The 57,671-nt window shown below is 43.1% G+C and carries 52 protein-coding genes and 5 riboswitches; of the genes, 14 read left to right on the forward strand and 38 right to left on the reverse strand.

Annotated elements, in window-relative coordinates; genetic code table 11:
- Positions 1-341: 341 nt before the first annotated feature.
- The 23 genes from ACFPRA_RS23125 to ACFPRA_RS23235 all read right to left on the reverse strand — a co-directional run bounded on the left by ACFPRA_RS23125 (position 342) and on the right by ACFPRA_RS23235 (position 25,112).
- A complete protein-coding gene (locus ACFPRA_RS23125; RefSeq protein ID WP_381440028.1) occupies positions 342-1,676 on the reverse strand; it encodes an NCS2 family permease in 1,335 nt (444 codons plus the stop codon).
- A 419-nt stretch (positions 1,677-2,095) separates the two neighbouring features.
- Positions 2,096-2,197: riboswitch (purine riboswitch) on the reverse strand.
- Positions 2,198-2,292: 95 nt separating this feature from the next.
- The gene (guaA, locus tag ACFPRA_RS23130; protein ID WP_381440031.1) at positions 2,293-3,627 is read right to left on the reverse strand and encodes a glutamine-hydrolyzing GMP synthase; all 1,335 of its coding nucleotides are present in this window, start codon (positions 3,625-3,627) and stop codon (positions 2,293-2,295) included.
- Positions 3,628-3,725: 98 nt separating this feature from the next.
- The gene (locus ACFPRA_RS23135; RefSeq protein ID WP_381440033.1) at positions 3,726-5,921 is read right to left on the reverse strand and encodes a DUF4129 domain-containing transglutaminase family protein; all 2,196 of its coding nucleotides are present in this window, start codon (positions 5,919-5,921) and stop codon (positions 3,726-3,728) included.
- 111 nt (positions 5,922-6,032) lie between these two features.
- A complete protein-coding gene (locus ACFPRA_RS23140; RefSeq protein ID WP_381440035.1) occupies positions 6,033-7,214 on the reverse strand; it encodes a DUF58 domain-containing protein in 1,182 nt (393 codons plus the stop codon).
- Complete coding sequence (locus ACFPRA_RS23145) at positions 7,211-8,161, reverse strand: AAA family ATPase (RefSeq protein WP_381440037.1); 951 nt, start codon at positions 8,159-8,161, stop codon at positions 7,211-7,213. The genes ACFPRA_RS23140 and ACFPRA_RS23145 overlap by 4 nt, the downstream gene beginning before the upstream one ends.
- 227 nt (positions 8,162-8,388) lie before the next feature.
- Complete coding sequence (nadE, locus tag ACFPRA_RS23150) at positions 8,389-9,216, reverse strand: ammonia-dependent NAD(+) synthetase (protein ID WP_381440039.1); 828 nt, start codon at positions 9,214-9,216, stop codon at positions 8,389-8,391.
- Positions 9,217-9,238: 22 nt separating this feature from the next.
- Positions 9,239-10,711: a nicotinate phosphoribosyltransferase gene (locus tag ACFPRA_RS23155; RefSeq protein ID WP_381440042.1), complete on the reverse strand. Its 1,473-nt coding sequence runs from the start codon at positions 10,709-10,711 to the stop codon at positions 9,239-9,241.
- 447 nt (positions 10,712-11,158) lie between these two features.
- The gene (locus ACFPRA_RS23160; RefSeq protein ID WP_381440044.1) at positions 11,159-11,704 is read right to left on the reverse strand and encodes a DoxX family protein; all 546 of its coding nucleotides are present in this window, start codon (positions 11,702-11,704) and stop codon (positions 11,159-11,161) included.
- Positions 11,705-11,925: 221 nt separating this feature from the next.
- On the reverse strand, positions 11,926-12,729 hold the full coding sequence (locus ACFPRA_RS23165) for a Cof-type HAD-IIB family hydrolase (RefSeq protein ID WP_381440048.1): 804 nt from the start codon (positions 12,727-12,729) through the stop codon (positions 11,926-11,928).
- 31 nt (positions 12,730-12,760) lie between these two features.
- Complete coding sequence (locus ACFPRA_RS23170) at positions 12,761-13,624, reverse strand: ABC transporter permease subunit (RefSeq protein ID WP_381440050.1); 864 nt, start codon at positions 13,622-13,624, stop codon at positions 12,761-12,763.
- A complete protein-coding gene (locus tag ACFPRA_RS23175) occupies positions 13,624-14,409 on the reverse strand; it encodes a PhnE/PtxC family ABC transporter permease (protein ID WP_381440053.1) in 786 nt (261 codons plus the stop codon). Before ACFPRA_RS23175 ends, ACFPRA_RS23170 begins: the two co-directional genes overlap by 1 nt.
- 11 nt (positions 14,410-14,420) lie before the next feature.
- Entirely contained in the window at positions 14,421-15,185 is a 765-nt protein-coding gene (phnC, locus tag ACFPRA_RS23180) for a phosphonate ABC transporter ATP-binding protein (protein WP_381440055.1), read from the reverse strand.
- A 397-nt stretch (positions 15,186-15,582) separates the two neighbouring features.
- Positions 15,583-16,608, reverse strand: coding sequence for a PhnD/SsuA/transferrin family substrate-binding protein (locus ACFPRA_RS23185; RefSeq protein WP_381440058.1), 1,026 nt, complete (start codon positions 16,606-16,608; stop codon positions 15,583-15,585).
- Positions 16,609-16,784: 176 nt separating this feature from the next.
- Entirely contained in the window at positions 16,785-17,603 is an 819-nt protein-coding gene (locus ACFPRA_RS23190; RefSeq protein WP_381440060.1) for a PHP domain-containing protein, read from the reverse strand.
- A gap of 187 nt (positions 17,604-17,790) precedes the next feature.
- The gene (locus ACFPRA_RS23195; protein ID WP_381440062.1) at positions 17,791-18,552 is read right to left on the reverse strand and encodes a phosphonate C-P lyase system protein PhnL; all 762 of its coding nucleotides are present in this window, start codon (positions 18,550-18,552) and stop codon (positions 17,791-17,793) included.
- Positions 18,536-19,186: a DapH/DapD/GlmU-related protein gene (locus tag ACFPRA_RS23200; protein ID WP_381440064.1), complete on the reverse strand. Its 651-nt coding sequence runs from the start codon at positions 19,184-19,186 to the stop codon at positions 18,536-18,538. The genes ACFPRA_RS23195 and ACFPRA_RS23200 overlap by 17 nt, the downstream gene beginning before the upstream one ends.
- Entirely contained in the window at positions 19,183-20,358 is a 1,176-nt protein-coding gene (phnM, locus tag ACFPRA_RS23205) for a phosphonate metabolism protein PhnM (protein WP_381440067.1), read from the reverse strand. Before phnM ends, ACFPRA_RS23200 begins: the two co-directional genes overlap by 4 nt.
- A 12-nt stretch (positions 20,359-20,370) precedes the next feature.
- A complete protein-coding gene (locus ACFPRA_RS23210) occupies positions 20,371-21,210 on the reverse strand; it encodes an ATP-binding cassette domain-containing protein (protein WP_381440069.1) in 840 nt (279 codons plus the stop codon).
- On the reverse strand, positions 21,200-22,072 hold the full coding sequence (locus tag ACFPRA_RS23215; protein WP_381440072.1) for an alpha-D-ribose 1-methylphosphonate 5-phosphate C-P-lyase PhnJ: 873 nt from the start codon (positions 22,070-22,072) through the stop codon (positions 21,200-21,202). Before ACFPRA_RS23215 ends, ACFPRA_RS23210 begins: the two co-directional genes overlap by 11 nt.
- Positions 22,072-23,178 carry a carbon-phosphorus lyase complex subunit PhnI gene (locus tag ACFPRA_RS23220; RefSeq protein ID WP_381440074.1) on the reverse strand — a complete coding sequence of 369 codons (1,107 nt, stop codon included), beginning with the start codon at positions 23,176-23,178 and terminating at the stop codon, positions 22,072-22,074. Before ACFPRA_RS23220 ends, ACFPRA_RS23215 begins: the two co-directional genes overlap by 1 nt.
- A complete protein-coding gene (gene phnH / locus ACFPRA_RS23225) occupies positions 23,179-23,775 on the reverse strand; it encodes a phosphonate C-P lyase system protein PhnH (protein ID WP_381440077.1) in 597 nt (198 codons plus the stop codon).
- 64 nt (positions 23,776-23,839) lie between these two features.
- Positions 23,840-24,262, reverse strand: a complete 423-nt coding sequence (phnG, locus tag ACFPRA_RS23230) for a phosphonate C-P lyase system protein PhnG (protein WP_381440079.1) — start codon at positions 24,260-24,262, stop codon at positions 23,840-23,842.
- Between the two features lie 130 nt (positions 24,263-24,392).
- On the reverse strand, positions 24,393-25,112 hold the full coding sequence (locus tag ACFPRA_RS23235; protein ID WP_381440081.1) for a GntR family transcriptional regulator: 720 nt from the start codon (positions 25,110-25,112) through the stop codon (positions 24,393-24,395).
- 365 nt (positions 25,113-25,477) lie between these two features.
- Between ACFPRA_RS23235 and ACFPRA_RS23240 the strand changes: the two genes are divergently transcribed.
- Positions 25,478-26,521, forward strand: coding sequence for an AI-2E family transporter (locus tag ACFPRA_RS23240; protein ID WP_381440084.1), 1,044 nt, complete (start codon positions 25,478-25,480; stop codon positions 26,519-26,521).
- 22 nt (positions 26,522-26,543) lie between these two features.
- Here ACFPRA_RS23240 and ACFPRA_RS23245 read toward each other — a convergent pair whose 3' ends face one another.
- Positions 26,544-27,932: an aminotransferase-like domain-containing protein gene (locus ACFPRA_RS23245; RefSeq protein ID WP_381440087.1), complete on the reverse strand. Its 1,389-nt coding sequence runs from the start codon at positions 27,930-27,932 to the stop codon at positions 26,544-26,546.
- 196 nt (positions 27,933-28,128) lie between these two features.
- Here ACFPRA_RS23245 and azlC point away from each other — a divergent pair, with 196 nt between their 5' ends.
- The 4 genes from azlC to ACFPRA_RS23265 all read left to right on the forward strand — a co-directional run bounded on the left by azlC (position 28,129) and on the right by ACFPRA_RS23265 (position 30,072).
- Complete coding sequence (gene azlC, locus ACFPRA_RS23250; protein ID WP_381440089.1) at positions 28,129-28,842, forward strand: azaleucine resistance protein AzlC; 714 nt, start codon at positions 28,129-28,131, stop codon at positions 28,840-28,842.
- Complete coding sequence (locus ACFPRA_RS23255; RefSeq protein WP_381440091.1) at positions 28,839-29,171, forward strand: branched-chain amino acid transporter permease; 333 nt, start codon at positions 28,839-28,841, stop codon at positions 29,169-29,171. Before azlC ends, ACFPRA_RS23255 begins: the two co-directional genes overlap by 4 nt.
- A 77-nt stretch (positions 29,172-29,248) precedes the next feature.
- Positions 29,249-29,346, forward strand: a riboswitch (guanidine-I (ykkC/yxkD leader).
- Positions 29,347-29,416: 70 nt separating this feature from the next.
- Entirely contained in the window at positions 29,417-29,758 is a 342-nt protein-coding gene (locus ACFPRA_RS23260) for a DMT family transporter (RefSeq protein ID WP_381440093.1), read from the forward strand.
- A complete protein-coding gene (locus tag ACFPRA_RS23265; protein ID WP_381440096.1) occupies positions 29,758-30,072 on the forward strand; it encodes a DMT family transporter in 315 nt (104 codons plus the stop codon). Before ACFPRA_RS23260 ends, ACFPRA_RS23265 begins: the two co-directional genes overlap by 1 nt.
- 416 nt (positions 30,073-30,488) lie before the next feature.
- Here ACFPRA_RS23265 and ACFPRA_RS23270 read toward each other — a convergent pair whose 3' ends face one another.
- The 4 genes from ACFPRA_RS23270 to ACFPRA_RS23285 form a co-directional block, all read right to left on the reverse strand.
- A complete protein-coding gene (locus tag ACFPRA_RS23270; RefSeq protein WP_381440098.1) occupies positions 30,489-31,067 on the reverse strand; it encodes an SCO family protein in 579 nt (192 codons plus the stop codon).
- A 31-nt stretch (positions 31,068-31,098) separates the two neighbouring features.
- Complete coding sequence (locus ACFPRA_RS23275; protein ID WP_381440100.1) at positions 31,099-31,563, reverse strand: hypothetical protein; 465 nt, start codon at positions 31,561-31,563, stop codon at positions 31,099-31,101.
- 4 nt (positions 31,564-31,567) lie between these two features.
- Entirely contained in the window at positions 31,568-31,987 is a 420-nt protein-coding gene (locus ACFPRA_RS23280; protein WP_381440103.1) for a hypothetical protein, read from the reverse strand.
- A gap of 82 nt (positions 31,988-32,069) precedes the next feature.
- Positions 32,070-33,407, reverse strand: coding sequence for an MATE family efflux transporter (locus ACFPRA_RS23285; protein ID WP_381440105.1), 1,338 nt, complete (start codon positions 33,405-33,407; stop codon positions 32,070-32,072).
- Between the two features lie 147 nt (positions 33,408-33,554).
- Here ACFPRA_RS23285 and ACFPRA_RS23290 point away from each other — a divergent pair, with 147 nt between their 5' ends.
- The 6 genes from ACFPRA_RS23290 (at position 33,555) to ACFPRA_RS23315 (ending at position 40,611) form a co-directional block, all read left to right on the forward strand.
- Positions 33,555-34,286: an ABC transporter ATP-binding protein gene (locus ACFPRA_RS23290; protein WP_381440107.1), complete on the forward strand. Its 732-nt coding sequence runs from the start codon at positions 33,555-33,557 to the stop codon at positions 34,284-34,286.
- Positions 34,283-35,038, forward strand: a complete 756-nt coding sequence (locus tag ACFPRA_RS23295) for an ABC transporter permease (protein WP_381440109.1) — start codon at positions 34,283-34,285, stop codon at positions 35,036-35,038. The genes ACFPRA_RS23290 and ACFPRA_RS23295 overlap by 4 nt, the downstream gene beginning before the upstream one ends.
- Before the next feature lie 81 nt (positions 35,039-35,119).
- A riboswitch (SAM riboswitch) is annotated at positions 35,120-35,226 on the forward strand.
- A 197-nt stretch (positions 35,227-35,423) separates the two neighbouring features.
- The gene (locus tag ACFPRA_RS23300; RefSeq protein WP_381440111.1) at positions 35,424-36,548 is read left to right on the forward strand and encodes a methionine biosynthesis PLP-dependent protein; all 1,125 of its coding nucleotides are present in this window, start codon (positions 35,424-35,426) and stop codon (positions 36,546-36,548) included.
- Positions 36,545-37,729, forward strand: coding sequence for a cystathionine beta-lyase (gene metC, locus ACFPRA_RS23305; protein ID WP_381440113.1), 1,185 nt, complete (start codon positions 36,545-36,547; stop codon positions 37,727-37,729). Before ACFPRA_RS23300 ends, metC begins: the two co-directional genes overlap by 4 nt.
- A gap of 23 nt (positions 37,730-37,752) precedes the next feature.
- Positions 37,753-38,862, forward strand: coding sequence for a 5-methyltetrahydropteroyltriglutamate--homocysteine S-methyltransferase (locus ACFPRA_RS23310; protein WP_381440116.1), 1,110 nt, complete (start codon positions 37,753-37,755; stop codon positions 38,860-38,862).
- Positions 38,863-38,875: 13 nt separating this feature from the next.
- Positions 38,876-39,059, forward strand: a riboswitch (SAM riboswitch).
- 73 nt (positions 39,060-39,132) lie between these two features.
- Positions 39,133-40,611 (forward strand): MFS transporter, encoded by a 1,479-nt coding sequence (locus ACFPRA_RS23315; RefSeq protein ID WP_381440119.1) that lies wholly within the window; start codon positions 39,133-39,135, stop codon positions 40,609-40,611.
- A 239-nt stretch (positions 40,612-40,850) separates the two neighbouring features.
- Here ACFPRA_RS23315 and metE read toward each other — a convergent pair whose 3' ends face one another.
- Entirely contained in the window at positions 40,851-43,145 is a 2,295-nt protein-coding gene (gene metE, locus ACFPRA_RS23320) for a 5-methyltetrahydropteroyltriglutamate--homocysteine S-methyltransferase (protein ID WP_381440121.1), read from the reverse strand.
- Between the two features lie 38 nt (positions 43,146-43,183).
- On the reverse strand, positions 43,184-45,046 hold the full coding sequence (locus ACFPRA_RS23325) for a bifunctional homocysteine S-methyltransferase/methylenetetrahydrofolate reductase (RefSeq protein WP_381440234.1): 1,863 nt from the start codon (positions 45,044-45,046) through the stop codon (positions 43,184-43,186).
- Positions 45,047-45,353: 307 nt separating this feature from the next.
- Positions 45,354-45,460: riboswitch (SAM riboswitch) on the reverse strand.
- Between the two features lie 215 nt (positions 45,461-45,675).
- Here ACFPRA_RS23325 and ACFPRA_RS23330 point away from each other — a divergent pair.
- Entirely contained in the window at positions 45,676-45,873 is a 198-nt protein-coding gene (locus ACFPRA_RS23330; RefSeq protein WP_381440123.1) for a hypothetical protein, read from the forward strand.
- 170 nt (positions 45,874-46,043) lie between these two features.
- Here the strand turns inward: ACFPRA_RS23330 and ACFPRA_RS23335 are convergent, their stop codons facing one another.
- The 3 genes from ACFPRA_RS23335 to ACFPRA_RS23345 all read right to left on the reverse strand — a co-directional run bounded on the left by ACFPRA_RS23335 (position 46,044) and on the right by ACFPRA_RS23345 (position 49,249).
- Positions 46,044-46,763 (reverse strand): LutC/YkgG family protein, encoded by a 720-nt coding sequence (locus ACFPRA_RS23335; RefSeq protein ID WP_381440126.1) that lies wholly within the window; start codon positions 46,761-46,763, stop codon positions 46,044-46,046.
- Entirely contained in the window at positions 46,760-48,190 is a 1,431-nt protein-coding gene (locus ACFPRA_RS23340; protein WP_381440128.1) for a LutB/LldF family L-lactate oxidation iron-sulfur protein, read from the reverse strand. Before ACFPRA_RS23340 ends, ACFPRA_RS23335 begins: the two co-directional genes overlap by 4 nt.
- Before the next feature lie 309 nt (positions 48,191-48,499).
- Entirely contained in the window at positions 48,500-49,249 is a 750-nt protein-coding gene (locus ACFPRA_RS23345; RefSeq protein WP_381440131.1) for a (Fe-S)-binding protein, read from the reverse strand.
- A gap of 238 nt (positions 49,250-49,487) precedes the next feature.
- Here ACFPRA_RS23345 and ACFPRA_RS23350 point away from each other — a divergent pair, with 238 nt between their 5' ends.
- Entirely contained in the window at positions 49,488-50,270 is a 783-nt protein-coding gene (locus ACFPRA_RS23350) for an alpha/beta fold hydrolase (RefSeq protein WP_381440133.1), read from the forward strand.
- Between the two features lie 689 nt (positions 50,271-50,959).
- Here the strand turns inward: ACFPRA_RS23350 and ACFPRA_RS23355 are convergent.
- The 4 genes from ACFPRA_RS23355 to ACFPRA_RS23370 form a co-directional block, all read right to left on the reverse strand.
- Positions 50,960-52,315 (reverse strand): arsenic transporter, encoded by a 1,356-nt coding sequence (locus ACFPRA_RS23355; RefSeq protein ID WP_381440135.1) that lies wholly within the window; start codon positions 52,313-52,315, stop codon positions 50,960-50,962.
- Between the two features lie 332 nt (positions 52,316-52,647).
- Positions 52,648-53,325, reverse strand: a complete 678-nt coding sequence (locus tag ACFPRA_RS23360; RefSeq protein WP_381440138.1) for a DUF2642 domain-containing protein — start codon at positions 53,323-53,325, stop codon at positions 52,648-52,650.
- Between the two features lie 20 nt (positions 53,326-53,345).
- Positions 53,346-54,986, reverse strand: a complete 1,641-nt coding sequence (locus tag ACFPRA_RS23365) for a hypothetical protein (protein WP_381440140.1) — start codon at positions 54,984-54,986, stop codon at positions 53,346-53,348.
- A 67-nt stretch (positions 54,987-55,053) separates the two neighbouring features.
- A complete protein-coding gene (locus ACFPRA_RS23370; protein WP_381440142.1) occupies positions 55,054-55,563 on the reverse strand; it encodes a hypothetical protein in 510 nt (169 codons plus the stop codon).
- A gap of 287 nt (positions 55,564-55,850) precedes the next feature.
- On the opposite strand from ACFPRA_RS23370, the gene ACFPRA_RS23375 reads away from it, so the two are divergent.
- Positions 55,851-56,177 (forward strand): hypothetical protein, encoded by a 327-nt coding sequence (locus tag ACFPRA_RS23375; RefSeq protein WP_381440144.1) that lies wholly within the window; start codon positions 55,851-55,853, stop codon positions 56,175-56,177.
- 133 nt (positions 56,178-56,310) lie between these two features.
- Here ACFPRA_RS23375 and ACFPRA_RS23380 read toward each other — a convergent pair whose 3' ends face one another.
- Positions 56,311-57,582, reverse strand: a complete 1,272-nt coding sequence (locus ACFPRA_RS23380) for a saccharopine dehydrogenase NADP-binding domain-containing protein (RefSeq protein ID WP_381440146.1) — start codon at positions 57,580-57,582, stop codon at positions 56,311-56,313.
- Positions 57,583-57,671: the final 89 nt, after the last annotated feature.

Here is a 57,671-nt window from a genome sequence, read left to right on the forward strand (position 1 = left end):
AATAGCTCATTTCTTGCTGACTTTGAATCCGAAGATTCGTTTGTGTTTGTGTCCCCGACAGAGTCGGTTTAACAAACTGTATTTGTTAACGTTTTGCTGTTCAGTTTTCAAGGTTCATTTATTGTAAGTTGCTGTCGGTTTATGTCGTTCTCGTCGACTGCTTAATTAATATACCATCCATCAAAAACAAAGTCAACGGTTTTGTAAAAGTTTTTTAAGAGATTGTTAAACCTTCATTAATTCCCTATCATTCAACCGCTTGAATTGTGCATTTTCCAACGTTGCCTTCTATTGAAAATAACAGTTCCCTATTGTCCTATTCAAGGGAACTGTTATTTCGATTACTTGATAAACATAAAGTACAACACAAAGATGACCCACAGACCGTACATAATCGGATGAATCTCTTTCCGACGTCCACTTAAAATCATCGTGATTGGATAGAAGATAAACCCGATTGCGATTCCTGTCGCGATGCTGTACGTCAGTGGCATGGCGATAACCGTTAAAAATGCCGGAACTGCAATTTCAAATCTTGTCCATTCTATATTCCCCAACGTCGATACCATCAACACTCCGACGATAATCAGTGCAGGAGCAGTCACTTCAGAAGTGATGACGAACAATAACGGTGAAAAGAATAAGGCCAGCAAAAAGAGAACTCCCGTTACAATAGAAGCAAATCCCGTTCTTGCTCCTGCTGCAACACCTGCTGAAGATTCAATGTAAGAAGTCGTTGTTGATGTTCCGAAAACAGCACCGGTTACAGTCGCAAGTGAATCTGAAAGAAGTGCTTTCCCTGCTCGTGGCAATTTATCATCTTTCATAAGCCCCGCCTGATTTGCAACCGCAACAAGCGTTCCCGCTGTATCAAAGAAGTCTACAAATAAGAATGTAATGACGATGACGAGGAATTGAGTCGTCAATAATGAACTCGGATCTTGGAATATCGTCTCGAACGCTGCACCGAATGTTGGGGCTACACTTGGGACTTTATCGACGACTTTTTCAGGTAGGTCGATTAGACCCGCAATCATCCCCACAATTGTAGTCACGATCATTCCATAAAATATAGCACCTTTAATCTTTCGAACCATCATGACTACCGTAATGACAAGACCAAAAATAGCAAGCAATGTCGGACCATTCGAGAGATCCCCTAATGTTACAAGCGTATTAGGATCCGCAACGATAATTTTCGCATTTTGAAATCCAAGGAAAGTGATGAAAAGTCCAATTCCAGCTCCCACTGCAAACTTAAGCTGCATCGGGATTGCATTGATAATAATTTCACGCAAACCAGAGAGAGAGAGGACGATGAAAATCAGACCTGAGCATAACACGCCTGTCAACGCAGTTTGCCAAGGAATCCCCATTCCTAACACAACTGAAAATGCAAAGAATGCGTTAAGCCCCATGCCAGGTGCCAATCCAATTGGATACTTCGCAATCAATCCCATAAACAGTGAACCTACAGCAGCAGCTAATGCAGTTGCGACGAATACTGCACCTTTGTCCATACGCATTGCATCAGGCAAATCCGGGACTGCGTCAAGAGATAACATCAACGGATTGACGATAAGAATATACGCCATGGCAAGAAAAGTCGTCAGACCTCCGATGATTTCCCGGCGATAATTTGTACCAAGTTTATCAAACTCAAAGTATTTCTTCATTTGTACCTTCCGTTGCCAAAAACCTATAAAAATCTATAGGCAATGTTTGCTTCCTATTTCCTCGTGCCCACTTTTTCCGAAGCTACTCGCATTTAGTGTGACACTCTACAGGCGTAAATTCGGATACAGCGAATCCTACATAGTTGAGTTTTCTTATGAAATGAAACTTCTCAACTTTACTTATGCTTGGTTTTCGCTTTACAGTATACACCGACACCCTCACGATTCCACTCGATGATTACACCACTTTCGCAATGTATGGGATTCACACGGACTACCAATCTTATACCCGACATTTAATCCTACAAACATAAAATTTGGCTAACGGTTTTCACCTTCCTCTACCTTAAATTTTACAGACAAAAAAGCATACGACATAAACATCGTATGCTCCCCAAAAACAAATCCAATTAGAAGGTTGTCCCTTCCTATGAAATCGTAGTCGAAACATTTAAGGTGTTTCGGTAGAAACTTCCGAGCCATATCCTCGGCTTTATACGATAACTTCTATTTTATTCAGCAAAAGCCTCCGGCGGATGCCACGGATTTTTAAAGGAGTCAATCGAGCTTACTCGATTCAAAATCCGGGCGCAATTACGCCGAGGCGTAATTGATTTTACTCCCACTCAATCGTGCCACCTGGTTTCGGAGATAGGTCGTAGCACACTCGGTTAATATTTTTCACTTCATTAATAATCCGATCAGTGATTTTCAGAAGGATTGGCCATTCGATTTGTTCTACCGTTGCTGTCAAAGCATCTACAGTGTTTACTGCACGAATAATGACTGGATATTCATACGTCCGCTCATTGTTGCGTACACCGACAGATTTGAAGTTGGGCACAACTGTAAAGTACTGCCAAACCTTTTGGTCTAATCCTGCGAGTGCAAATTCTTCGCGTAAAATAGCATCTGATTCGCGTACTGCTTCCAGACGATCAGGCTCAATTTCACCTAAAACACGCACACCTAGACCTGGTCCTGGGAATGGTTGGCGATATACCATATCATGCGGAAGACCCAACTCAACCCCACATGCACGAACTTCATCTTTGAATAATTGGAATAATGGTTCCACTAATTCAAATTTCAAATCTTCTGGAAGCCCTCCAACATTATGGTGAGATTTGACGACTTTATGCGTTTTCGTGCCGGATTCTACGATATCCGGATAGATTGTTCCTTGCGCCAGAAAGTCAATCCCTTCCAGTTTACGCGCTTCTTCTTCAAACACACGAATAAACTCATTGCCGATAATTTTACGTTTCTCTTCTGACTCGGCTACCCCTTTTAGTTTACCTAAGAAACGCTCGCTTGCATCCACGTAAACAAGGTTTTCCTCCAAGTCTTTTTCGAACATTTGAATGACGCCCTCAGACTCATTCTTACGCATTAAACCGTGGTTTACATGCACACAAACTAATTGCTTGCCGATTGCCTTAATTAGTAATGCTGCAACAACAGACGAATCTACGCCGCCTGAAAGAGCCAACAATACTTTCTTATCGCCTACTTGTTTACGAATTAAAGCCACTTGATCATCGATGAAATTTTTCATATTCCAGTTCGCTTCCGCCTTACATGTATGGAACACGAAGTCTTTTAACAATGCTTTTGTTTCTTCTTCACTTGGCCATTGCTCGAGCGTTTTCAATGCTTTTGTTGAAGGATGATTCACGCTAATGACCGGAATATTTAAAGAGTAAATTTCATCTAATACATCGATTGCTTCTCCATCAATGATATTATTTTTACCGCCATTTAAAATAATTCCTTTTACCGTTTTTAACTGTTCAATATTTTGAGATGTAATGTCATGAGGATGAATCTCGCTATATACACCTAGCTCACGAATCCAACGTGCAATTGCCGTATTCTCACTACTACCTAAATCCAACACTAAAATATTGTCCTGCTTCAAGTTGACACAACCTCCTCTTAATCCAACCATTCTACACCTTTCCGGCTGTTTCAACAAATATTTTTTTACTTCATCGGTAACCAAATTATATTCTAAACATTGTATCTCCTACGACTATACCTCAAAAATCAACCCGAAGTCCTGTTGATTAAATCTTCCCACATTTCTTTCAAGAATACCCAATCATGCTCGGTTGTATTCGCACCATACAAACCTTTTTCGTAAGCTGCCGTCAACGCGCTCATCTGGTCCCCACCGAAATGGGCATCGACATCCGTCGCGTAATCGTTTAGCGTCATCCCTTCCGATCGCTTCAAACCTACACGGTCAAGCTGCTTCAACAAACTTTGATAGCGTTTGACAAAGGCATCCCAATCATCCGCTTCCGATCGATAGGTCCTTAAAAGAAACTTCGGCATCCATTTCACTCGACTGCGATAAAAGCTCCAAACCACGAGGGCAATCACTAGTATGACCGCAACAATCCACCCGATATACTTTTTCAACCCCGAGGTAAACAGGCTTACATATTTCTTCGCATCGAATGACTTCGCCTTTTCAACCGGGTCTTTGGATTGTTCTTCTTTTGGTTTGTTCTTCTCATCCCTTTCCGCCACTTGGGGGTCATTTGCTTCCAATTCAATATCGTATTCGATATCCGTCAAATTAGTAAAACCGATTGTCGGTTCAAATGGCATCCATCCAATGCCCGGTAAGTACGCTTCCACCCATGAATGGGCCTCGTTATTCGTAATCTGATAAACGCGTTCGCCTTCGTCATTCAAACGATATTCACCGGGAGCAAACCCTTTCACCCAGCGGGCAGGAATATCAAGCGCACGGAGCATCACGACCATGGACGTTGAAAAGTTATCACAATAACCTCTCTTTGTTTCAAAAAGAAATTGGTCTACATAATCTTCATCAGCATCCGGTATAGAGACCTGTTGTTGTGCATAAACAAAACCGCTTCTACCAAAATACCTTTCAATCGCCTTCGCTTTATCATAAACGCTCTCTTGACTTTCGGTAATGGACACCGCCAGTTCTCTTACTCGCTCCGGCAACGCATCCGGCAACTGTAAATACTGCGAGAACGAACTGTCCAATGTCTGTAAGTCTTGCATATTTGTCTCTCTTAACGCTTTCAGACTATATTCCGGTTCCACAAATTCAATTTCGTAAGCGGAAAGCGAATCATTGCGTCCATCAATTTCGGTCCGGTATTTCCCTGTAGCTTCAGAATGAAGAAATTCGACATTGGCATCCGCATACACTTTCTGAATGCCATAAGGGTAGACAATGAATGGAAAATCGAGTGACACTTGTACATCTGTACGCTGGAGAACTTCGGGATTGGATTGTGCATAGTCCACCATTTCCATACCAGATGAATAGCTTGTTTCACTCTGATCTGGAAATAGCTGTTCCCACCCTTTTGTCGTATAAGTGTTTTTCGTTTCGATTTTCCAGTACTGTTTGCTCGCCACTTTCGCTTCGAAAACAAGCGTATCATCTTGTTCGAATGAACCGCCGAGCTGTGAATCATCCGTTCCATACCCGCTCGTCATCATACCCGCACCATTTCCTGAGCCATCTGTTCCTGTCCCCTGAACGAACGACTTCACGTAGGGTACAGGATCCGGCCATACCGGGTCTTTCTTCGGCATTACATTGGCAAGTGTACCGCTCAGTACAACGAAGAAGAGCAAGGGTAGAGAAACAGTTAAAAATGCACCTGTTGGAATCGGGGTATTGTGCTTCTCAGCTAATTTTGAGATGAACAGCAGGCCAAGCAATAATAAGCCTGTCACCATGATGAGAAAGATGGAGCTGTCTGTAGATAACGGACTGAACGTATCAATCGTTGCAACAAAAATAACGGTCATACTATAAAAAAGTAAAATACTTTTCCTTACTTCAATCCAATGGCGAATCAAGTAAGTCGTCATCCATAATAGTGAAAAAAACAATAATGTCCGAAAAGGGTTCGTAATATTTTCCCAATCACCACTCATAAGGGTCGGGACATTGGACAATAAATCTTGCACCAAATAGCCGATGCGACTGATCGATATGAATTTTTCATCCAAATAGATATATTGGATGGCCCACATGATATACAAGAATTTCACCGGAACTGCAATCCACCATTTCACCCGTCCTAATGCCAAGGCAAAAACGATGGCGATAAAAAGGAGGAACAGCCCCAAATAATTCGTATCGGTCAATGCCATAACTGGGAGAAGCCACTCCCTTAACAGCACGAAAGCAAGAAGATACAAAATGGCGAGAAGCCGTCTGTCCATCGGTGTTCCAGTCATAATCCTCACCTTCTTTATCAACGACGCCTTATATTTGCGCCCAGAATTTGAATTGCTTCGCACACTCTCAGTATTCATCTCTCCACTGATGCAAGTCAGGATGCCTACCGGTTAAAACCGATGCTCTTCCAGTAAGTACACATGAATTCCCCTCGACTTCGCAATTTGGATAGCATTCACCACGCTGGGCGAAGGTTCTTTCCCTTGACCAGTTACTACATAACAGACGAGCGTTCCGTTACTTTTCACACTTTGCACGATCGGTTGAAGGAACGTCCAATCGGGATTTCCCGTAATGACAACCGCACTCCCCCCAACAAGCGTTGTACTAACCATATCACTCACAAGACCTGTCGCCACTTCCGACGGTTGTATTTTAGCTAAGTGAACAAGCGCTTGATGCAATTGTGCATCAGATTGGATAAGAGGATAGCGAGAAATTTCCTTTCCTGCTGTCATAAGCGCAAGACCGGCCTGATTTTTTGAAGCTTCTTTTATAAGCGAAGCCGTGAGTTCAACGATATCTTCAAACACTTCTGTTTTTCTTCCATCCATAATCACTAATAAGTCTTGGGATCTTCTATCCTCGAATTCTTTCGTCATCAACGTTTGTGTACGCGCAAAAGATTTCCAGTGGATCCATGTCACCCGATCGCCGGGTTGGTAATTTCGGACACCTGTTGCCAGCGTTGTATCTTTGATAATATTCAAAGGAGATGCAAGTGTACCGTGGTCATATTGAGTCTCGATCGGAGCATATTGAAACGCGATCGTTTTCGGGAAAATAAGCACTGTATGCCGCAACGGAACCCATTTCTTTTTCCGGACCCAGCCGAAAAAATCCGCCACTTCTATTTCGATCCCTTCCAGCACATGCTCGCCCCGTGGCATTTGCTCGATTTCATATTCCCATTTCTTTTCTTTCCGGAAACCGAACAGAAACAATCGTTTCCATGCGTTTCCCGCTACTGTGAATCGTTCAGGTTCTGCCCATTTGTCCGTCACGACGGTATAGAGCAAGGGAAAAAAACTGTTTCGCCTAATCGATAACGAAACGATTAGCTTCCCACCACTTTCAACAATTGGCGTTCGAATCTCCCGGCTGACCTTCACGTCCGACAACGGATAGAAAAACAGGAAAAGAGAATACAGCCCAAATGGCAGTATAATATAAAAAATTGTCCAACTGACTTGTCCGCCTTGAAACATCGCAAAAACAAATGCCGCTATCAAGACACTCACTACAAAGACAACTTGCATAGAACTGTTCAACACTTGCTTGACAATTTTCATCTTAACGTTGCCTTATCTACTGGAACACGGACCTTCATCAAAATCCGGTCCACGATTTCTGATGTGGAAATCCCTTCGTATCTCGCTTCAGGCGTTAAAATCATTCGGTGTTGGAAGACAAATGGTGCTAAATATTGCACATCATCCGGTATGACATAGGTTCTTCCTTTAAGCATCGCAAAAGCTTGAGAGGCCTTCATCAATGCAAGCGACCCTCGGGGGCTTACCCCCAGGTATACATACGGATTGTCACGTGTCTGTGCTACACAGTCGACAATATACAATTTGATGGTATCGTCAACCTTCACTCCCGTAACTGCCTGTTGAAGCTCTACTAATTCTTCTAATGTGACCACTGACCTCAATTGCTCGATCGGTACCGTTTTTTCTGCTCGCCCAAGCACTTCCATTTCCTCCGTCTTTGTTGGATAGCCCATTTTCAATTTGAATAGAAAGCGATCCAATTGAGCCTCTGGCAATGGATACGTCCCTTCGTATTCAATCGGGTTCTGCGTGGCCATGACGAAGAATGGTTGTGGGATCTGCATTGTTACACCATCAATCGTTATTGAAGCCTCTTCCATCCCTTCCAGAAGCGAAGATTGGGTTTTCGGCGACGTCCGGTTGATTTCATCTGCGAGAATAATATTCCCCATAATCGGACCGGGTCTAAACTCGAATTCCATCGCCTTTGGATTATAGATAGAAACGCCTAGCACATCAGAAGGTAATAAGTCCGGCGTAAATTGAATCCGTTTAAAATCAGCACCCACCGACCTTGCCAGCGCCTTGACCATCATCGTTTTTCCGACGCCCGGTACATCCTCAAGCAATACATGTCCGCCGGCAAGAAGCGCTGTCACGCACAGTTCCGCTATATCTCTTTTTCCAATCATGACCTGATCGATATTTGTCAAAATTCGATTGATTTTCTCTGTATGGTTCATGTCAGCTCCCCCAATTATATAGGACTTTCGATTTATCCGAAAATTAACAAAACATACCTTCATCATACAGGATTTCCTTTTCCTATACAACTTAAGCGCCGGGACCGAAAATAGTAACATTCAACTTATCTGATAAATAACCACCTCAAATTCCTACAAAAAAGAGTGTCGCCAAAGCCACAGTACGACTTTGTCAACACTCTGAAAAGACCGCTCAACAAATTTTTTCACTTCCAAAAATCATCAAAAATAGTAATCGGCATATGCCGCTTATGTGCAGAACGGAGAAATAGATTTTCAATGGTCATCTGGACTTCTTCCGGAACTTCTTTTCCTTCCAAATAATCATCGATCGCTTCATACGTTACACCGAGTGCGACCTCATCCGGTAAGGCGGGTTTATCTTCTTCCAAATCCGCGGTCGGTACTTTTAAGTAAAGATGTTCTGGACAACCGAGTTCTTTCAATAATTGTTTGCCCTGCCGTTTGTTCAAGCGATAAATCGGCATGAGATCGGCACCGCCATCGCCGAATTTCGTATAGAAACCGGTAATAGCCTCCGCTGCATGGTCGGTTCCGAGAACGATGCAATCATGCATGGCCGCAACGGAATATTGGGCTTTCATCCGTTCCCGCGCTTTTTCATTCCCCTTTGCATAGTCCGATAACGTCACTCCTGCAGCATTCAATGTTCGCTCACTCGCATCGACTGCGTCTTTAATATTCACAGTGTAAATTTTGGACGGTCCAATAAAATCCAAGGCATCTTGGCAATCCTTTTCATCGAACTGTGTCCCATAGGGAAGTCTGATCGCTATAAACTGATAGCGGTCCGTCCCTTCTTCTCGATTCAATTCATCGACGGCAAGTTGTGCCAGCTTCCCGACTAGCGTCGAATCCTGTCCGCCTGAGATTCCTAGGACAAATCCTTGTACGAAGGCATGTTTTTTCGCATATGTTTTCATGAAATCAATCGATTTTCGAATCTCTTCTTGAGAATCGATAACCGGTTGCACTTTCAACTCCGCAATGATCTTTTTCTGCAATGATTCCATCGTTCAATCACCTCATTGATTATCACTTATGATCGATATAATCCTCGACCATTTCCTGCACTTCCTGGATATTGCGCATTTTGTTATCCCAACATTTCTGGCTTAAATCTACAGGGTATTCCTCAGGGTTCAACGATCGTTTATATTCATCCCATAGGAGCCCCAAGTTTTCTTGGGCATATTCCCGCATTTGCATCAATGGTGGATTCGTATAGATGATTTCGCCATTTTCAATAACTTTGACATGCAGATCTTTCGCTTCGAAATTCGTGACGAACTTGGACACAAACGTATGCACAGGATGGAACATTTTAATACGTTTTTCCGATGCCGGATCTTCGTCGTACATCGTAATATAATCCCCTTCAGCCTTGCCATTTTCCCGGTCGATAATGCGGTACAATTTCTTTCGTCCTGGCGTTGTCACTTTTTCTGTTGTCGATGAAATTTTAATCGTGTCTTCCATCTCTCCCGCTTCATTTTCAATCGAGACGATTTTATAGACAGCGCCCAATGCCGGTTGATCGTACGCTGTAATCAGTTTCGTTCCGATCCCCCATACATCCACTTTTGCACCTTGCGCTTTCAAGTTAAGAATTGTATATTCATCCAAGTCATTCGACACGACGACTTTTGCTTCAGGGAAGCCAGCTTCGTCCAACATGCGGCGCGCTTCTTTCGAAAGGAAAGCAATATCTCCGCTATCAAGACGAATGCCGATGAAATTGATTTGATCGCCCAATTCTTTTGCAACTTGAATGGCCGTTGGAACGCCAATTTTCAATGTGTTGTATGTGTCAACGAGAAAGACGCAATCCTTATGGCGCTTTGCATAGGCATGAAAAGCTTCGTACTCACTCTTATATGCTTGGACCATGGAATGGGCATGCGTCCCCGACACCGGTATCCCGAATCGTTTCCCTGCCCGTACATTACTTGTCGCTTCGACACCACCGATAATCGTAGCACGGGCACCCCATATCGCCGCGTCCATCTCATGCGCTCGACGGCTACCAAATTCCATCACAACTTCCTCTTTCACCACTTGCTTGATGCGGCTTGCTTTTGTGGCAATCAATGTTTGATAGTTGACGATATTCAGCAATGCCGTTTCCACCAGCTGCGCTTCAATCAGTGTCGTTTCTACACGGATGATCGGTTCATTCGCAAATACGAGTTCCCCTTCCACCATCGAATACACATCGCCAGTGAAACGGACGTCTTTTAAATAGGTTATGAAATCGTCTCGGTAACCGAGCTCGTCTTTTAAATAGGCAAGATCACTTTCGCTGAAATGAAAATCACGTAAATAATCAAGAATCCGTTCCAATCCTGCAAATACCGCATATCCGTTCCCGAATGGCAAATTTCTGAAAAATAGCTCAAACACGGCCTTGCGCTCATGTATCCCATCCGCCCAGTAAGATTCCGCCATATTGATTTGATAAAGATCCGTATGTAAGGCTAAACTGTCATCTGCATAATTTGAACTCATGATAATCTCCTTCTTCCGAAAACTAAGTTATGACCATTATACACCAATTACCCTGATTTCGAGCCTTAATAACAGATTACTCCATTTTTCTAAACATTCAATTACGCCTCGGCGCAATTGCGTCCAGATTTTTTTCTAGCTCGCTCGAAAAGCTCCTCTAAAAAATCTGTGACATCCGCGGGCCTACAGGATGTATGTCATGCAGTCGTTGCGAATCGAACAGCGAAGAGTTCGATTTGCCGTATTTCTGCGATCTTTGCAGAAATTAAGGCACTTTCCTTTTAGGACGTCGCGCACATAGACTGCCCTCCATTATTCGTTCAGCGGGAGTTTTGACTCCCGCTAAACAGCATTCATCTCGCCACCTCTATAGGTGGCGAGATGAATGCTGAATGAAGATCAAAAAGAATCGATTTCTTCAAAATGAAATCGACTCTCTTTGATCCATTAACTTTTCTCTTTCGTCTTCCACGGTGTTCCTAACTTTGGAAGCGCCCAGCGATCCAAGCCATACCAACCTGCCACTTTCCAAGCGAGAACGAGCCAAGTCGCCAATATGAAAAGCAACGGGTTCGTGCTTAGTGTGCCGGCAAACAGAAAACTGACGTTCATCAATGCCCCGAAGAATGCCGCGATACCGGTTAGCAATCCAAACACTAAACCTAGGCCTACTAACAACTCTCCATAAGCCACGGCAAACGCGAATAACTTTGCATTCGGAAGAACAGTGCTCTCCAAAAAAGTTGCATACCATCCTGCCACATCTGCACCCTCTTGGGATTTTGCCAGTGAACCTTGCACAAATCCTTGGATGGCAGCTCCAGCATTTTCGCCAGTCCAAGCATCACTTTGCACTTTCCCCCAGCCAGCCTTCAGCCATGCATACCCTACGTAAAGACGAATAACTAACCAAATGAATGCAGAACGGGTATCGCTGAATAGAAAGCGGGAGACCGGATTTTCCGGAATGACGACCGTATGTTGCCCTTTCATCCAAAAAACCTCCTTTTCTCCTATTATATTGTTTTTAATACCCATTTTTCTGCTTTTTATCGCTGAAATTGTTACATTTTAGCGAATGATTAAAAATACATAGTTTTTCACAGGTTTATCCGACTATTCATCTAAAAAATACTAATCTATTTTACCTATCAATTAAAAAAAGCTATTCCGCAAGCTAATCGTCAACTCGCAGCATAGCCTTTTCGTACAATTTAGCTAAAGACATCTTCAAAAACCGATGATTCTAACAAGCCGACACCGATCAATCCATTGATAATGCCCGCATCCGAACAGCTCGTTGTCACAAAATCAGCTTGCTCCTTTAGTGCGGGTACTGCATTACCCATCGCGATGCCAGTTCCGACAAAGTCTAGCATTTCAAAATCGTTCGTCCCATCTCCGAAGGCATAGCTATTTTCCCGCTTGACGCCTAGTTGCTCCATAATTTTCTGAACGCCTACCGCCTTGGAAATTCCTGCCGGTAGCATATCTGATGCATGCTCCCCCCATTCGAGGAACGTATAATCCGCGTACCGTTGCATGTAAAACTGTGCATGCCTGCGTTCACAATAGATCTGAATTTGGTGAACAGGCGAATGCTTGTAAAATTCCTTTTCAACCAATGGATAATCGATTTTCATGTGCGCATAACTCGGATAGATGAGCGGATGTTTATCTGCATTCACCCTAATCTGCTGACAATTGGAATACGCCAATCCATGTCCATTGTCATAAGCAATTGTCGATAGATCATGCAGCATATCAAGATCCATTGGATTCGAGTAAATCTCTTTCCCTTCAAAGACGACATGCTGTCCATTCATCGACACATACGAAGAAATATTCAACTCATCAAGGAGCCAATCGAACATGCGTGGTGAACGGCCTGTCGAAATGGCAACAATAATCCCTTGCTCCTGTAGCGCTTGAATCGCCCGTTTAGATGACTCCAAAACAACTTTGTTTTCGTTCAACAACGTTCCATCCAAATCAAAAAAGACAGCTTTTTTCTCCACTAGACATTCCTCCTCGAAATGACATCCTTCATTAATTTGCAGTTGAACTTTTCAAATAACGAGTTTTCAATTGAGTAGAAAGTAGCTCGAGCCCAATCGCGACAAGCAAGATCGCATACGTGATAAAACCGACTTCCCGCAAATCAAAATAGAACCCTGAAGCCATGAACAATTCAAAACCAATTCCACCCGCTCCTGCAGCAGCCCCCATCGCCACCGCTACTGTAAAGTTCGTTTCAAAGCGTAGAAAAGTCCAAGACAATAACGAAGTAGCTGTGGAAGGGAGGACAGCATGTATTACGATATGCCACCAACTCGCGCCACTTGCACGCAACGCCTCTAAAATCCCTTCATCCAATTCTTCAAACGACTCCGCATATGCTTTTACTAAAAACGCAATCGTGTGAAACACCATCCCGATAATGGCGGCTTCACTTCCCAGCCCGGCAGCAATCGCAAAAATCAAAACCCATAGCACTGTAGGCACTGCGCGAATAAATGCCACCACTACAATAATCACATTGGACACTGCCTTAGGTGCTAGATTTTTGGCGGCGAACAGAGCGATAACGACAGAAAGTAACGCGCCTAAAACGGTTGATAAAAAGGCAAGCCCCATCGTTAAGCTAAGTTGATACATTGCCTCCCCTAACGAAAAATGGCTGAGTAGAGGCTGTAAAAACATCAACTTCACATTATGAAGCGTTGACATTGTCGCTTCGACAATCGAAATCCCTTTATAATCAAAAGTTAGAAACCCGTAGACGGTTAATAATAGGAGCATAACAAACGTCCCCGTCATGACCACTTGCGACTTATTCCACGCTTTGATTTTAATTTTTCCGGCGTGATTCCTTTTCAAGTCAAAGAGCAAATCGCTTTTTGCTAAAGTCATTACAATATCACCCTTCTTACATAATTGGATAGAAGCTCGATTCCAATGACGACAACTACAATACTGATCGTAATGAGGCAGACAACATGATAGTTCATACTTTTATAGTACAAATCGAATGCAAACCCGATACCCGTTCCCGTTAAAATACCAACCAATGTTGAGCTTCGAATATTCGTTTCAATCATAAAAAGCACCCAACTGATGATTTGCGGAGAACATTCCGGAATGACCGCTTTCGCTACGACTTGAAAATAGGTCGCCCCAGTTGCACGCAATGCTTCCACCGAACTGCTACTCGTTTCGTCAATCGTTTCGATAAAGGCCCGCGTCAAAAAACCGAACGTTGCAAGAAATAACGCGAAATACCCCGTCAAGGCACTTTGACCAAATGATAAAAGTAAAATAAGCGCCCAAGCGACGATGGGGATATTCCGATAAACCGAAGCAATGATTCTACTTAATGACCCGAAAAAAGAATTGATCTTCGTCGTGTGTGACCCCATTAGTGCCAATAATAAAGCCAATACACTGGCCGTTGTTGTAGCAGTAATCGATAGAAAGATGGTTTCGATCAATTTATCCAAAATGGAGGGCATTTTCGTCAAAGCCTGTTCCGTGACTACTAGATTCGATGCCATCCAGCTAAATGCTTTCGGCAATGTTAGGACACTGTGAAGGAAGTCGAAGTCCGTCATTCTTGCCGATAACAACGTAAGACCGATCACAATGACCATGAACAGCGTCATGCGTTGTTTCTTTTTTTGAAAAACTGCTATGTCCACAACCGTTCCTCCTACTCCATGATGAGTTCGCCGGCTTCAGATCCGTAGATCGTATGAATGGCAGACGAAATCAATTCGTTGGACGTGCCATCATAGACGACCCGACCACTATTCAAGCCGATAATCCGATCCGAATACTTCTTCGCCACATCCACCTGATGCAGATTGACGATACAAGTGATATCCAGTTCTTTGGAGATCGTCTGTAAATGATCCATAATGACCTTGGAGGCATTAGGATCCAAGGAAGCAATCGGTTCATCACAAAGTAGCAATTTCGGTGACTGAATCAACGCCCTTGCAATGCCGACACGCTGTTTCTGTCCTCCACTCAATTGGTCACACCTTTTATACGCATGCTCTTCCATCCCGAGCTTTTTCAGCAAGTTAAAGGCCTGCAATTTTTCTTCTTCTGTAAAATGACCTAAAATGCCTTGCCAGGTTGACTTATAGCCAAAACGGCCGTGCAACACATTTTCAATAACCGTTAAGCGAGAAACTAAATTATAATGTTGGAAAATCATCCCGATTTTTGTTCGATGTTTGCGCAACTCTTTTTTGGATAAAGCCATGACATCGACATCGTCAAAATGAATTTCCCCTTCCGATGTATCGATCATTCGATTGATGCATCGAAGAAAGGTCGACTTACCGGCGCCTGATGGACCGATAATGGAGACAAACTCCCCTTTTCGCACTTCCAGATTAATATCCGATAAGACGCGTTTGTCTTTGTCATATCGCTTGGATAGGTTTTGAACTTGTAACAAAGCCATTTATAAAAACTCCTTGTATCGATTTTGGAAGACGAGCAATCAATTACGCCTCGGCGTAATTGCGTCCAGTTTTTTTTCGAGCTCGCTCGAAAAGCTCCCTTAAAAAATCTGTGACATCCGCCGGAGGCTTGGGCCTGCATGATGCAGGTCATGCAGGCGTTGCCACAGGACGTGGCGACCTTAGCCTGCGTTCTTCTAGTGTTCAGCAGGCGTTTGAACACCCGCTGAACAGGAAACAAAACCTCATTCATCTCGTCACCTATAGAGGTGGTAGTCTTCTGTAGCTGACGCTTCGCTTTCAGTATAAAAAGATTTGCTGAATGAAAATAATAGAAAAAAAGCATGTGCAAAGAAACTGACTCCATTCTCGTACATGCTTTTTCATCCATCCCACTACTTATTTCGACAGTTCACGAATCGGATCGAACCAAGAATCTTCTACAACAACAAATCTTTCATCCGCCGATTTTGTGAAAAGTCCAGCCGTTTCAGCATCTGCCGGTACAAAGATTTTTTCATTGTTGGCAATGTCGTCAGAAGTCATCAGCTCTTGAATTTTCTTGAAATCTTCCTCACTTAAGCTGTCCGTATTGGCGGCAAATGGTGCATTTAATACAGGCGTCACGTTGATCAATGTGAATTCTTCACCTGGGACAGTATGGAACGGTTCAGCCGCATCTGCTTTCACTTTGTAAACAGAGCCTGCTTTGTTCGGTTCCCCTTCAGCGATTTCGATATAGTTGCCTACACATGTATCACAAAATGCCGCCACATCTGCACGTCCACTTAATAAGTTCACAGCAGAACCTTGGTGGGAATCGCCATAGAGCACTTCTTTAAAGAACGTTCCGCCTTCCATCAAATCTTCCGGCGTCAAGTCTTTCCATTGATCCTGTTGTGAAAAATACGCAATGACATCATTGGAAGGCACTTTAAAACCTGAAGTAGAACTGCTTGACACAAATGAGAATTTAGAATCTACGATATTATCGATTGCATACTCGCCATTCACTTTATATTGATCAGCATCCGCTTTTTTAACGGCTAACCAGCTATAGTAAACGGCATCGTCGATCGTACCTGATTTCCCACTTGGGACAATAAGCGGTTCGATGCTATTATTCTTGTTTTTGGCTTCGATATAACCTTGTGCACCCATAAATGCAAGTTGCGCATTACCATTCGCAATCGTTTCAATGGCAACCGCATAATCCGTTGTCAATTTATGCTCTACCTTTTTGCCTGTCACCTCTTCAATGACTTTACCGATTTCATCGCGAGCCGATTTCAAATCATTCCCGGACTCATTTGGATACCAAACCATCGTTAACTGATCATCTGAGTTTGCACTGCTTGACGTGCAAGCCGCCAAAATGGATACAAGAAAAAGAAGTGATAACACTGACAATAGCGTTTTTTTCATGATTTTCTCCTTTTTAAATGAGTAGTGTAGTGAGGTTATCGAATTTAGCTATTCAAAAGATGCAGATTTCTTCTATGGCCTATCATCCTTTCATCCATATCTTCTACACTTCCTATTTGATCATATTAAAGTTATAAAATCCTTAAATTTACAATATCTTCATACATTCTTTAAACTCATTTCGATAAGACCGATTCAATTAATTCCGTAGGACTGATTAGATCTCCTATTCGGATCTGCGTTCCATAATCTCCATGAAAATCGCTGCCACCCGTGCGGAATAGTCCGTATTCATCAGCATACTGGTCCACTTTCCGTCGATCTTCTTTCGTATGATCCATATGCTCACGTTCAATACCGTCCAATCCATGTCTCACAAGCTCGGGAATGATAGCGTAAGAGTCGAGCTGGCCCGGATGCGCCAATACGGCAAAACCGTTGTCCGCTTTAATCGCTTTTACCGCAGCCACAGCATCGACATATTCGATATCCCGCGCACAAATTCCGTCCCCTTTGAAAAGCGTTCGATACAGTTCCTGATAGAGCGGCGTTATAAAATGATGATCGAGCAAGCCATGCATAATATGCTGTTTGTAAATGACGCCCGACATCATCGCTTTTTTCGCAACCTCTTCCAGCTGAATCGCATAATCATGTTTTTGCAGTTGTTCAATTTGCCAAAGGGAATTTTCATGACGCCTTTTTAACAGCGGTCGACAAAGTTCTTGGATATGTGCCGCTTCTTTATCAAACCAATAGCCAAGAATATGCACTTTACGATTTCTAGTAAAATCATAAGCTGAAATTTCAATGCCCGGAACGATTGTGATACCGTGTTTCGCTCCTTCGATTTGAGCAGCCTCCAAACCAGCGACTGTATCATGATCGACGAGGCTCAAATGGGTGATGCCCCTTTTTGACGCCATTTCCATCACTTCCTCCACAGAAGATGACCCATCCGAATAATGGGAGTGGACATGTAAGTCTGCCTTCATGCGAATCCCTTCCTTTTAGACAATCTTTTTTTCCTGTAAAATCAATTACGCCTCGGCGTAATTGCGTCCGGATTTTGAATTGCGAATCGAACAGCGAAGGGTTCGATTTGCCGTATTTCTGCGTTTTTTTGCAGAAATTAAGGCACTTTCATTCAGGACGCGGCGACCTTAGCCTGAGTTCCTCTATTCAGCCAGGGCTTTGAACCCCCACTGAATTGAATGCATCTCTATCATTCATCCCGCCACTTATAGAAGTGGGGGACTTCTGCTGAAGCAAGTCATAGACTTTGTCACATAATCCATCCATAAATTCCAAGTCATGAAAAATCCCGATGAGCGTCGTTCCATCTGCTTTCAATCGTTCAATCACTTCTCTTACTTTCCATTTGGACGCATCATCCAAACTGGCAGTCGGCTCATCCAACAGTAATAGACGTGGCTTTTTAACGATGGCACACGCGATATTCAAGCGCAATTTCTGTCCGCCTGAAAATGTAGTCGGATAACTGTCCCATAGTTCGGGATCCAATTCAAAATGGGATAACGCCTCTATTGCTGCTTGTTGTGCCTCATCTTGCGATTTCCCCATTTCGATAACGGACTGTTCAACAAGCTCACGTGCAGTCGTTCGCGGCATGGCATTTAAAAACTGTGATACATAGCCGATCTCATGCTTGCGCAAATAATGGACTTCCCTTTCAGAAAGCTGCGCTAAATCAACCGTCCCGAACTTTTCGGAACGATACATAATTGCCCCTCTTTCTGGGAAATACGTTCGATAAATGCTTTTTAAAATCGTCGACTTGCCACTGCCGCTTTTCCCGACAATACCGATGAATTCACCCTCATCCAGTGAAAGATCAAGATTTTGGACGGCCTGCATATGTTTCCCTAAATGATGTATGGTAAAAGATTTACTCAATCCCTTTATTTCAAGCAGATGTGGCATCCGATTCCATCCCTCCATCATATTTTTCTACGAACTGCCCTATATCAAGACGAAAGTCTTCCAATCGTTCTTTGATCATGTCGTATGACCAATTCCACCATTGGATACGTTGCAATGCTGCAATCGTTTCTTCCGGGAACCGGTATTTGATGATTGTAGCGGGGACACCAACGACGATGGCATACGGCGGCACATCTTTGGTCACGATGGCACCGCTGCCGACAATGGCACCATCCCCGATGGTTACTCCCGGTTGGATAATCGCTCCGTGACCGATCCACGTATCATGACCAATCGTCGTAATTTGACTTTCCCTTTGCTCAAAAAACGGCATATCATCCTGATCGCTGAACCCGTACATTTTGGAGCGATACGTAAAATGATGAAGGGAAGGCCGCTCATACGGATGATCAGTCGGACCAATCCGCACCATCGCTGCAATATTGGAGAACTTTCCGATCGTTGTATTTTGAATAAAACAAAACTGTCCTGTATACGAATAATCGTCCAACACCGAGTTTTCGATGAAATTGGATATTCCCACTTCAGTAAATGCCCCAAGCTGTGTATTTTTCAGCACAGTTTCTTCATGGATAAACGGTTTTTCGGAAAGTAACACTTCTATCGCCCTCATCGATACATCGTCCTCGTGATTAATTTTCCATCTACAATCGAAGCCGTCACCACTGGAAAGCCATCATCCATCTTTTCAATGATGATCAAATCCGCTTTTTTCCCTTCCCGGATGGAGCCGATTTCATCGTCCAATTGCACCGCTTTTGCAGGGTTCAAAGTGACCAACTGGAACATTTCATGCAAATCTTGCCCATACTCCTCACTTAATTTAAAAATGGAATGGAGTAATGCAGCAGGATAATAATCACTGCATAAAATATCAATAGTTTGTTCTTGAATAGCCTCTGCGGCCGATAAATTCCCGGAATGGGAACCGCCTAACAAGACATTCGGCGCACCCGCAATCGTCCACAAGCCCATCTCTTTCGCTTTTCGCGCCACTTCCATCGTCGTCGGAAACTCACTGATCGTCGTTCCATAACTTTTCACAAGCGACAACTTTTCCACTTCGTCATCATCATGGGAAGCGACTGCAATATGGTTCTCCAATGCGATTTCGGCAATTTCCCTTATTTGTTCCAATGTGATTTTCTCTTTTGTGATGCTCTCGGCAATGAGGACGTCCGCTTCTTCATTGGACATCGGACGGAAGCCTTTCAAAGTTTCACGGTAGATTTCCAAGTTTCGATACTGCCCCTGTCCCGGTGTATGATCCATGAAAGAAATGAGGTGGACTTTCCCTTCTTCGATGTTTTGAACAAAGCGATCGACCGCCTCGATATTATCAATTTCAAATCGGGCATGCATTCGATTGCGGATCAGGTGCTCGCTCGTATGTGTTTCGTTAATGGCATCGATCAAACGATTGACATTTTGCGGATTGCGGATTGGTTTATGTGAAAAACCATCGTCTTTATAGATCGATAACGAATGAAACATCGTCGTAATCCCATGACTGATGAGGATGCGCTCCGCTTCCCGAATGCCCATATTGAAATCCATTAAACTAGTCGGTCTCGGAGAAATAATCCCTTCAATATAATCCGAATGAATGTCGACAAATCCGGGTGAAATATAGCCCCCTTGTGCATCAATGATTGTGTAATCATCATACTTTGCGACGTCAGCATCAGGAATGATTGCCTGAATGCAGTCATTGTCAATTACGACTGCATGCTGTTGTAAAATTCGGTCTTCAGTGACCAATTGGCCGTTTGTCAATACGTACATGAAATCACTCCATTAGATGAGAGAATAGACAAGCTGTTGTGTATAAGCATGTTGAGGATCTTCCAAAATCTGATCCGTCAACCCTTGTTCAATAATCTTTCCATTGAGCATCACAATCGTCCGATCTGCCAGCATCCGTATGACAGCAAGATCATGGGACACGACAATCATGCTGATCCCCAGTTCCCGTTGAATGGTTTTGATCAAATCCAAAACGCTTGCCTGCACCGACAAATCGAGCCCCGTCGTCACTTCATCCAACAATAAGATAGGTGGATTATTGGACAAGGCTTTCGCAATTTGAACACGTTGCTGCATACCGCCCGAAAATTTTTTCGGTTCATCTTTCATACGCGAAAGCGGAATATGAACATGTTCCAATAGCACTTTACTGCGCGTCTCCATGCGCTGTACATTGCGATCGCCGGCCGCAATGAGTTTTTCGGCAATATTGCCGACAGAGGAGAAATCCATCTTCAATCCTAAAACCGGGTTTTGATACACCATGCCGAGAATCGTATTGCGGATCAAGCGCTTTTGTTGTGACGATTGTTCAAAGACATTCGCCATCCCGGCTTCATAAGGCGTCATATAGCCTTCCCCACTCGTGACGGTTTCGTCGAAGTAGAGACATTTCATCAACGTCGATTTGCCACTTCCACTCTCCCCGACAATGCCAAGAATTTCCCCTGGGTACACATCAAACGAAATCGATCGGCAAGCATAGACGGTTCGGCAATGCGGACAAACATTTTTCTCCAACACTTCATCATTTGCGTCCGCACAAATCGAACAGCCCGGACCGTATTTCTTCACCAAGTTTTCCACTTGTAAAATCGGTTTATCTTGCATGTTCGACTGCCACCTCCAATAAGGTTTCCTGTTCGTTCAAGCGGGCAAGACAATAGCTCGTGTCATTGCATTGGTAATACGTTTCATCCGTCTCGTCATCGACTAATTCATCCAAAAAGACATTTGTCGCGTGACAGTGATGACAATGCTTTCCGTCAAACGACTCCACTTCGAATGGATGATCTTCGAAAGCGAGAGATGTTACATCCGTGTAAGGAGGCACTGCGTATATCTTCTTCTCCCGTCCTGCACCGAGTAAGATTAACGCTTCTGACTGATGCATTTTCTGATTATCAAAACGCGGGATCGGACTTGGTGCCATGACATAACGATCATGGACAAGGACAGGATGATCCGCATTCGTCGCTGTTTTTCCATATTTCATAATTTGTTCGAACAACTGCAACCACGCGCCGCTATACTCCTTTTCAGCATGCAACTTCTTTGTTTTGAATTCACTTGGCTCCACCCAGCGTAACGGTTCAGGAATCGGCACTTGCAACACCATGATCTGTTTTTCCGTCAAGGGGACTTCTGGAATGCGGTGCCGAGATTGGATGATGGTTGCTTCGCTCGTTTCAATCGTCGTGGCAACGCCTGTCGTTTTATTGACAAGCTTTTTAATGTTCACAGCATTGACCGATTCATCCGCCCCTTGGTCGATCACTTTCAACACATCCTGTTTACCGATGATCGATAAGGTAATCTGAAGCCCGCCCGTTCCCCAACCGCGTGCAATCGGCATTTCTCTTGAAGCGAAAGGCACTTGGTAACCCGGAATGGCAACTGCTTTTATAATTGCTCTGCGGATTTCTTTTTTGGAACCTTCGTCAAATAAGGCAAAATGGGTTGTATGCTGCATTATTGTCCACTCTCCTTTTTAATTCTTCGCATGCTATCCAGCTTCGATTGGAAAGTGACGTAATGTGGCAATTTCAAATGGGATATGAACCCGCTCGACTCCACCGAATCGATATGCAGCAAGACGAATTCTTCATCCTGTGTCGGGTGCCCTTGACGGCCGAATTCCAAGCTCTGATCTAAAATACTCATGGCAATCGCCTTCGTTTCGTTTTGCCCATAACAAATCCCATAACCGATTTCAAATTCCAATTCTTCTCGATGATTGTCTTTTTGAACGGTAATCGGAACGAAAGATTCCACTTCGGTCACTTTAATCTCGCCAATATAATAGTCATTCGTGAAGTCGTCTGACGGATCTGTCGGGTGGCTGATTGTCAAGGGTAATTTACCGACGCGCAGCTCACCGACTGTCGGATGGACCGCGCCATATCCTCGGATGGCTGCATACCCGAGTGATGTCACCGCTCCCGTTTGCCCTCTTGTCAACACTTGGAGTCTTTCACCGCGTGTCGTTGGAAATTGGAGACTCCGTTTCGTCACATCGATCGGTTCCGTCTGATCTTCCACCACTTCAGCCAGTAATTTTTCCTTCCGAAGATAATCAACCACTTTCGGCAAGGCCGTTAAATCAGTTCCTTCCGAAACGATTGCTTCTTCAGCCAAATATTGCTCCAGCCAGGTTTGCATGCTCACTTCCGATTCATCAATCAAATCAAAATCCATTAACCGATGCGTATAGTCATAGGATGCGCCTAAAATTTGACCGCCTGGAATATCCTTGAAACTGGCGGATATCCGACGTTCCACTGCCATCGTATCCGTTTCGACAACCCTCGTATAATAGTGTCTCGGTAAAGTGGATCGATGTGCGCGCAAAAGGAAAACCGCCTCTTCCATATTCCCTTCCGCTTGTTTAATGGCGAGGGCCGCTAAAAACTCCGAATACAGGCTGCTTTCGGACATAACCTGGTCGACCATGCCACGCATCGTTGCCATGATGGTCTTAACGTCCAACAATTCCTGAGGGTGAATCCGCTCAAACTTTAACCGTTGAATAGATGCTTCAATCGCCTCGGTACCGCCTTTCACCGCTACATAAGCCATTTAGGACACCTCACATTCATTGAGCATCGTTGTTCTTGGCAAGCACATCAAATTGCTTTGACGATCGATGAAAATCATATCCACACCAAGCGGGTACTCCTGATTGGCCACCGCTCTTTCATTTCTCCACAACTCATTGGCCGTAATATGGACGTTTTCCATTGTGGAAATTCCAGGCCCTTGTAAAGTGAGCTGAGGGATTTTGGACAGCATTTCCGTTTCCATAATGATGGTCGCTGATTGTTGCGGGTCCCTTAATGTCCCTTTTTTCGCTTGTACGATAGCCTCCCGGATCAGCTGTGGCTGTGCATCTTGCAAGATGAAGACATAATCCGCCCTGTACAGATCCGTTGCTTTAGACAATGTATGAGCGGCAAACAACTCGCTGATCCGCTCCGAATGATTGCCGATAATATGAAAGCCCACTTCTGCATCCAATAGCGTCATTGCGCTAAGGAACAGTGCGTAGTCACAATGCTCCAATACCTGCGCCTCATTTCCTTTGCGCGCAATGTTTTGTATCGTTCCCGGCCGCGACATACAATGCAGAATGGTGCGAAATACTTCTTGTGTGTCATGCACTTTATCAAAGAGCATCCCTTCACTCCTAGCTCGTTTTTTATGTGATCCGCCAATATCAATGGAGGCGGAATTTTATTTCTTAAACGTCCATCATTTCGAAGTTTACCTTCGTTTTTAATAGGTTCGCTTCTCGTTTTTCTCTTGTTTCACAGATGTGTCGCTCTTCCTCTTCAAGGAGCACTGTCCAGTTTGTCGTTTCTACCAAATCGGCTTCGTACGCTGCATCGATAACTGCCATTTGGTAAGATAATGCTTCTTCATCTCCCACAACAATGCCAATGCCGAACGACTGACCAATTTGTACCTTTGTTTCCGTGATAAGCACCTCACCAAGGTAAAACAACGTTTTCTTAGCCGTTTCTCTCATTTTGATCATCGTTAACGCATGATGTGGTTCAGTAACAACATGAACGGCATAACTCTGCTCGATTTCACTCGCTAATTTTCTTGCTAGATGGGGAGAGCCATCAATGAGAATTTTCGTCCGTCTACGTCGATTCATCCAATCACTCCTTTACAACCCCATCTTAACTTGTTGCCAAGTAGGGTAGTGTTAAGGGTTTATTAAAGAATGTAAACACGTCTTCATAAACGAAAAAAAAAGCCCTGTCGATTGACAAAGGCTTCTTGGTTTAATCTCCAGGCGTAATCACATACGTGAATGAATCACTGCGATAGATGATTTTTGAATATTCAAGGACATGGCGTTGCTCGGCATCAATGCAATCACTTTCAAGGACAAATAGCGGAACGAGTGGCGCACAATTAAAAAGAGCGCGCTCAACTTGGGTAGGGAACGAAATGCTTACAAGGCTTTTACTACTCAAAAACTCGTGATAGCCTTGCGCCGCATAATAAGCAAACATGGATTGAATGTGAGCCCCCTCGTTTTCAATAGTAGGGAACACACTTTTCGCAACATATGAAATATGAAGGGCAATCGGGACCCCATCCATGATGCGCAATCTTGAAATCTTGAAGACTTCCTCTTGCGGTCCTACATTTAAAGTTGCATAGATTTTCGGGTCATAGGTGGCTCGTTCACATCCAAGATTTTGAGTTTCCAGTTCATGGCCTGCCTGTTTCATTTTTTCACTAAAACTTGAACTTCCACTTAAGTGCAACTCGATTTGGCGCTGCTTCGGCTTCAAATACCGTCCCTTCCCCTGCTTGGAGTACAGATAACCCATTTCCTCCAATTTCAATAAAGCATGCCGCACTTTTATGCGGGGGACGCCATAATAATCAGCCAGTTCATTTTCCGAAGGGAATCGGCCAGTCGCTTTATATTTTCCTTGACGAATTGCTTGAATGAGATCATCGATAATCATCAGTTCAGTTTGTTCAGACATTTCCTTATTCCCTCTTTTAACTTTATTGTATAACGCTATACTGATATGTGTAAAATGAAGTATAAGAGATGGAGAGTTCTTACTTGTAATCTTTATCAGACAAGTGGATACTAAAATAACAGGGTTATAAGTGGATTTTTAAATCAATTACGCCTCGGCGTAATTGCGTCCAGATTTTGAATTGCGCTTGCGCAATTAACTCCTTTCAAAATCTGTGACATCCGCCGGAGGCTTAACTTGAATCAGCAAGGAGTTTGGACTCCTTCTGATTGAAACGCATTCTGGCATTCATCCCGCCCCTTATGGAAGTGGGGGACTTCTGCTGAATCAAGTTAAAATAACGGATACGAGGGGTACTAGTTTATATGGATGCAATATTTGATTTCTTCCGAAAAAAAGAAGTGAAACGCTTCATCATCTTCGCTTTGATCATCCTGCTGCTTTTCAGCGTCAGAAGTATGATGAATCTTATTTTGCTCACCTTTATTTTCTCATTTTTAATGAATCGGCTCGTCGATTTTACAGCAAAGCGTGTTCGATTGAACCATAAACTGATTGTCATTACGCTTTACACTTTGATCGTCGGCATATTGACGATCGCTTTGGTGAAATATTTACCGCTTATCACATCTGAAATCAGTCAACTCGTAAAACAAATTACGAATTTCTTCACCCATCCAAATGAAAATCCACTACTCGGCCTAATTGAATCTGTTATTTCTGGCGAACAAATCAAGGCCTATATTGAAAACGGAGTTTCATTTTTACTGCAATCCTTTTCGAACATTAGCAAAACAAGCGTACAGGTACTGATCGCCTTGATTTTGAGTTTGTTTTTCCTTCTTGAAAAACCACGCTTAATCGAATTCACCGGCAAGTTCAAACATAGTAAAATCGCCCCTTTCTATTATGAAATCGAATTCTTCGGCAAAAAGTTTTCCCGTACATTCGGCAAAGTGATTGAGGCTCAATTCATCATCGCTCTCGTCAATACATTTTTGTCCGTGATCATTTTAATGATCCTAGGCTATCCACAAATCGTCGGATTAGCCATCATGATTTTTTTCTTAGGGCTCATTCCGGTTGCAGGAGTCATCATTTCACTTGTCCCCCTGACGATCATCGGCTTTACGATCGGCGGCTTCCTGACTGTCATCTACCTCTTGATCGCTATTATGGTCATCCATGCGATTGAAGCGTATATTTTAAATCCGAAGCTGATGTCGTCCAAAACGGATTTACCCGTTTTTTACACATTCGTCGTGCTCATTTTCTCACAAAATTTCTTCGGCGTTTGGGGGCTGATCATCGGGATTCCGGTATTCGTCTTCCTACTTGATATCCTCGATGTGACGGATAAAAAAACTAAACGGACCCTATCAACTGAAAAAGACAAGTTGGACAGCTGATGTCCTTCTTGTCTTTTTGTCGTTACGAAAGGTATCGCTTTATGATCTCTAATCCTACTTGTAATTCTTCCAGTGAATTTGTAGAGGCAAGTGCAATACGCAAATAGTTATTAGGAGTAGATTGCCCACTTAAAAATCGATCGGAATGAAATACTTGAACCCCTTGCTCCTTCAAATCTGCTTCCAACTGCACTGAATCGCGATGCCCTTGAATGGGAAGCCAACGATAAAAACTAAGCGGATGACCCACATTCGTATCTGATGGGAAATATTCCGCGTAAATATCATTTGCAGCCTGTGCAAGTTGTTTCTTTTGAGAAGCTATTTTCTCGGCATTCCCTGAAAGGATAAGCTCCGTAATCACCTCTGCATCAAAAGAAGATGTTTTTACATTGATATTAAAAATAGCCTGCGAAATTTTTTCACGCAACGCATCCCCAAAGACCATATAGGCGACTCTTAAGCCCGAACAGATCGACTTGGAAGTACCACAAATATAAACGCTCTGTTCCGGCAGTAAATTGAACATCGGCTGCTGGTAATCTGCGATTGTTCCTGCTGTCAAAAAAGCATGGATATCATCCTCAATCAACAGGAGTCGATGCTTACGAATGACCGAAGCCAATTCTTGTTTTCGAAAATCCGGGATCATAATCGTAGTGGGATTGGAGCAAGAAGGCATAAGGAAAACGCCGTGAATATGCAGTTGACTGGATTGCTTTTCAAGTTCGTCGGGTAACATGCCGAACTGGTCTCCAGAAATAGGGACTAACTGAATATGAAACATTTTTGCTAACTCAATAAAATTCGAATAGGTGTACAAGTCGGTTGCAATTCGATTACCAGGCTCAAATAGAGCAGCCAATGCGATAGCTAACGCATTTTGGGCACCAGAAACGATTGCAATTTGCTCTTGATCCGTATGAATGCCGAAAGGTTCCATCCAGTTAAGAGCGGCCGTTTTTTGATGTGGAATCCCAGTTGGATCGTTATAGTTTAGCAACTGTTCTAAATACCTTTTCTCAACAACCTTTTGAATACTATCTTTTATAATTGAATTGGTTTGCTCAAAAGAGGCTACAAAACCAAACTCAATGAGGTTTGCCGTTGTATCTTTAGAAATGGTGATCGATCGGGAGGCATTCGGCGCTACAAAGGTTCCACTACCCGTAACCGCATAAATTAATCCCTTTGTTTCACATATTTTGTAAACGCGGGTAATCGTAGTGAAGTTCAAGTCTAGAAAATCTGCCAATTCTCGTTGCGGCGGTAACTTTGTGCCGGGCGCTAAATAGCCGTTTACGATATCCTGTTCAAGTAGTTCAGCAATCGATTTATAAAAAGGTCGTTTTAAAGCGTTCTTATCAGGTTTCCAAGACATTGAATAATTATCGAATGAATTGACTGGCATACGAACACCTCTACCCTCATAATGCATACAATTGTAGCATTTAATTGTATGCATGAACAAAAACAGCTTCTTCGTTTTACCAAAATAAGAGGTTTTCCAATTTCAACACAAGTGTAATCCATACAATTTTCTAGTTTATTGTATGGATTTATTGTGCTACAGTAACTTCAAGCTAATTATTCAGGATGTGAATTATATGAAAAACAAAAGCCATATTTGGATTGCATTTCGTTCAGCTTTTCCTCCTACAGTGCCAATTATGACTGGATTTGTCTTTTTAGGAATCGCTTATGGTATCTATATGAATTCATTAGGTTTTGGTGCAATTTATCCGATCCTAATGAGTCTCTTCATTTTTGCAGGCTCAATGGAATTCGTTGCAGCCAATTTACTACTCGTCGCTTTCAATCCACTCAACGCCCTTTTTCTGACCTTGATGGTGAATGCGCGGCATTTGTTTTATGGTATCTCCATGCTCGAAAAGTACAAGGGAATGGGGAAAAAGAAATTCTATATGATTTTCGGTCTTTGCGATGAATCTTTTGCGATCAATAATACCGTTGATGTGCCCCAAAATGTAGACAAGGGCTGGTTTATGTTCTTTGTGACATTGCTCAATCATTCCTATTGGGTCATAGGTTCAGCGATCGGGGGCATTTTCGGGGCTTATCTTTCCTTTAACACGGAAGGCCTCGAATTTGTCATGACCGCTCTTTTTGTTGTCATTTTCATAGAACAGTGGGCGAAAGAGAAAAAACACCATAGCGCGCTTGCTGGGCTTGGGCTTTCAGTGATCAGTCTACTTATTTTTGGAGGCAACCATTTTATCATTCCCGCCATGCTTATGATTCTAGGAACACTCACTGTGCTTAGAAAGTCATTGGAGAAAGTCGAGGCACACACAATATGACCTTGAATGTAACACAACAGATCATCATTATCGCTATGGTTGTTCTAGGCACTATGTTGACGAGGTTTCTTCCATTCATCGTATTTCCATCAGGTAAACCTACACCGCACTATGTACAATATCTTGGGAAAGTGTTACCAACGGCAGTCATTGGACTGTTAGTTATTTACTGTTTTAAAGATGTAAATCTGCTATCTGGAAGTCACGGTATCCCCGAATTGATTGCGGTGGCGGTAGTTGCACTGCTTCACTTTTGGAAGAAAAACATGCTTTTATCAATAGCTGGGGGAACTATTGTCTATATGTTTTTAGTTCAAATCGTTTTTTAAACAAAACGGTAATTGGTTAGAAACATCCCCCTTGTATCCCTCCTAAGTTTGTGTATAATAAAAGGCAATCGCATAACTAAAATGTTTTCTAGGGTTCCGTGATAAGTCTGTCAGTCTGGTCCGAGAGAAAACTCATAGCTTTGCTATGTCACGGAAGGATAAAAGCCTGGGAGAAACTGTTCAACAGTTTTCTTCTAGGCTTTTTTTGTTTTTTGGGTAAGAATAAAATTGGAGGTGTTGTTTGCATGAATGCAAACTGGGTGAAAGTGATGATCGCTGCTTTGTTTGAAGTTTTTTGGGTCATTGGATTAAAACATGCAGATGATTTTTGGACTTGGGCTGGAACCGTTATTGCGATTATCGTCAGTTTTTACTTAATGATTATGGCGGGTAAAGAATTACCTGTTGGAACGGTCTATGCAGTTTTTGTAGGGCTAGGGACTGCCGGAACCGTGTTTTCAGATATCGTATTTTTTGGCGAACCGTTTAAACTCGCAAAAGTGCTGTTGATTGTGCTTTTATTAGCGGGGGTAATCGGTTTGAAACTAGTGACGAAAGATCCTGTTGAAGAAGGAGTTGAATCTTAATGGCTTGGGTTTCTTTAGTTGTAGCAGGGTTGTTTGAAATGTTTGGCGTTTTGATGATCAATAAATTGCATAAAGATCGTAATTGGCAATCCGTGCTTTTACTTATTCTTGGTTTTGGTGCAAGTTTTATATTTCTGGCATATGCGATGAAAACATTGCCGATGGGCACGGCTTATGCAATTTGGACAGGAATCGGTGCATCTGGTGGAGCGATATTAGGTATGATTTTGTATGATGAACCGAAAGAATGGAAAAGAATCGTTTTTATAGCCATGGTTCTAGGAGCAGCGGTCGGTTTGAAGCTAGTCTCTTGAAACATGCTACAATCCTGAAAAAGACAAGATGGACGCCTGAAGTCCTCTTGTCTTTTTTAAAGGCGAGTGGCCGTTTTTTATCCCGCATTAACGGGCAGTAAGACTCCCACCTCAAGACTTAAGTAAACGATAAGGATAGGCGGGAGATCAACTGCCAATCGAACAGCGAAGGGTTCGATTTGCCATATTTCTGCGCTCTTTGCAGAAATTAAGGCACTTACAGGACGCCGCGAACTTAAGTTGCCTTCCTTCAGCAGGGTAGTTTGGACATCCGTTAAAGGAAGATAAAAGCCCGATTGGTTCGGGCCAACACGAAGTTGGTCACACAAGCGTTGTCACAGGACGTGACGCTTTTAGCTTGTGTTCCCCTCAATCAGTGGGGGATGGGAAAAACCTCCACTGATTGAAGTTTCACTTTATCGGATCAGTTGCTGTAAATGATCCGCAACTTCTTGGATGTTCACTTGTTTGTTCCCCATCGCCATAATATGATGTGCTCTAATTTGGTCGTCAGCGTCCACGATATACATCGTCGTGGCATGTGTGACGAACCCATCCGCATCCTTATCATAGAAGAAATTGAAATTACGAGCGAAGTTCAACGTTTCTTCTTCCGTCCCCCTTAAAAACAACCAATTGGGACTTGTGATCGCAAACACTTCTTTGTATTGTTCAATTCGTTCAACCGTGTCATATTCAGGGTCCAACGTCACCGAGACAAGCAAGAATTGATCATCCGTATACCCTTCTTCTTGCATCAGCTGTTGTAAAGTCGTTAAATCCCACATCGTCATTGGACAAATATCCGGGCAATTCGTATAGAAAAACGTCACCAGTTTCGGTTTCCCTTGCATGGACAAGTCTTTCCCGTTCACTTCTGTAAGCGTCCACTCTTGCACCGCCCCAATTTTCGGCAATTGTGGAGTATGTGGCCATATAAAGTAAAAGGCGAAGGAACCGAGCACGAATAGGCCGATCCCTATTATTACTTTCATCCGATCCGTCCTCTTCATCCTTTCCGAAGATCTACCTAATCACAAAGCGTAATAAATGACAGACAATGGCATGCAAACAAGCAGAGAACAACACCAGACTGTACGTATTCAGTTCAATCATCGCCTGCGATGCGATCGGGATATTGCACAGTGCCGGATTTTGCAAAACAGCGCCCAACATCATGCCCATCAGTCCGCCCATCGCCCCATTGTATAGACTGAACAGCAAATTGGCCGGATCAGACGTGAGTCGACTGTAACCCCAACCGATTACCAAACCGATCAACAGAGGTAAGAATTGCAGCACTGTTACATCCGGTGGAAGGAGAACTTCAAGATGCAACGCCATTACAAAGGCCGTCATCATGATGGCCGTCATGCATAGCGTCGACATGGAATGCTCCTCCACAAATAATCGTTTCGTTTCCAACGACTGATAGACCAACCCCGCTTCGGTTAGATTCCACATCGCGCACAAAAGAATGAGCTGCCACATCCACTCACGCCCTTTTCAGTGACAAAAAAATGATGAGTACACATCCGATCAAAAACGCTTGCAGAACCACTAAGAACGGGACAGGCATTTCAATGACAGTTCCGATCATCGGTGCCATCAGCCCAATCATGATGCCATTTGTCAATCCCAACACAAATAGTCCCTCATCCACCAATCGCCCGTAGAACGCTCCAACAATCCCTCCACTGATGGCGGAAAACATCGTGATATACGTAAAATGGAACGGAAATTGCAAAATGAGCAAAATGCCTGTCAGTAAGGCAATAAGCCCACCAACAGCCATACTACTCGTCATCCCTAACGTATAACTTATCCGTTCCTTTCTTTTCCGTAAGTACAGATAAAAAAACAACACCAGTAATAGGTCGACATACATCAATATAGAAATTGCACCGTTCTCCATCGCGCCACCTCAACATACGATATGGCACGTTCCACTTTAAAATGACCACTTCAGACTACTAGCCGTAACTTTTCCAATCTGCTCAATTCCCGAAAGCCTCCGCCTTTCTCCATTTCCCATATCGATAATAAAGAAACGCAATGATACTACTGATCACAAAACTGACACCCATGCCCAACGCAATTCCTTTCTCACCAAAAAGACCGGATAGGAAATAAGTGATCGGATACCGTAAAACCCAAAACGAAACGATGTTCAATACAAGCACTTGGAACATCGCCCCCGCCGCCCTGACCGCCCCATTTAGAATAAAGTTAATGCCGAGGAATGGGTAGAAAAAGGCGATCATCTTCAAATAATTGGCACCGAAGCCCGCTGCATCTGGTTCTGTGATGAAGAGACGGATGCCAAAGTCCGCGAATAACACAATCACCAGCGCCAGTGTCAGCATGACAGCAAGGTTATAGATAAAACCGTACAACGTAATCCGATGCACACGGTCCCATTTCCCCGCACCGATATTCTGTCCCGCCATACTGTTGACGGCTGTTCCAAGCGCTTGTGCCGGCAGCATGATCAAGCTATCCAAACGTTGCGCCGCTCCGTATCCCGCCACGACGGCAGGACCGAAAGAAGCAACAACGCTCATGATCGCCATCACCCCGGCGGAAATGACGCTCATTTGCAAACCTGCGGGGATACCTAATTTCAAAATATCGAACACTTCTTGCCGCGCAGGTATATGCGGTTTCGAAAACGGTACACGATTCCCCTTGCTGGAATAAATAATCCCCATTAAAAACGCGACACCTTGGGAAACAACCGTTGCGTAAGCCGCCCCTTCGATGCCCCATCCGAAGACCGCTATGAAAATCGGATCAAGCACGGCATTCAAAACGACAGCCGTCAAGACGAAATAGAGTGGAGACTTGGAGTCCCCCATCGATCGGAAAACCATACCAATGAAGTTATAGCCAAATAAAAACAAAATCCCAAGAAAATTAACCCGCAAATAAGCGACAGCCATTTCCACCATCGACTCCGGCGTCCCAAGAAGCAACAAAATTGGCTCGGCCAGCATAAAGCCTGCCACGCCAAGGACAATCGCCATACCGGTCAGTAAGACAACAAAAGCGTTCAAATAACGCCTGAGTCCTGCCTCGCTCCCTTTCCCTTTTTGTTGGGATAAAATCGTCAACGCGGCATTATTTACACCAATCACAAAAGAGAGGACCGTGAAAATGACCGTCCCGGACAAAGCGACAGCCCCCAATGCATCCGCACCGATCAGATTGCCGACCCAAAGACTATCGATAAATTGATAAGAAACTTGCAGTAAATTTGTAATGAGTATCGGTGCAGAGAAGAAAAAGAGTTGTTTTACAATATTTCCCTCTGTAAAATCATGTTGTTTTGCCATACCACTCCCCCATGTCTATCTATACGATTGAACCTCTAGTTTAACAAAGTTCGCGACGGGTTTCTTTTTTTGTGAAAATAGATATAGTTAGGATATCGTACAACGGATTTCAATCTTACAAACTCACTCGATTTAGGAGCGGATTATATGTCACAATTCACTGAAGCTGCCCTTCATTTTCAAAACGTCGATTATTCTATTGATGACGTCCCTATTTTAAAAGGCATTACCGGTTCCTTTCCAAAAGGAAAAATTACTACGCTTGTCGGTCCTTCCGGCTCCGGAAAGACAACTTTGCTGAAACTGTGCAACGGATTGATTTCCCCTACATCGGGGACTATTTTCATACATAATAAACCAATTTCCACCTATAACCCGGTCGAATTACGCCGCCATGTCGGTATCGCACTTCAAAGCGCCCCCATGGTCAAAGGGAGCGTTTTTCAAAATTTGGCGTTGCCGCTCGAACTGCAAGGCAGGCAACTGGAAGAGCAGGATGCCCTCCAGCTACTGGATGATGTCGGGTTAGATTCAACCTTCTTACATCGGAAAACGGACGATCTCTCCGGGGGACAACGGCAAAAAGTATCCATCGCCCGAACGCTTATCAATCGTTCAGAAATCTTATTATTGGATGAAATCACATCCGCCTTGGACCGGAATTCATTACATGACATCGAGCAATTGATCGTCACTATGAACCGTCAATACGGCACGACCATTATCTGGATTACGCATAATCTAGAGCAGGCCATTTCAATTGGTGATTTCACATGGGTGCTGATGGGTGGCAAAGTGATGGAGACCGGAGACAGCGAGCTTTTGAACTCACCGATGAATCCATTGGTGAAGCAATTTGTACAGGGGGATTACAGATGAGTTATACCACGCTTGCCATCACACTTATTTTCGTCGTCATCCCTTTACTGTTATCCAAAACACTCCGTTTAGGGTTGGAAAAAGATACGATGATCGCGACAGTCCGTTCCATTCTTCAATTATTGGCTGTCGGTTTTATTTTGAAATTCGTCTTTGATTCAGAGAACTTGCTGTACATCTTGCTGATGGTAGCACTTATGATTGTAGCCGCAACGCAAAATGCACGTAAAAAAGGCCAAGCAATCAAAGGGATCACATGGAAAATTGCTGTAACGCTCATTGTCATTGAAGTGTTGACACAAAGTATTTTGTTAGGATTCCGGATTGTTCCGCCGACCGCACAATACATCATTTCCATCAGCGGCATGCTTATCGGAAACTCTATGGTATTAGCAATTTTATTTCTGAATCGGTTTTCAGCGGAAGTGGAAGCGCATCGCGACGAAACCGAGCTGATTCTTTCTCTCGGTGGCACGCCCAAACAAGCCATCCGTAAACAATTGCTCAGCTCCATCAAGGCAAGTATGATTCCAACGATCGAAAGTCAGAAGACGATTGGACTCGTACAATTGCCCGGCATGATGAGTGGACAAATCATCGCCGGCGCAGACCCGATGCAAGCAGTCCAATTCCAGTTGATGATCATCTTCCTGTTGTTAACGACCGCTGCCGTCACGAGTATCCTCCTCGGCTTTTTATCGTATCCAAGTCTGTTCAACGAACGCATGCAATTGCTACGGGACAAAAAGTAATTCAATTTCGACTCTTGTATTATTTTTCTATTCATGTTAGAGTATGATAAATTAATCTTTTCAAACAACTTTATATTTTTATTCTTATCAAGAGAGACGGAGGGATTGGCCCGTTGATGTCTCAGCAACCAGCCGCACAAAGGTATGGTGCTAATTCCAATAGACAGCCATTGTCTAGAAGATGAGAAGATTGACTTCAAATTTTTTGAAGACCCTCTTCTCTAGAAGAGGGTCTTCTTTTTGCCCTATTACTCAGTTGAGTAATGGGACAGCCTCCGGCGGATGTCACAGATTTTGAAAGGAGTTAATTGAGCTTTGCTCAATTCATAATCTGGACGCAATTACGCCAAGGCGTAATTGATTACATATGCAAAGGATGACAACAATGACAAAAAAAAGTTTAGAAACACGTTTTGTACAGCTCGGCAATCAAAGTGATGCAAAAACCGGTGCAGTGAACCCGCCAATCTATTTCTCTACCGCTTATAAACATGACGGACTCGGCCAGTCTACCGGCTATGACTATACACGTACAAAAAACCCAACACGGGCCCTTTTGGAAGAAGGCATCGCCGACTTGGAAAGTGGAGACCAAGGATATGCTTGCGCTTCCGGCATGGCAGCGATTCAGCTGGTGTTGTCCTTGTTCCGCTCAGGTGATGAAATCATCGGACCGGAGGATATTTACGGTGGTACTTACCGCTTACTCGAACAGTATGCAGACATCTATTCTATCTCAACCACTTACACTGATTTTACAGATGTGCAAGAGACCGAAAAACTAATTACAGCAAACACGAAGGCTCTTTTCATCGAAACACCGACCAATCCGCTCATGCAGGAAACGGACATCGAACAGTACGCAAAACTTGCACGTAAGCATGATTTATTGCTCATCGTCGACAATACATTTTTAACCCCTTATTTACAGCGTCCGATTGAACTTGGTGCTGATATCGTGCTCCATAGTGCGACGAAATATATCGGAGGGCATAATGATGTATTAGCCGGACTCGTTGTTGCCAAAGGCGAAAAACTTTGCGAGCAACTAGGTGCCAACCATAATGCAATCGGAGCGGTTCTTTCACCTTTCGATTCCTGGCTCATTATTCGTGGATTGAAAACCTTGCATCTGCGTATGAAACAACATGAGGCAAATGCTAAACTCGTCGCGGACTATTTGAAAAACGAACCACTTGTGCAAGATGTTCTCTATCCTGGAAAAGGCGGTATGCTCTCCTTCCGATTACAGGAAAGTGAATGGGTAGATCCTTTCCTTCAAAACTTGCAACTCATTACATTCGCGGAAAGTCTTGGCGGTACAGAGAGCTTCATCACCTATCCGGCAACGCAAACCCATGCGGACATCCCGCGCGAAGTACGAATCCAACGCGGTGTTTGCGATCGACTTTTACGTTTCTCAGTCGGCGTCGAGGAAGCAGAAGATATCATTGCCGATTTGAAACAAGTTTTCGCGAAATTACCAAAAGTTGAGGTGCAACAGCGATGAGTTCACGTGAAGAACGGTTAGAAACGACACTTATCCACGCATCTACGCGCGGAGATTTCGAACAAAAGACAGGGGTCGTCAACGTCCCGATTTACTTGTCTTCGACATTCCATCAGGAAAGCTTTGACGATTTCGGTCCATATGACTACAGTCGCTCGGGCAACCCGACACGGGATGCATTGGAAAAATCGATTGCGGCATTGGAAGGCGGAGCAAGAGGACTGGCATTCGCTTCCGGCATTGCCGCCATCTCTTCCGCATTCATGTTGCTTTCTTCAGGCGATCACATCGTCATTACGGAAGATGTTTACGGAGGGACGTACCGTTTTGTCACCCAAGTGTTGACGAAATTTGGCATTACACATACATTTGCCGATTTCACAAATGCGAAGGATGTCGCGATAGCGATCCAGCCAAATACAAAATTACTTTACATCGAGACACCTGCAAATCCGCTGTTAGGCATTACCGACATTGAGCAGATCGTTGAATTAGCAAAAGCAAATGACTGTCTAACATTCCTTGATAATACATTCATGACGCCACTATACCAACGTCCACTTGATCTTGGTGTCGACGTCGTGCTACATAGCGCCACGAAATTTTTATCTGGACATAGTGATATTATCGCAGGACTCGCAGTGACAAAGGACGAAGAACTTGGCAATCGTTTAGCATTTATCCAAAACTCGTTCGGAGCTATTTTAGGTGCACAAGATTCCTATACATTGATTCAAGGGATAAAAACGATGGGTGCCCGTTTGGTCCAATCAACCGAGGCAGCGCAAAAAATCACTTCCTATTTGGATAGTCACCCGCTAGTGGAAGAAGTCTTTTATCCAGGATTGGCGAGTCATCCGGGGCATGCAATTCATGCAAAACAATCGACTAGCCCAGGAGCGGTCCTTTCTTTCCGGTTACCAAATCGTGAAACGGCAAAAGCGTTTGTTGAAAGCGTCCAAATTCCTGTATTCGCCGTTAGCTTGGGAGGCGTAGAATCCATCCTCTCCCACCCTGCACAGATGTCCCATGCAGCTATGCCAAAAGCCGAACGGGAAAAACGCGGAATCACAGATGGCCTATTACGCTTTTCTGTGGGGCTGGAACATGTAGATGACCTGATTGCGGATTTTGACCAAGCGTTGGCAATTGCCAATAAAAACTTGATTGCAAATAATTAATAGACTGAAAGTGGGAATTGATCATGACAACTACTAACACACTAAAAAAAGCACCTTTTAAAGCGGATCACGTCGGAAGCTTTTTGCGTCCGGAACGTTTGAAGAAAGCACGTCTCCAAAAGGAAAACGGTGAAATTACTGCTGAGGAATTGCGTAAAATTGAAGACGAAGAAATTATTAGACTCGTTGAAAGTCAAAAAGAAGCCGGACTGAAAGTGGTAACAGATGGAGAGCTTCGTCGTAAATTATGGCACTTCGATTTTCTTTCCGGTTTTGACGGTGTTGAATATATCGAAACCGAAGTAGGCGTTGAATTCAAAGGCGTGAAGCGGAAAGCGAGTGGCATTCACGTAAACGATAAAATTAAGTTCAGCACGCATTACATGATTGAAGACTTTAAGTTTTTGCATAGCATCGCAGGCGATGCGGTGGCAAAATTCGCGATTCCAAGCCCGAATATGTTGCTGCACAGAGCGACATTCGAAGATGGCGTCTATACAAATAACGAAGAATTAGTGAATGATTTGATCACTGCCTATCAGGATGTCATTCAGGCACTTTACGATGAAGGTTGCCGCTATCTGCAACTTGATGATACATCTTGGGCTGCCTTCTTATCGGAAGAAGGAAGAGAATCATTGAAAGAGCGCGGTCTAGACCCTGAAACAACAGTGCAACTAAACGCGCGAATCCTCAACGAATCCATCTCTAAAAGACCAGATGATTTGCTAGTAACGATGCATATTTGCCGCGGTAACTTCCGATCGACTTATTTTTCTAGCGGTGGCTATGAAGAAGTATCTGAAACGATTTTTGGCGGGTTAGATGTCGACGGTCTGTTCCTCGAATTCGATGATGAGCGTTCAGGCGGATTTGAACCGCTTCGTCATGTCAATCGACCGGATCTATCTATCGTATTAGGTTTGATCACATCCAAATACGGCGAACTGGAAAGCCCTGAAAGTATAAAAGAACGAATTGCAGAAGCTGCAAAATACGTTCCACTTGAACAACTTTGCCTAAGCCCGCAATGTGGTTTCGCTTCAACAGAAGAAGGTAATCTTTTGACAGAAGAACAGCAATGGGAAAAAGTGCGTCACGTCATTTCAATCGCAGAAGACGTGTGGCAATAAAATTTAATTAAATCTCTTATGAAGAGCGGCGGAGGGACTGGCCCGATGAAGCCCGGCAACCATTTAATTTGAATTAGCAGGGAGTTCAAACTCCCTGCTAATTCAAAATCCGGATGCAATTACGCCGAGGCGTAATTGATGAGGATCATTAAATAGGTGCTAAATCCTGCAAAGCGATATGCTTTGAAAAATAAGAGAGGATCTTCTTTCGAAAACCTCTCCGTCCGAAAAATGGAGAGGTTTTTTATATCGAATAACATAGAACAGGACGTGTGGAAATTGAGAAAAGAAGGGTTACAACGATATCACACAATTTGGGGCTTGCTCTTTTTAGGTTGGTTCGTTTCATATATCGACCGTGTAGCTACAGGCCCAATCATCACTTATATGATTGAAAATGAAGTCTCTTTCTTTGCCGACGTAGCCAATCCGCATGCCATTGGCGGATTGATCGGCAGTCTATTCTTTGCCGGCTTTATGTTGATGCAATTCCCAGGCGGCTATTTAGGAGACCGCTTTGGCTATCGCGCCATTATCATCTTAAGTATCTTCTGGGCAGGGATTGCCACTTTATTGACAGGAATCGTAGGCGGTCTGATTGCCTTTATTCTTTTCAGAGTATTACTAGGACTTGGTGAAGGTGTTTTTTATTCGAATGACCGCTCTTATATCGCCTATCATAGCCCTCCGAAAAAAGTCGGATTAGGGATGGGTATCGCGCTTACCGGTGTGTCTTTAGGTCTGACGGCAGGCACGCTAGGGGTACCCTATCTGATCACCCTAGCGGAACCGTTTATGAATCACAATGCTTGGCGTTTTCCTTTCTTCGTAACAGGAGGCATAACACTAATCGTTGCATTCATTCTATTAAAGTATTTGAAACCAAAAGCTACTCCTGGCGTGGCTGTAGATTCATCCTCTCCAGGAATAAAAGCTCAATTCGGAAAAGGGTTCTTATATATGACCCTATACTCCGCCGTTTTCCTAGTCATTGTCATGGGGATCTATTTCTTCTCTGTCAAACTAGGGCTTTCTTCCATAGCGATTGCAATTATTCTTACGGCACTATGCCCGCTGCTCATTTTATATTTATATATAACAAAGAAATCCGAAATCAAGCCATTATTGGCGAATAAAAATTTGTTCTTGTTGTACCTATTCTTCATCCCAATCATGTGGCATTTATGGTTTTATGGTTTCTGGTCCGTCTCCATCGTCAAAGATTTTGGCGGCGGCGCGTTGATGGCGGCAGCATTGGTCGCTTCATTTAACGGATTAGCTGGTCTTATCGGTTTCCCTCTTGGCGGCAAAATCTCAGACCTCGTGTCAGATCGTCCGAATGGGCGGCGCAATGTACTCGCCGTGCTGACCGGTGTTCTGACCATCCTTATTTTCGTTTTCGCCGCTTACGTCATGATGGGGCATAATAATCCAGTCGTCATGTCCATCATGTTGTTTGTCTCAGGATTGTTCTTCTTCGCCTTGCAACCGGTGGCCCACGCGTTGGCATCAGATTTGACACCTGAAAAAAGCAAAGGATCCATGTTCGGCATGCTCAATCTGGTTGCTGAAATCGGGGCAGTACTCTCCCCTGTCGTCTCCGGTGTCGTTCGGGATAGTACAGGTAGTTGGGGAATGCCGCTCATGCTTGACGGCGCATTGATGGCAGCAGGTCTCGTACTCGTGCTCGCCGTCTCCAGTCAAAAAGTTCGCCAGACTGCATTATCTCCGGTGAAAGCGGAGAATTGATCCACCATTAAAACCGCCTGACCCTTCAGGCGGTTTTTCATTTGAGTTCTATAACTTCAGGCGGGAGGAAAGTCCCGATTCGCCAATAAACGATTATTGAGCGCCAATATATGTAGGGGAATCGCTGATATCTATCCTCCAGGCGCCGATAATGAAGTAATAAGCTCTAATATCACAGGGAGTTCCGCCGATAATAAAAAGCTTCCCCCATCCATTTAAACGGGGAAAGCCTTTTCCTTTTATTTCTGAACGGTAGCCAATTGGCTTTCTCTTACTTCTTTTGCCGCCTCGACCATCACTTTTAATCCTTCGATCGTTTCTTCTTCCTTTCGCGTCTTTAAACCGCAATCCGGGTTGATCCAAAATTGGGTCGGTTGAATCGTTTGGAGCGCGCGATGGATGTTTTGTTTCATCTCTTCTTTACTTGGTACACGCGGGCTGTGGATGTCATAGACGCCAAGGCCAATTTCTTTGTCATAGGTGTTATTTTCAAATGCCGAAATGATTTCTCCATGGCTTCTGGAAGTCTCAATGGAAATGACATCCGCATCCAATGCACTGATCGAATCGATGATTCCGTTGAACTCCGAATAGCACATATGTGTATGGATTTGTGTGTCATTTTGAACAGACGCGGTCGCCAGTTTAAAGGCATAGACGGCTGCCTCTAAATACGCCTTATGTTTTTCCGGATCGAGTGGCAAGCCTTCGCGCAATGCAGGCTCATCCACTTGAATCATGCGGATGCCGCTCTTTTCAAGCGCTTCGATTTCCTGACGTAGAGCTAATGCAATTTGGTTCAGCACATCGAAACGTGGAATATCATCACGCACAAAGGACCAATTCAAGATCGTTACTGGACCTGTCAACATCCCTTTTACCGGCTTCTTAGTCAACGATTGTGCATAGACGCTTTCTTTCACAGTAATGGGCTCGCTGAACGCAACATCTCCCAAAATGAGTGGTGGTTTAACGCAGCGGGAACCGTAAGACTGGACCCATCCGAACTCAGACACTGCAAATCCAGCAAATTTCTCACCGAAGTATTCCACCATATCCGTTCTTTCAAATTCTCCGTGGACGAGGACGTCGATGCCAATTTCTTCTTGAATGGCAATCCATTTATCGATTTGGCTATTGATGTATTGCTCATACGCTTGGTCTGTTATTTCGCCTTTGCGCCATTTCGATCTCGTCTGCCGTACTTCTGGTGTTTGCGGCAAGCTTCCGATCGTCGTTGTCGGCAATAGCGGCAACTGAAAGCGCTGCTCTTGCGCCTGAATCCTTTCCGCGAATGGCAATGCGCGATTCACGTCCTGATCCGTCAGTTTGGCAACATTCTCTTTCACCTCTGTATTTTGGCGATATTTGGAATTATTCAGTGCAGCCAAGGCTTTTCTGCTTTCTTCAAGTCCTGCCGTAATCGCTGCGCCCCCTTTTTGTACGCCTTTCGTCAACAGGACGATTTCAGCGATCTTCTCATTCGCAAAAGCTAAACCACCTTTAATGACCGGATCTAATTTCTCTTCAGGCTCCGTACTAACCGGGACATGTAAAAGGGATGCAGATGATTGCACAATCAGTCGTTCTTGTTCAACATGCTCTAGGATGTCCTGCAAGAGTGCCACTTTTTTGTCCAAATCGGCACGCCAGACATTACGACCATCAATGACACCTGCCGCCAAGACCTTATCTTTTGGGAACCCATACTTTTGTAGCAATGAAAGCGAATCGCCATGCACAAAATCCAATCCTAATCCATGTACAGGCAATGCAGCGACCGCTTCATAGTTTGCGATCTTTTCAAAATAAGTTTGCAAGATGATTTTCAATTGCGGCACAGCTTTGCTCATCGCCGTATAGGCTTTTTTCACTTGCTCGATTTCCTCCGCCGACAACTCCTTCGTCAAAATCGGCTCATCAATTTGCACATATTGTGCCCCCGCCTCTGCAAGTTCTTGCAAAACTTGAACATATAATGGTGTAAATTCTTGCAATAAAGAAGCAAAATTTTCATTTCCATAGGATTTGGCCAATTTAATATACGTAACAGGCCCTAACAATACCGGTTTGCCATCGATGCCTAGTTTCTCTTTCGCCTCTTTATAGAAAGCGAGTGGGCGATTCTCCACCAATTGCGGCGTGATGCCTTCAAGTTCCGGTACGATGTAGTGATAATTCGTGTTGAACCATTTCGTCATTTCAGATGCGACTGCATCTTTCGTTCCACGAGCGATGGCAAAATAAGTTTCCAAAGACACTTTTCCACCTGTATAGCCAAAACGCTTTGGAACGACACCAAACATAATCGATGTATCCAATACGTGATCATATAGGGAGAAATCTCCTACGGGCACTAAGTCGATGCCTAATTTCCGCTGTTTTGCCAAGCTATCTAAACGGAGTTCTTCTGTCGTTGCGAGCAGCTCAGCCTCCGAAATATCACCATTCCAAAAACGCTCCAACGCTCTTTTCCATTCACGTTTCCCACCAATTCTTGGATAACCAATCGTCGAACTTTGTACATTTACCATGTAAATAATCCCCTTTGTCTACTTAGTATTTTTTCATTTCATCCATGTACAGCACTTTCTGTTCGAATCACCCCCTTTACTGCGGGCACTTTTTCCTTGATATACTTCGTTAATGCAACCGTCATATCGTAACGCATGAAAGGCGTGATCAAGTAAATACCGTGGAAATGCTCCAGCGCCACATCGATCAGCTCTTTCGCAATCGCCAACCCTTCGATCGTAGACTGTTCCCGATTACCGGCGGTGGCCGCCATTCTTGCACGAACCTGATCTGTCAATTTGATGCCCGGCACTTCATTATGCAAAAATTCGGCATTTTGAGGTGAGGTTAGGGGCATAATTCCGATATACATTGGTGCTCCTATATGTTTAGTCGCCTTATACACCTCTTCAATTCTTTCAGGGCTAAAAATCGGCTGGGTAATGAAATAATCAGCTCCTGACGCCAGTTTCTTCTCCAATCTCGGAATAGCCCTTTCCAGATGACGGATATTCGGATTAAAAGCGGACGCCACCGTAAAAGAAGTTTTCTCTCTCAACGACTTCCCGGACAATGAAATGCCTTCGTTAAACTGCTTGATCAGTTGAATCAATTCAAACGAGGTAACATCGAAAACAGAAGTCGCTCCCGGAAAATCGCCCACTTTTGTCGGGTCTCCTGTAATGGCCAACAATTCAGTGATGCCCAATGTATGAAGCCCCATCAAATGCGATTGCAAACCGATCAGATTCCGGTCCCGGCAAGCGATATGGACAAGCGGAGTGACCCCAGTCTTTTGCTGAACGAGCGAAGCCATGGACGTATTGCAAATCCGTGGCGATGCCAATGAATTATCTGCCAATGTAATGGCATCGACCCCTGCATCTTGCAAGGCATGTGCCCCTTCGAAGAACTTTTGCGTATCCAAATGTTTCGGTGCATCCAATTCAACGATTATCGAGTGCCTTTCCCTTACCGTCTCCAACAGCGACGGGGCTTGTGGACCTTTTACTTTGGATGCTGTCACTTTAGGCTTTTTCACTTTGATGACCTTTTCACGGATCGGGTCCCGATTGATCAACCCTTTTGTCAGTGCTTGGATATGCTCAGGTGTCGTTCCGCAACAACCGCCGATCAGATGGACCCCTTGTTCCCGAAAACTGGCCGCATAATTTTCAAAATAGGCCGGTTCATTTTCGTAAAACAATTTGCCATCCCGGTATTCAGGGAAGCTGGCGTTGGGATAGACCGCCAATAAGGCACGCTTTGGAAGCGGCACAGTTTCCAATGATTTCAACATATGGTAAGGCCCCAAATGACAGTTGATACCAACCAGATCCGCTCCCAAATCTTCCAACTGCTGCAAAGCATCCTCCAGCTCTATTCCATTTTGCAAAATACCGGCCTCATGCATGGAGACGTTTGTTACGATTGGAATATCCGTCGCTTCCCGAGCGATTTTCAAGACGGTCTTCAATTCCTCGAAATCATAATACGTTTCCAGTAGAAGACCATCCACCTCCTCTAAGAGCAAGCAATACAGTTGCTCCCGGAAACTACGTTTAATTTCCTCTTCCGTTCCGATTGTCGTTTGAGTTCCGTGGATGCCACCAATCGTGCCAAGGATGTATGTCCCCTTCCGAGCGGCTCTCTTGGCAATTTGGAACGCGGCCTGATTGATTTTCTTTACATGGTCTTCCAAACCATATCTGGCCAGTTTGATATAATTCGCTCCATACGTATTGGTTTGAATCACATCCGCCCCCGCCTCGATATAGGCCTCATGAATATGTTGCACTTGTTCAGGTTGCGTCAAGTTCAACTCCTCAAAACAGCGGTCCACGCCCGTCGTATAGAGCAATGTCCCCATCGCTCCATCTCCTATCAAAACACGGTCCTTCAACGTATCTAATAAACTCAACGGCTTCACATTCCCCTCTCCCACTTTGGTTTTTACTTTCATATAAATCAATCACGTCTCAGCGTAATTGCTCCGGATTTTGAATTGTGAATCGAACAGCGAAGGGTTCGATTTGCCGTATTTCTACGTTCTTTGCAGAAATTAAGGCACTAGCCATCGCCACAATTGACTCCTTTCAAAATCCGTGACATCCACCGGAGGCTTGATTTGAATCAGCAGGGAGTCCAAACTCCCTGCTGATTCAAATCAAAAAAGAATCCGCCCCTCTATACATAAAGGAGCAGACTCTTCATATGAACAAGTCTTTTCCTCATCTATCAAGTCGTTTAAAGGACTTGCTGGAATTAGCACCGTACCAAAATGGTGGTTGCTGAGGCGTCATCGGGCCAGTCCCTAAACCTCTCTAGATAAGAAAAACTATTTAGTTTTATTTGCTTATTTCGTTATTAACGATAATATACGCTAATCAGAAAAAATGCAACCTTTTTTCAAAAAGATCTTTGATTTTCCGAAAATAAATTAGCAACTAACACTCTAAACACATGAAAATAGACCAAGCAAAAACAAGGTAGTGTGCATAGTATAAAGTAAATTGTTCTTCCAATTCTTTTAGAACGGAGGTGATGAATTTGAAAGCTTCCTATGGTATTTGGATCGGCTGGTTAGCCATTATTTTTGCTGTCGTCGGATTTTTTTACGCCCCGTTTTGGCTGGGAGGCATCGCGCTCGTCTTAGGTATTATTGGTCTCTTCTCCCCACAAAAAGGTTTAGCATGGACCGCGGTTATCCTTGCTATAATCGCCTTACTCATACCGATGGTTCCTTAGCCAACCGAACAGTGCAGAGTTCGGTTTGTATAATTACCGCGCCCTCTGCGGAAATTATACATTAATTCCAAGAAAAACTTATATAGATAAAGGTATTTCAATTTGTATAAAAAACCGTGGACGGAATACTCCATACACGGTTTTTTGAGTTCTATGAATCTAGATTCTGCTTATAAATCTTCCACAACTATATACGTCATATTCATCGGTCCATGAACGCCGACGACAAGAATCATTTCAATATCGGCCGAATTGCTTGGCCCCGTTATAAAGTTGATGCAGGAAGCCAAGTATTCGCCGTTAGCCGTTTTTTCCCGAATGATTCGCGCTGCTTGGGTCATGCGTGGAACGATCGTACTTTTTGGAATGATGATGATCGATTTCAACGGTAAAAAACTGACGGTTCTCCCTTTGTCTTTACTGCTGAATAGAACCGCTGTGCCCGATTCCGCTAATGTGATGTCACTGATGGTGATTCCAACATTCGCCCGCTCGACAAGCTCAATATTTTCTTTCCCTTTAGCGGTTTCCCATTCATGAACGGGGATTTGTTCAGCTGGTAACGTATCCTTCAGTAGCGGAGTGAGCCCAAATTGTTCAAAACGGGCATCCTTCCAGGTAACAACAGGGCCTCCTCCATAGGCTACAATCGTTTGATGCAAGTCGGACGCTAGTTGTTCTTTGGTTGTCACAACAAAATCCGTATTGATCACTTGGCATTGTTTTGCCAACACGTCTACTAACTCATCGGGACTAGCCCCTTGTAAAACTTTGTCCTGAGGTTGGTGACGCCACTTTGGTCTGATAATATCGGTCGCGACTTTCTCTCTGCCAAGCTGTTTGGCTATTTTAGTGAGAAAGGCTTCCCTCCCTTGAATGTTCCCAGTCAAGATTCATCGTCTCCTTTCGAACGTTCCTTGTACCAATCACGGAACCGTTCTTTGTGAGGTGCTGGGAATTCCCGGATTTCGGTCCATGCTTTTAACGGTCCGACACCTTTGGTAATTTTATCGCCAACTGTGAATGGATTCATAGCCGCAGGTGCGATTTTGGACCCCATTTTATAGAGCGCGGGAGATGCTGCGCCCAACCCGAACGCCTTCATCGCCAGCTTTTCCGAAATCGGTGCTTTTCCTTCTTTTTCAACAATCACTTGTCGGTGTTTATGCAACAGTTCGTGAAGGGGAATCTTCACCGGACAAACTTCCGTACACGCCCCGCATAATGTGGAAGCATAAGGGAGTTCCTTATAGTCATCGTATCCTCCAAGTAAAGGTGACAAAATGGCGCCGACTGGCCCCGAGTAAATGGAGCCATATGAATGTCCGCCGACATGCCGATAAACCGGGCAAACATTGACACAAGCTGCGCAGCGGATGCATTGCAAAATCGATTGGAATTCACCGCCCAATATGTCCGACCGTCCATTGTCCACAATGACAAGATGAAATTCTTCAGGGCCGTCGACAGCCCCTTCCTCTTTCGGACCCGTTAGCACCGTCACATAGCTCGGCAATTTTTGACCGACAGCGCTTCTCGCTAGCATGCCGACCAACACTTCCAGCTCTTCAAATGTAGGGACAAGCCTCTCCATGCCCATCACGGTAATTTGTGTTTTAGGTAGCGCTGTTGACAGATCAGCATTGCCTTCATTGGTCACTAAACAGATGGAACCCGTTTCAGCGACCGCAAAGTTACAGCCTGTAATGCCCACATCTGCGGTCAAATAGTCATCTCGCAGCATTTTGCGTGCATGCTTGGTCAGTTCTTCTGGTTTCTCTGAACCGGTATACCCCAATTTCCGAGCGAATACCTCTCTTACTTGTTCTTTATTTTTATGTAATGCCGGCGCCACAATATGGGAGGGCAGATCATGATCATCGACTTGCAATATATACTCGCCAAGATCCGTCTCAATGACCTCACAGCCCATCCGTTCTAAATTGGCGTTTAAGTCAATTTCTTCGGTTACCATCGATTTGGATTTAACAACTTTTTTAGCCTCTTTTTCCTTCATGACGCCCATAATATAGTTGTTCGCCTCTTCGGCAGTCGATGCGAAAAAGACATGTCCGCCCCGCTTCGCCACATTCTCGCTCAATTGGTGCAAATAAAAATCCAAATTCTCCAGTACATGCTGACGGATCTCTTCACCTAAAGAACGCCACTCCTCCCAGTTGCCAAGCTCCTCTGCCGCAAGTTGCCGCCTGACCTCCAGCCTATCCTGCGCACCCGAAACAGCGCCTCTCATAAATGTATTCTGAAGCCCCGCATCTACACGATTCTTAAAATCTTCCGTCCCGACTTTCATCGGCATATTAGCTCACCCCACTCTTTTAAATCAATCACGCCTCGGCCTAATTGTGTCTAGATTTTGAATCGAGCTTGAGGCCTACAGGATGTAGGTCATGCAGTCGTTGCAAATCGAACAGCAAAGGGTTCGATTTGCCGTATTTCTGCGATCTTTGCAGAAAGTAAGGCACTTTTCTTTTAGGAAGTCGCGCACTTAGACTGCCCTCTTTAACTCCTTTCAAAATCTATGACATCCGCCGGAGGCTTTATCTTCGTTCAGCAGGCGTTTGAACACCCGCTGTACAGGAAAACAAAACCACATTCAACTTGACACCTATAGAGATGGGAGTCTTCTGCTGAATGAAGATAAGCGGTTGTTTAACACTTCCGCAATATGCAACACTTTCACCGGAGTCCCAACGCGCTCCATTCTCCCCCCGATATTCATCAAACAGCCGGCATCCGCGCCGATTAAATAATCCGCTACCGTCTCTTCGGCATGCTGGACTTTCTCATCGACCATCTGTTCAGAAATTTGTGCCATTTTCACTGAAAATGTTCCCCCAAAACCGCAGCATTGATGCTTATTCGGCAGTTCAACATATTCAAGGCCGACAACATTTTTCAACAGTTTCATAGGAGCCTCTTGGACGCCAAGCAACCGCGTCATATGACAGGACGTATGATAAGTCACTTTCCCTTCAAAATGCGCACCCACATCTTCCACTTTCAATACATTGACGATGAACTCCGTCAATTCATAGGTTTTCTCGGCAAGCGCCCGCGCTTTCGGCTCCCAAACTGGATCCCCTTTAAAAACGTTTTGATATTCATGGAACATATATGCACATGAACCGGATGGCGAAACAACATATTCCGCATGTTCAAACGTTTGGATCATCTTTTTCATTGCTTCTTTGGACTCTTTTACATACCCCGAATTATAAGCAGGCTGCCCACAGCATACTTGTGATTCAGGAAAATCAATTGTGCATCCTAGATGTTCCAATAATTCCACCGTAGCCTTTCCCGCACTCGTTTGAAACATATCAACCAAACACGTCGCAAAAAGTGTCACTTTCATTCCATTCACTCCTTTTCCATAGGATGCATTGCAAACACTGTACATTCCTTCTAGTCTCAATTGAATTAATAAAAATACTTGTATGAATTTACTGTAACACCTCCACAAACAACTCTCAATAGTAGTTCTATTGCTTATAGACTATTTACTTCATCACAATAACTAGGCATTCACCTACGACCTCACTTTTGAATATCTTAACTGCAGATAAGCTATCAAACAATACGGAGGGATCATTATGGGCTATTTTATCACCGTGGAGTCTGGGGTTAATATCTATGTCGAAGATATTAACCCGTCCAGCAACAAGACTATCCTGTTCATACATGGTTGGCCATTGAATCATAAACAGTTTGAATATCAGTTCGATGTCCTTCCCGCAATGGGCTATCGATGTATCGGCATCGATTGGAGAGGGTTTGGCCGATCCGACAAACCGATGAGCGGCTATAACTATGACAGATTGGCCGATGATCTCCGGGTTATTATCGATGCACTCCAGTTAAGCAACGTCACACTCGTTGGACATTCGACGGGAGGGGCAATCACCATCCGATATATGGCCCGTTATCACGGCTATGGAGTAGGTAAGCTAGTTCTCGTCGATGCTGCAGCACCCGTAGGTTTTACAGCGGAAACTGCAAATCGCTTTCTCAACGAAGCAGCGAATGACCGCCCTAAAATGATGCAAAATGTAACAGACAGTTTTTTCTTCCAATATATCACTGAACCTTTCTCCCAGTGGTTCTTCCAATTGGGATTACAGGCAGCGGGTTGGTCTACCGCTGCTATCGTCGTCACCTTGAGGGATGAAGAGCTCTATCAAGACTTACCGAAAATCGGGGTACCGACTTTAATCATTCACGGGGTGCATGACAAAGTCATCCCTTTTGCTCAAGCCGAGGAGGTTCATCAAGCGATAAAAAATTCGCAGCTTGTCCCTTTCCGATATAGCGGACACGGTCCTTTCTGGGAAGAACGTGACAAATTCAATAAGCTCTTGGCACGATTTATCGGATAAGAGGAGTAAGAAGAGACAGGTACCTATGCAAACGCGAATGTTTGTATAGGTACCTGCCTGTGTTATTATTTATCCGACTACTAACCCGATAATGCTGTCAATTTCAGCAAAAAGCGAATAATGTTGTACCCTTTTTATGATAACAACATATACATAGGAGGAGTAATCTAGAAAATTTGAAATAAGAATTTCCTTTCTTAGCGATTCGGGAATGACTCCCGACATCACTCGCCATCACTTAGTACTTAATTATATGATTTCCGTTTTTCTAAAAGTAAGTATGTATTTGCGTAATGAGGTAAAAGTTTTCTCAACATGAATTCGAATTTATTTACGATGTGTAAACTTGTACAATCATGCTCTAATAGTGTTAGCATAAGAAACAAGCCAACGTTACATGTGGATCCGCTAATCTTCACCACTATTAATCGTGATGCAGAAATAATGAAACTAGATAACTCTATGATTATTTTACAATCTCTCCCATCTAACTCAATCACAAATTAAGGAACCATATTAAAAATATCTTGCTATTCTCTTTATCGTTAGGGATTAGGTTGTTTTTAATGATGGATCCTTTTATTTTGACTTTGATTGAATAGATATAGGAAATACTTCTTACTTATAGTACTTCCTACTCCACTGAATTGCGTACATGTTAAAACCCTATACTTGACTTTAACTTGCTATTAAGAAAATACTATTTGTACCCAGAAGTATAGCAAAGCCAATGTTACGATTGTTGTTATCGGTATGACGATCAACGATACGTTCAAGTAATCTTTCCAACTAACCTTTATCTTATTTCGTCGAAGAATATGCATCCAAATCAAGGACGCCAATGTCCCAATCGGCAAAAGCAATGATCCCATATCACTACCGATAATATTTGCCAGATAAATGGTCTTTAAGGTGATCGGGTCTAGCCCCATTTCAGTCAAGGTAATTGTCCCAATCATTAAAGCCGGGTGATTATTGAAGAAGTTTGAAAGGATTGACACTAAACCACCCATGATAAAACTTGCATGAAATAATCCTTGATTGACAATCGGTTCGCACCATTGTACGAGCAACGCTGTAAGTCCCACATTATGCAGACCGTAGATAATCACGTACATGGAAAACGCAAAAACAAAAATATGCCAAGGTGTCTTTTTCAAGATGTCCAATGGATTCGTCCGTAAATGATACCATCTCCACAAAAGCAGAAGAACTGATCCGAGTACCGCAACAATTTCAATGGGAATGCTGACATACGATGCAACAAAAAGGAGACAACGCATAACAAAGACAAACAGCAAAATCTTCAACATAAATCGTGTACGTTTGCGCTTTGTTTCAACAGGTATTTTTGTTTTCAGCGGATGAAAGTTTTTAATGAAAAAGGATTCTTCAATATCCATAATGGAATCAGGTAATTTTTTCGGCAACTTGTTCCTTACGACCCAATACATCAAACAGGACATAAACAACAATCCTATCGTTGCTGGGACAAACATCATTGCTGTATGCATCCAAAGTGACATGTCTACGATTTTCAATGCGATTAAGTTCACGATATTACTCACGCCTATTGGTGCACTTGACGCCGTCGCAATGAGCGCACCACTTAATAGGTAGGGAATTTGTTGATGGGGTTTTAATTGAATATTTTTAAGTAGAAGGATTAAGATCGGTGTCGTGATTAGGATACTGCCATCGTTATTAAATAGGAGTGTCATTAAAAAACAAAGTAACTGGATATTCCAATAGAGACGATAGCCTGACCCCTTTGAGAGTCTGGCTAATTTTGCAGCAGCCCAGTGGAAAAACCCAAAACTCTCCAATATAACAGCCATCACAATCGTTGCGATAATGGTAATGGATGCACCACCAATTTTACTGATGATATCTTGTATGTCTTCCCGTGAGACAATCCCTGTTAAAAGAATAATTCCTGCTCCGATCGATGCAGGCCATGCCTCATTCAATCCTCTAGGTCTCCAAAAGATGACTAACATTGTTATTAGGAAAACCGTACCGGTTATTCCAATTTGGAAACTCATACATATACACATTTCCCTTCTTTTTAATAGACTGCCCGCGAGTGAATTGTTTGTCCGTTTCCTTGTATGTATATTCACCTCAAACTACATGAAACGAGATGTATGTCCACCCCTCCTGAAATTGAAATGAAAAAATCGTCCATTTTTTAGATTATTTTCACCTAGGACAAGCATTAATACTATTCAGACGGCTTGCCTTTTTCGAGATAATGGACTAACTTTCTCACCGACTAGATAAGCAAGTCTCCCCAAAAAATAGGCTGTCGATAGTTTCTCGTCAGCCTGAAAAAGGATCTCCTCTTATAAAATTCCTATACAAAATTGAACCAAAGTTATACTTCATGTATCGTTTTTATATGATACAGGTTTAAATAGATAGGGGAAGTCCTTGCTGATTGGAACTCAATGATTTGTTCTTCGACATTATTTATTTTCCCTATAAAATTTTTTTGTTCGCCAACATTCAACACGACGATTTTATTTTTTAATTTTTCAACTTGAACTTCAAAGGTTCTAGCAAATGTTTCATTGTTCGATTGTGTAGTGGCAGAGTCGATCTCCAACCCGTAAAGTTTATGACTTTGAGCATAGGGAATTAGCCATTTGATATGCGTTAATGAGATATACATCGTTTTGTAAACAGGAGATTGGAATATAAGATAGTTTTTCATAATGCCTGTTATCGTCCCATGCAAGGATTGGTTACCTGTCACATAGATTTCAACAAGTCTCCCTTTCGCTTGAGTAAGCACCTCTTCAAACGATAAATCTTCCTTACTTTCTTCAGCTACGATGCTCGGTAACTCTGTAGGTGCCTGAACGACATTTTCATTGTCACGATACAAGCCAAAATTTCGAATATGATCTAAAGGGATATACATAAAATCCAGCCCGTTGAAAAGCACAATCATATCGCTCCCCACATCAATAAGCTTGCCATTCATTTTCTTCTTTCCAGAAACCTCGACGCGGATAACTTCATGAAAAAGACTTTGAATAATTTTATTCAAGTCCCCATCTCCTTCTTTACTTATGAATCTTTCAATTGCTGATACATTTTTGCTGCATGATTCATCAAAGATACGTATTGTTCTTCAGAGGCTCTTTTTCTTTCCTCCGAACTGATGAAGGCATTTTTTTCAAACCTCTCCATACATTGATGATTTTTCCCGCTATTGTTTATGTTTCGATTTACAGGAGGATGAAAAGTGAATCCAAATCTATTAGAGCGTTCTTCTAAATTCTGTGAATTCTCCGCTGCATGCTTCGCTAAAGAAAAGTATTGCTTCTCTAACATCGCTTTCTCTTCTTCGGGGCTCATTTGTCCGATCGTTCTCAATACATGGTTCGTATCAGAAGGTTGGGATTCTTCTCCAACAAAATCAGATTGATCATCATTCTCCGATTCATTCGTTGTATCATGTTCATCTATAGGAGCATTCAAAAATTCAATAGATTCAGGGCTGTCGTTCAACTGAATTGAATGGTCGTCAAGCGTGAGAGATTCCTCTTTCCCGGCTTGGTTATTGAGATTTGGCATTGCCTTTTGCTCTTTTTGAATGTTTTTCCAAGCAGAAAGAGGAAAACTTCTTTCATAATCTAGAGGTTCATAATAGGAAAATAGCTCTTCTTTTCGATTGTTAAAAATAGATTCCAATTCTTCTTGGTCAACTTCTTCGTTCGAATATTCTGCATCCTGAACGATTAACTCTAGTGAATCTTGTTTTTCCAATACGGAATATCCAGATGATTCAGTCTCCAGTTTAACCAATGATTCTTCCATACGAATTGATTCAAGATCTATCACTTCTATAATCTGTTTCTCTGCTTGAATATCCAATCTATTTTCCATTACAATGCGGGATAATTCCTTTGTTTCATCAGTTGAATGAGGCACAATATTTTGATGTGTTTTCTTTTGCCTGCTGCCTGCTTGTATTTCATCCTTTTCATCTTTATTAGATAGATCCAGTTTCCCTACCATTTCAAGCTGTTGCAAAATCTCCGTCTGATCATGACTCCCATTTCCAACAACCTGTGGCTCTTCCTTCTCTTCTTCGCCCTGAATAATTTTTGTCTCTTTTTCTAAAGTGAGTTCAGGCAATTTTGTTTCATTATCCAACTGAAGAACGGCATCTTGAATGTTTTCCGGTTGATGAATCTCTATTTCATCTATCTCTTTACTGATGGTTGCTGGATGCGTTTTTTGGCTAGCAAGTAGTTCCATATGATTCGCTTTGATAATTTGATCATTAGACATTTCGCTATAAATGGTTAATATATAGGATTTTGGAATATAGAGTAATTCCGCATCATTGATTAAGGTGATATGATCTTCGGATATTTTACTTAACACCCCGAAAAGTGTTTGTTTTCCCGAACTATTAATAGTAACCCAGCTATATTTCATAACGTTTAAAATATCTGTCAAGCACAGTCTGTCAAGATAAGGAACAATCCGAGACGATATGCAAAAGTCTTTTGCATTCTTTGAAAAAGCCTGAATGTGTTGACGTGCGATGTAAAAAACATATTGATTTACATCGAAAACTAAATGGTCTTGTTTTACAGCTAACAAAACGCCTTCCACAAATTGATGATTGCTAAGAAACAAACCAATTTTCATGTCTTTAAGGTCGCCTAATGCTCTTTCAAATTTTTGCTCTCGCAATTTCAGGGCGCCTCCTTCATAGAATATCGTCGCTTCTAACTCCCAGAAGCGACGAATGGTTCATAAACTATTCGCTTTCCTTTTTTGCATTCGTTTGTTTATTGTTTTCTTTTCCCTTTTCTTGATTATTTCCCTTACCTTTGTTTGCTTTTTCAACTTTGACTCCGTAGCTAATGTTGCGGACATGAAACATAGAGAGATTCACAATTTCTTCATTCGAGACAATAGTTATAAAATCATCATTTACAACGTCCATTACACCCTCTAGTGTTTCTGGTCCACCGCGGTTAATTTTTACCCAACGATATCTTAATTTCTCCACAACACCCCTAAAATTTTCAGCTTTTACATACTCCAAGCCCCTAGGAATATCAAAATCGAGCTTCACCTCATTTTTCGCGTTAACAGTTAAGCTCTTAATATGGTGTGTATTATAGTAAATAATTCCATCATCTTCAGTAAGCAAGATAAAGTGATCTTCTTCTGCCGCAAGAAGCTTGCCATATCTGGATTCAGGTCCGCCCCTGTCGACTTTAATGACTCTATCTACTAATGAAAGTAGCATTTCCTTATTCATAGTTTTCTAACCTCCATTTTTAGTATCCTCCTATCTATATGTGTCTTGGGATGATCGTGTAATGGTCAATTGCCTAATTCAAAATAATAGGCCAAATGCTTGAACTTTATTGGTTGTTATCCTGAAAGAGACTGCTAACAGTTTGGTAGTCACGCTTTTCTATATGATTATGTACAGTCATGCGGTAAGGTGCGATAAATGTCTATTCTAGTTATTGCTGACACAGTTCGTAAAATGTTGAATACAATGATAGTGATATAAAACTCTACATCAAAGGTGGGATTTGTGTGCCAAAAGGAAAAAAGGCAAAACATTCAGAGGTTTCATTTACTACTGCGATTGCCGCCGCTGCAGCTGCTGGCGCTGCTGCTGGGATTGCTGCTGCAGCTGAAACAGACGCTGATGCCTCTGCAACAGCAGCTGCTACTGCTGCCGCCGCTGCTGTTGCAGCTGTTCTTGCTGCTGAAACAGACGCTGCTAAAAATGACGTTGCTGAAACAGAAGCGACTGAAGCTGATACCGATACTACTGAAAATGAAGTGAAGGCGGTTGAGGAGAAGAAAAAAGATAAGAAGAAGGAGCACGCGAAGAAAAATGATGATAAGAAAAAATGACACTTATGTAAGGTAAGCATGTAATTATAATAGGATGTTCCCAAAACAACCCACTCTCATTTATAGAGAGTGGGTTTTCTTTAGATCAGTGGGCAGATATGGGCACTTAACGCAATCCGCTGTTTACTATCGACTAGTTACGAAGCATTTTCATCCGTTGATGCAAAAGGCCGTCCGAATGCTCATTTTCACCTGTTACAAAATCTGTCATGTAATAAGTCAAATAATCTCCAAAGCGATTATTGGTATTCAACAAAAGTTCATCTACATAATAAGCTCCTTTCGGAATTTGATCTAATAGCAATACGGATAAAGAAGCATAGATACCGCAAGCTACTTGAAAATAGGTGGCATTTGTTTTGTATTTAGAAAAGATGAAATCGTTATTTAACACATTGTACATATATCGTTCCCTGTCCTGGTAAACGAGAAGTACCCCCGCTAAATCCTCGCCTTCCAATGGCGCATCAAGCGGATCGAGAACCTTCATTTCAAAGTCCCATAATTTATCCAAGTCATCAATATTTGAACGGATTATCTCCGTTGTATGTTCATTGATTTTGTATAAAAATCCACCTTCCATGTCGTATAATTTGCCTAAAGTATAGACTTCTTCATGTGGCATTAAGCATCCATAAAACTTCTTGTCCCCTAACGTCACCTTAAATTCCACATCATAAACCTTTTCATACAGGAAGAGTGGAACATGATTTTTCATAAACATTGGATAGCTTAAAATGGCCTCATCTAGAAAACATTCTGGCGACCAAGTTGTATAAATAACATTCTCTTCCGCCACTTTCTTATCTCTATAAAAGGACGTATCGTGCTCTACAATATAACATCCAAGCGGAAGCTCGTCCGATGAATCTGTCTTCAAGAGTTCAATCGCCATCCATTGAACGACGCCTGGATTCATCCCAGAACCTATTATGGCAGACGCATTTACTAACTTGTCTTTATGTTTTTCCACATGCCTTAGCCTCTCCATTAAACCAAATCCCTCATATAACTCTTCGTTCTCATCGACCATCGTATTTTCTAATGCACTATTTACATAGTTAACGCCCAATTGATCACAGCATTGCAGCATCTCAACCGTATCTGCCCAGGAAACGTCAACAACAAGTGATGTTTTCGTTTGTTTAAGATGATTGACAAATTTCTGATTGTCATTAAGGTCAAATTGATGTAATACAATACGCTCTTTCAAATCGGGAAACAAACGATGGTAGTAAGCTTTATCTTTTTGCTTACTATCGATTAAATGAATTCTACTAATCCTAATGATGTGGTGGATGGGATCCTTTTTGTCAGTAACTGATTTATTTAAAATAGAAAGTATGGACTTCGCAACTCCCCCACTACTCCCCAGAATGGTAATCACTGTACGGTTCTCTTTCATTTCAACGCCTCTTCTACTTTTTTTTACTATATGTAGTTGAAAGTGAGTAAGCGGAGACAGTTGTCCATCACCGTATAAAATAGCATTCT

This window comes from Sporosarcina soli, assembly GCF_042655805.1.
GTDB classification, from domain to species: domain Bacteria; phylum Bacillota; class Bacilli; order Bacillales_A; family Planococcaceae; genus Sporosarcina; species Sporosarcina soli.

Coding starts and splice junctions, on each gene's coding strand:
- ACFPRA_RS23295 (WP_381440109.1), top strand. CDS start 34,283: ATGAGTTATACCACGCTTGCCATCACACTTATTTTCGTCGTCATCCCT.
- ACFPRA_RS23195 (WP_381440062.1), bottom strand. CDS start 18,552: ATGCCACATCTGCTTGAAATAAAGGGATTGAGTAAATCTTTTACCATA.
- phnM (WP_381440067.1), bottom strand. CDS start 20,358: ATGTACGTATTGACAAACGGCCAATTGGTCACTGAAGACCGAATTTTA.
- metE (WP_381440121.1), bottom strand. CDS start 43,145: ATGGTAAATGTACAAAGTTCGACGATTGGTTATCCAAGAATTGGTGGG.
- ACFPRA_RS23345 (WP_381440131.1), bottom strand. CDS start 49,249: ATGAAAGTGACACTTTTTGCGACGTGTTTGGTTGATATGTTTCAAACG.
- ACFPRA_RS23270 (WP_381440098.1), bottom strand. CDS start 31,067: ATGAAAGTAATAATAGGGATCGGCCTATTCGTGCTCGGTTCCTTCGCC.
- phnG (WP_381440079.1), bottom strand. CDS start 24,262: ATGAATCGACGTAGACGGACGAAAATTCTCATTGATGGCTCTCCCCAT.
- ACFPRA_RS23140 (WP_381440035.1), bottom strand. CDS start 7,214: ATGAAAATTGTCAAGCAAGTGTTGAACAGTTCTATGCAAGTTGTCTTT.
- ACFPRA_RS23275 (WP_381440100.1), bottom strand. CDS start 31,563: ATGTGGCAGCTCATTCTTTTGTGCGCGATGTGGAATCTAACCGAAGCG.
- ACFPRA_RS23285 (WP_381440105.1), bottom strand. CDS start 33,407: ATGGCAAAACAACATGATTTTACAGAGGGAAATATTGTAAAACAACTC.
- ACFPRA_RS23265 (WP_381440096.1), top strand. CDS start 29,758: ATGGCTTGGGTTTCTTTAGTTGTAGCAGGGTTGTTTGAAATGTTTGGC.
- ACFPRA_RS23185 (WP_381440058.1), bottom strand. CDS start 16,608: ATGAAAAAAACGCTATTGTCAGTGTTATCACTTCTTTTTCTTGTATCC.
- ACFPRA_RS23210 (WP_381440069.1), bottom strand. CDS start 21,210: ATGCAAGATAAACCGATTTTACAAGTGGAAAACTTGGTGAAGAAATAC.
- phnH (WP_381440077.1), bottom strand. CDS start 23,775: ATGCTCTTTGATAAAGTGCATGACACACAAGAAGTATTTCGCACCATT.
- ACFPRA_RS23260 (WP_381440093.1), top strand. CDS start 29,417: ATGAATGCAAACTGGGTGAAAGTGATGATCGCTGCTTTGTTTGAAGTT.
- guaA (WP_381440031.1), bottom strand. CDS start 3,627: ATGGTTGGATTAAGAGGAGGTTGTGTCAACTTGAAGCAGGACAATATT.
- ACFPRA_RS23280 (WP_381440103.1), bottom strand. CDS start 31,987: ATGGAGAACGGTGCAATTTCTATATTGATGTATGTCGACCTATTACTG.
- ACFPRA_RS23170 (WP_381440050.1), bottom strand. CDS start 13,624: ATGACTTTAGCAAAAAGCGATTTGCTCTTTGACTTGAAAAGGAATCAC.
- ACFPRA_RS23215 (WP_381440072.1), bottom strand. CDS start 22,072: ATGCAGCATACAACCCATTTTGCCTTATTTGACGAAGGTTCCAAAAAA.
- ACFPRA_RS23145 (WP_381440037.1), bottom strand. CDS start 8,161: ATGAACCATACAGAGAAAATCAATCGAATTTTGACAAATATCGATCAG.
- ACFPRA_RS23350 (WP_381440133.1), top strand. CDS start 49,488: ATGGGCTATTTTATCACCGTGGAGTCTGGGGTTAATATCTATGTCGAA.
- ACFPRA_RS23160 (WP_381440044.1), bottom strand. CDS start 11,704: ATGAAAGGGCAACATACGGTCGTCATTCCGGAAAATCCGGTCTCCCGC.
- ACFPRA_RS23240 (WP_381440084.1), top strand. CDS start 25,478: ATGGATGCAATATTTGATTTCTTCCGAAAAAAAGAAGTGAAACGCTTC.
- ACFPRA_RS23355 (WP_381440135.1), bottom strand. CDS start 52,315: ATGAGTTTCCAAATTGGAATAACCGGTACGGTTTTCCTAATAACAATG.
- ACFPRA_RS23235 (WP_381440081.1), bottom strand. CDS start 25,112: ATGTCTGAACAAACTGAACTGATGATTATCGATGATCTCATTCAAGCA.
- ACFPRA_RS23125 (WP_381440028.1), bottom strand. CDS start 1,676: ATGAAGAAATACTTTGAGTTTGATAAACTTGGTACAAATTATCGCCGG.
- ACFPRA_RS23370 (WP_381440142.1), bottom strand. CDS start 55,563: ATGAATAAGGAAATGCTACTTTCATTAGTAGATAGAGTCATTAAAGTC.
- ACFPRA_RS23155 (WP_381440042.1), bottom strand. CDS start 10,711: ATGAGTTCAAATTATGCAGATGACAGTTTAGCCTTACATACGGATCTT.
- ACFPRA_RS23340 (WP_381440128.1), bottom strand. CDS start 48,190: ATGCCGATGAAAGTCGGGACGGAAGATTTTAAGAATCGTGTAGATGCG.
- ACFPRA_RS23220 (WP_381440074.1), bottom strand. CDS start 23,178: ATGGCTTATGTAGCGGTGAAAGGCGGTACCGAGGCGATTGAAGCATCT.
- nadE (WP_381440039.1), bottom strand. CDS start 9,216: ATGGAATCATTGCAGAAAAAGATCATTGCGGAGTTGAAAGTGCAACCG.
- ACFPRA_RS23310 (WP_381440116.1), top strand. CDS start 37,753: ATGACAACTACTAACACACTAAAAAAAGCACCTTTTAAAGCGGATCAC.
- ACFPRA_RS23255 (WP_381440091.1), top strand. CDS start 28,839: ATGACCTTGAATGTAACACAACAGATCATCATTATCGCTATGGTTGTT.
- metC (WP_381440113.1), top strand. CDS start 36,545: ATGAGTTCACGTGAAGAACGGTTAGAAACGACACTTATCCACGCATCT.
- phnC (WP_381440055.1), bottom strand. CDS start 15,185: ATGGCTTTGTTACAAGTTCAAAACCTATCCAAGCGATATGACAAAGAC.
- azlC (WP_381440089.1), top strand. CDS start 28,129: ATGAAAAACAAAAGCCATATTTGGATTGCATTTCGTTCAGCTTTTCCT.
- ACFPRA_RS23245 (WP_381440087.1), bottom strand. CDS start 27,932: ATGCCAGTCAATTCATTCGATAATTATTCAATGTCTTGGAAACCTGAT.
- ACFPRA_RS23200 (WP_381440064.1), bottom strand. CDS start 19,186: ATGAGGGCGATAGAAGTGTTACTTTCCGAAAAACCGTTTATCCATGAA.
- ACFPRA_RS23135 (WP_381440033.1), bottom strand. CDS start 5,921: ATGACTGGAACACCGATGGACAGACGGCTTCTCGCCATTTTGTATCTT.
- ACFPRA_RS23380 (WP_381440146.1), bottom strand. CDS start 57,582: ATGAAAGAGAACCGTACAGTGATTACCATTCTGGGGAGTAGTGGGGGA.
- ACFPRA_RS23190 (WP_381440060.1), bottom strand. CDS start 17,603: ATGAAGGCAGACTTACATGTCCACTCCCATTATTCGGATGGGTCATCT.
- ACFPRA_RS23290 (WP_381440107.1), top strand. CDS start 33,555: ATGTCACAATTCACTGAAGCTGCCCTTCATTTTCAAAACGTCGATTAT.
- ACFPRA_RS23300 (WP_381440111.1), top strand. CDS start 35,424: ATGACAAAAAAAAGTTTAGAAACACGTTTTGTACAGCTCGGCAATCAA.